The organism is Citrobacter sp. HN-141 (assembly GCF_033341895.1).
Classification (GTDB): domain Bacteria; phylum Pseudomonadota; class Gammaproteobacteria; order Enterobacterales; family Enterobacteriaceae; genus Citrobacter.
Genome location: NZ_JAWPBF010000017.1, coordinates 1 through 56,899, shown reverse-complemented (window position 1 = coordinate 56,899; position 56,899 = coordinate 1). Strand labels below are relative to the sequence as shown.

Here is a 56,899-nt window from a genome sequence, read left to right as displayed (position 1 = left end):
TTCCTTTACGCTCGAAGAAAGGCTGTTGCTGATCCGTGAAGCCCGTGCCATGAGCTCGCTGAAGATGGTCGCGAACGTCTCATCCACCTGCCAGAATGATGTTTTGCTGATGGCCCAGGAGGCGCATCGCGCCGGATACGATGCCGTCATGATCCTGCCGCCTTACTACTACGGTCAAACGTCGAAGCAGCTACTGAGCTACTTTCGCCAGTTGGGACAAAAGCTCAACGGCAAATGGTTTGCCTATAACTTCCCGGCGCGCACTGGTTGCGATTTAACGCCTGAACTGGTGGCCACGCTGGCAGCTGAATTCCCGAACTTTGCTGGCATTAAAGACACCGTGGACTGCCAGTCCCACACCCGCAGCATGATCCAGACAACCCGTGCCGTGCGGGAAGATTTTGCGGTGCTGTCGGGTTATGACGAATACTACATTCCTAATCTGCTGGCTGGCGGTGCGGGGATCATCTCGGGCCTCAACAACGTTATGCCTGAGCTGTTTGTCAGCGCACGCGAGGCGTTTAAGCAGGGCGATCTGGCGGCGCTGCGTGAGATTCAGGATAAGATTGGCACCTACATGTCCATCTACGCCATCGGCGAGGATTTTGTCACTACCATCAAGACCGTTGTGTCACGGAAGTTTGGCTATTGCACCGGAGTATCACGAAACGCGGGTGGAGAGTTGAACGAGAGTGAGTGTCGGACTATCGATGAGGTGTTCGTCGTCAAAGGTTAACGCATTAAGCCGGATGGTGCAGACCATCCGGCAAAAGAGGCTTACTTCACGGTACCGCGAAGATCAATTTCCGCCGCTCTGGCTTTGGCTCTTTTCGACCAGATGGATGTGATAATCGGTACGAGGATCGAGGTTACAATCACCGAGGTCGCCACCAGGGAGGTGGCCGCTGGTGCCATCGGTTTAAACGCCGGAACCATTTCAGCAATCAGCACCGGTGTGGCAACGGCCGCGCCAGCAGAACTGGACGCCGCAATCCCCGCCGTACCATCCCCGCCACCAATCAGTTTATCGGCAATAATCAACGGAATACCGGTAATGATAATGACCGCGACGCCCAACAGAATACCCAGCACGCCAGTCTGCGCAATGACGCTCAAATCAATAGTGTTACCCAATGCGAAGGCAAAGAAAGGGATCAGCGTCTGCACGGCTTTACTGAAGAATTCCCGCAGTTCAGGGTCCAGATTACCCAGCGCAAAACCAATCAGGAACGGCAATACCGCCCCCACAAATACATGCGGTTCAAACGACGCAATCCCGGCGGTTCCCAGAATGACCATGGTCATCAGCGGACCTGACTCCAGCGACATCAGGACAAACGCCCCGGCCTCTTCTTTGGTGCCGTATTGCTGCATGATCGAGGCATACAGCCCGCCGTTAGTCATATCCATTGCGGCCACCAGCGCCAGCGTGGACAATCCGGCGAAGAACCCCACTTCCACACCATGTTCAGGAAGAATGCGCGATGCAATCGCCGCTACCACCCATGCGACCAGGATCTTGGTTATCACTAACGTGCCGGATTTACGCAGTACGGTTCCGGTAGCGCTCAGCTTAATCGACGCCCCCATGCAAAAGAACCAGACGGCCAGAATCGGCACCGTACCGGTGATCATGCCGTTGGTAAATGAGCCGAAGTATTTCCCGGCGCCGGGTGAAAAGGTGTGACATAACGCGCCCAGAAAAAGTGGTACCAACATCATACCGCCTGGGATTTTCTCTATCGTACGTTTGATCTGCATTTCCATCACCTGTAGACGTAAAAATGGGGCAATTTTTTTGGGCGACTGCATCTTGCTTTTGAGATGCGCCCGTCTTGATGAAAAGAAGATAGACATTCGTAGAGACTATAAAAGTGATCCCACTCGCATAATAAAACCTTGTTTCAATTTAAATGGATCAATGTTCCTATGTTGATTTTGATCACAAAAAAGCCCCCACAGGCATCGCTTGCAGGGGCTGTATCACGTCATCAGATCCCGACCCGATCAGCATAACGCTCTCAGGTTTCAGGCATCATTAAACTTATTTTTTTGCGGCGAAACGCGCGGCAGCTTCGTCCCAGTTAACCACGTTCCAGAACTCTTTGATGTAGTCCGGGCGACGGTTCTGGAATTTCAGGTAGTAAGCGTGTTCCCAAACGTCCAGGCCCACGATTGGGAAACCGGAAGCGCCAGAGATAGCTTCACCCATCAGCGGGGAATCCTGGTTGGCGGTGGAAACAACAGCCAGTTTGTCACCTTTCAGAACCAGCCACGCCCAGCCGGAGCCAAAGCGGGTTGCCGCTGCTTTTTCAAATTCAGCTTTGAAGTTGTCAACGGAACCGAAGTCACGTTCGATAGCCGCTTTCAGGTCGCCCTGCAGCGTGGTACCGGTTTTCAGGCCTTTCCAGAACAGGCTGTGGTTAGCGTGGCCGCCAGCGTTGTTACGCAGAACGATTTTCTTATCCGCAGGCAGCTGATCCAGTTTGGTGATCAGCTCTTCAGCAGACAGGCTCGCGAATTCAGGCAGGCTTTCCAGCGCAGCATTAGCGTTGTTTACGTAAGCCTGGTGGTGTTTGGTATGGTGGATTTCCATCGTCTGCTTATCGAAGTGCGGTTCAAGGGCATCATAAGCGTACGGCAGGGATGGCAGTGTATAACTCATAATCATCTCCAGTATTGTCGGGCGGCCAGTGTTAACGCCGCGTAAGCAGTTGGGTCATTATAGTTAATTAAATGATATTGAAAATGATTATCAATGCCGTACTTTTTACAGGGTCTTAATTATTCATCACCATTACTGAAGATGTGAGCCAAATCACCCAGTTAACGTGATGATTGCCAACAAGAGGACAAAGGCGGCAATCGTCAAAAGGTTAATCATCTGCGTAATTTTTAAACTCGTTGTGTCGGAGGGGTTATGACCGACGATAAAAAATAACGAGGATTCAGTCATGAGTAACGCGATTACGATGGGTATTCTTTGGCATTTGATAGGCGCAGCCAGTGCAGCCTGTTTCTATGCCCCGTTCAAACAAGTTAAACATTGGTCATGGGAAACAATGTGGTCGGTTGGCGGGATCGTCTCCTGGCTTATCCTGCCATGGGCCATCAGCGCCATGTTACTTCCCAATTTCTGGGCCTACTTCAGCTCTTTTAGCCTCTCCACGCTGGCACCGGTATTCCTGTTTGGCGCGATGTGGGGGATCGGTAATATCAACTATGGCCTGACCATGCGCTATCTCGGCATGTCGATGGGGATTGGTATTGCGATTGGTATTACCCTGATTGTCGGCACGCTGATGACCCCTATCATCAACGGTAACTTTGATGTGCTGATCAACACCAATGGCGGACGCATGACGCTACTGGGCGTATTGGTCGCGCTGATCGGCGTGGGCATTGTGACCCGCGCAGGGCAGTTGAAAGAACGTAAAATGGGCATCAAAGCAGAAGAGTTCAACCTGAAGAAGGGGCTGGTGCTGGCGGTAATGTGCGGCATTTTCTCTGCCGGGATGTCCTTTGCGATGAACGCGGCGAAACCCATGCACGATGCTGCCGCCGCGCTGGGCGTCGATCCGCTGTACGTCGCGCTGCCAAGCTATGTCATCATCATGGGCGGCGGTGCTTTAGTCAACCTGGGCTTCTGCTTTATTCGTCTGGCAAAAGTGAAAGATCTTTCGATAAAAGCCGACTTCTCGCTAGCCAAACCGCTGATCATCACCAACGTGCTGCTGTCCGCGCTCGGTGGTCTGATGTGGTATCTGCAATTCTTCTTCTACGCCTGGGGCCATGCTCGCATTCCGGCGCAGTATGATTATGTCAGTTGGATGCTGCACATGAGCTTCTATGTCCTGTGCGGTGGTATTGTTGGTCTGGTGCTGAAAGAGTGGAAAAACGCGGGCCGCCGTCCGGTCAGCGTACTGAGCCTCGGCTGCGTGGTCATTATTCTCGCGGCAAATATTGTCGGTCTGGGGATGGCCAGTTAATCATTCGGGCTGCTGAGATGACGCCACTGGCTCGGCGTCATCCCGGTTTCTCGCGTGAATACCACCGAAAAGTAATTACTGTCTTCAAAGCCGCAGCGCATAGAAATTTCACCGATCATCAGTCTACTGTGCTTGAGCAAATACTGAGCATGGCAAACCCGCACCTGGCGGAGATACTGGTTGATGGTCATCCCGGTCTGGCTGCGAAACTGCTGACGTAAAACTCGCTCACTGCACTGTTCCAGCTCACAGAATTTATCCAGCGCAAAGGCATGTTCATGACTCCCGGCCAACGCGGTAATCAGCTTATCCAACAACGTTTCACTTGATGTCGCTGGCTGCGCATCCGTGGCATAGCGATGCCGTTTGAAATGAGTCACCAGTTGCCCAAACAGCAATTCAGCCATTTCAAAAGCCAGCGGGTCACGCTGATTACTCTCGTGTTCAAGCTGACTAATTATCTGCCGGGCCTGGGACATACCAGCGCTACCGAGCCGCCAGTGGGGCTGTCGCGGCGAGCCGTTAAATCCTGGGATCGCGCTTTCCCAGCCGACATTCAGCGTCAGCCGTTCCGGGCAGTAAATGATATTTTGCAGGACGAGATCGTTAACTGAGGTGTAGGAGTGTTTGTCTTCGGCACGGATATAAAACAGATCGCCACGGGTTATCCGGTACGGGCGATCGTTGAGAACATGCAGGCCATTACCGCGCCACACCATCACCAGTTCGCAAAACTCATGAGTATGTTCGGCAAACACATCCTGCGGGTAACGATCGGCCACCGCGACGGGCTGGTGGTCATTCGCAAAAAAGTCTGATTTCAGAAGGACCAGATGATTCACCATCACATCACCTCAACCTGAACGCTTGCCGGATGCGCTACGTCTATCCGGTCTACAGGGCATCCACGTAGGCCGGATAAGGCACAGCCGCCATCCGGCATAAAAGGGTATGATTATCAGCAAACGGACGGCAAAAAACGTTGATAGCTTTCGCGTTACTGGAGGCTGCTTCCAGTAATGACATCGCGTCCCTGTCGGATATCGCGCGGCGACCAGTTAAACTCCCGGCGAAACAGCGTCGAAAAATGGTTACTGTCGCCAAACCCGCAGCGATAAGCGATGTCCGTCACGCTGTCATCACTGTGGCGTAGCAAATGGCGGGCTTTGATAAGCCGTAGGCGGTTGAGATAGCGCTGCGGCGTCAGCCCGGTCTGTTGTTTAAGCTGGCGGTGCAGAGTACGTAAAGAGAGCGAAAACTGCTCGGCTATGGCTTCCCAGCACACGTCGTCGGCAAAGTTGTCCTCCAGCCATGCCAGTAGTTGGTTCAGTCGCGCATCATTATCTGTTGCCGCTTCCATCAGGCTACTTTTACGCAACAGCACCAGCAACTGCATGAACAAGATCTCACGATTTGCCGCCGTCGGCGTATCCATTGCCTCGCCAAGATTTTCCATTTGCCCCACCAGATGCCGAACCTGCTGCAACACGCTCTGATTCACCCGCCAGTGTGACGGATATTGCCCATTCAGCTCCTGGGGTAACAACTGATTCAGCCCGGCCAAAAACTGAAACGCATCCGGGGAACGATACAGAATATTGGTCAGACACAGGTTGTCAGTATGTTCATATAAGTGTCTGTCATGATCGCGGACAAAACACACCGTTCCCCCGCTAATGGTATAAGGCTGTCCATTGAACACATGGATTCCCGTACCATGTTCAACCACTACAATTTCATGAAAATCATGATGATGCTCTGGAAAAGCAGGCTGAGGAAGCCGGGGTTCAATCGCCACGGGCGCTTTACCTGTCGGAAAAAAATCCACGCAATGCAATACGGTCATGATGACATCCACCCCGATCAAATGAACATGGCTGAATAGTAATTAAGGGTTATCACCCTCACCTTAAATTTTTGACGCCAAAGAGCGTAAACACGGTCAATTCTTCAAGAAATAGCGGGAAAGATCGGGAATTGCGGAAGGGGTCACATCAGACGAAACCATCCCTATTAGTAGAAAATGTGAACGCTATCACGTTCACCTTTGCCATGCTGCCAGCCGCTTATTGTCGTTGTCACTAACAAGAAGGTACGCCATTTCACGGGTTCTTAGACTGAGTGCAATGAAACTCAGAAGGACCTTGCTATGACTCTTCGCCATTGTGTCGCTGTTGATCTCGGTGCATCCAGTGGACGCGTAATGTTGGCGCGTTACGACAGTGAACACCGTACCCTGACACTGCGTGAAATCCACCGCTTTGTTAACTGCCTGCAAAAAACAGACGGTTTTGACACCTGGGACATCGACAGCCTGGAAAACGACATTCGCCTCGGTCTGCAGAAAGTCTGCGATCAAGGCATTCGGATCGACAGCATCGGCATTGATACCTGGGGCGTGGATTATGTCCTGATCGATAAAAACGGTCAGCGTGTCGGATTGCCAGTCTCTTATCGCGATAGCCGCACGAACGGCATTATGTCGCGGGCCATGACGCAGCCAGGTCAAAGTGAAATCTATCGCCGTAGCGGCATTCAGTTTCTGCCCTTTAATACCCTGTATCAGCTCCGCGCGCTGGTCGAACAGCAACCGGAACTGATCCCCCAGGTGGCGCATGCCCTGCTAATCCCCGATTACTTCAGCTATCGCCTGACCGGAGAAATGAACTGGGAATATACCAACGCCACCACCACCCAGTTAGTCAATATCAACACCGACGACTGGGACGAAACCCTACTGGCCTGGAGCGGTGCCGACAAAGCGTGGTTTGGCCGCCCCACGCATCCGGGGAACGTAATTGGTCACTGGATTTGTCCGCAGAAAAATCAAATCCCGGTGGTTGCCGTCGCCAGCCACGACACCGCCAGCGCGGTGATCGCTTCACCGCTGGCCGATAAACACAGCGCATACCTCTCTTCAGGCACCTGGTCACTGATGGGGTTTGAAAGCCGAACCCCATATGCCAACGATGCGGCACTGGCGGCGAATATTACCAACGAAGGCGGCGCGGAAGGACGCTACCGCGTGCTGAAAAACATCATGGGGCTGTGGCTACTTCAGCGCGTGTTAAAAGAGCGGCAGATAACCGACCTGCCTGCGCTTATCGCCCAAACCCAGGTGCTGCCGGCCTGCCAGTTTCTGATTAACCCCAACGACGAGCGCTTTATCAATCCTGACGACATGAGCGCGGAAATTCAGGCAGCATGCCGCGAATCTGGCCTGCCTGTGCCGATGCAGGATGCCGAACTGGCGCGCTGTATTTTCGACAGTCTGGCGTTGCTGTACGCCGATATCCTGCAGGAACTGGCTGAGCTTCGCGGCGAAGCATTTCACCAACTGCACATCGTCGGTGGTGGATGCCAGAACGCATTACTCAACCAACTTTGCGCGGATGCCTGCGGTATTCGCGTCATATCAGGGCCTATTGAGGCCTCCACGCTCGGCAATATTGGCGTCCAGTTGATGACGCTGGATGAGCTAAACAACGTTGATGATTTCCGCCAGGTGGTACGCGCTAACTACGACCTGACAACCTTCATCCCCAATCCTGAAAGTGAAATTGCCCGCCACAAAGCGCAGTTTCAACCATTACGACAGACAAAGGAGCTTTGCGCATGACCACTCAACTTGAACAAGCCTGGGAACTGGCAAAACTACGTTTCGCCGCGGTAGGCATTGATGTCGAGGCGGCCTTACGCCAGCTCGATCGTCTGCCGGTCTCCATGCACTGCTGGCAGGGCGATGATGTCGCCGGTTTCGAAAACCCGGAAGGCTCGCTCACTGGCGGTATTCAGGCTACCGGTAACTATCCGGGTAAAGCGCGTAACGCCACCGAACTGCGGGCCGATCTGGAGCAAGCGCTAAGCCTGATTCCGGGACCCAAACGTCTGAATTTGCACGCGATCTATCTGGAATCGGATACACCGGTTGCCCGCGACCAAATCAAACCTGAGCACTTTAAAAACTGGGTTGAGTGGGCGAAAGCGAACCAGTTAGGGCTGGATTTCAACCCGTCCTGCTTCTCTCACCCGCTGAGCGCTGACGGCTTCACGCTGGCGCACGCCGATGACACCATTCGCCAGTTCTGGATCGATCACTGCAAAGCCAGCCGTCGCGTCTCGGCGTATTTTGGCGAGCAGTTGGGCACACCATCGGTGATGAACATCTGGATCCCGGATGGCATGAAAGACATCACTGTTGACCGTTTAGCGCCGCGCCAGCGTCTGCTGGACGCACTGGACGAAGTGATCAGCGAGAAACTCGACCCGGCGCACCATATCGATGCCGTCGAAAGCAAGCTGTTTGGCATCGGTGCGGAAAGCTATACCGTGGGCTCTAACGAGTTCTACATGGGTTACGCCACCAGCCGCCAGACTGCGCTGTGTCTGGATGCGGGTCACTTCCATCCGACAGAAGTAATTTCCGACAAAATCTCCGCCGCCATGCTGTATGTACCGCGCCTGCTGCTGCATGTCAGCCGTCCGGTTCGTTGGGACAGCGACCACGTGGTGCTGCTGGATGATGAAACTCAGGCGATTGCCAGTGAGATCGTGCGCCACAACCTGTTCGACCGCGTACACATTGGCCTCGACTTCTTCGACGCCTCAATCAATCGCATTGCCGCATGGGTTATCGGTACCCGCAACATGAAAAAAGCGCTGTTACGTGCACTGTTAGAACCAACCGAACAGTTACGTCAGCTCGAAGCCAGCGGCGACTACACCGCCCGTCTGGCCCTGCTGGAAGAACAAAAATCGCTGCCGTGGCAAGCCGTCTGGGAGATGTACTGCCAGCGTCACGACACCCCGGCCGGTAGCCAGTGGCTGGAAAGTGTGCGCGCTTATGAAAAAGAGATTCTGAGCAAACGTCGCTAAGCGTGACGCCAGGCTTGTAGGCCGGATAAGGCGCCCTGCGTCACCATCCGGCAACGAATGAAACACGATTGCCGGATGGCGCTTCGCTTATCCGGCCTGCGTAAGACCCGATAACGTTCGGGCAATAAACAGGAACACCGACATGCAAAACATTACCACGTCCTGGTTCGTCCAGGGGATGATCAAAGCGACTTCCGATGCCTGGCTGAAAGGCTGGGATGAACGCAACGGCGGTAACCTGACGTTACGTCTTGATGAAGTAGATATTGCGCCATTTAGCGCTGATTTCCATGAAAAACCGCGCTATATCGCGCTGAGTCAGCCAATGCCGATGCTGGCGAACACCTCATTTATCGTCACCGGTTCCGGCAAGTTCTTCCGTAATGTTCAGCTCGACCCGGCCGCCAATTTAGGCGTGGTGAAAATTGACAGCGACGGCGCGGGTTATCACATCCTGTGGGGTCTGACCCATGAAGCCGTGCCGACCTCAGAACTGCCGGCCCACTTCCTCTCTCACTGTGAACGCATTAAAGCCACCAACGGCAAAGACCGCGTAATCATGCACTGCCACGCCACCAATCTGATCGCCCTGACCTACGTACTGGAAAACAACACGGCACTGATTACCCGTAAGCTGTGGGAAGGTAGCACCGAATGTCTGGTCGTATTCCCGGATGGCGTCGGCATTCTGCCGTGGATGGTGCCGGGTACCGATGAAATCGGTCAGGCTACCGCGCAGGAAATGCAGCAACACTCGTTGGTACTGTGGCCATTCCACGGTGTATTCGGCAGTGGGCCAACGCTCGACGAAGCGTTCGGCTTGATCGACACCGCAGAAAAATCCGCTGAGGTGTTAGTCAAAATTTATTCGATGGGCGGTATGAAGCAAACCATCACGCGTGAAGAGCTGATCGCACTCGGCAAACGTTTTGGCGTGGCCCCGCTGGCAAGCGCCATAGAGCTGTACTGATACCTCCCCACTTAACGCCGGATGCGGCTTCGCCTTATCCGGTCTACAGGATTTTATTGTTAAGGAGAATAGTGATGAGCTTTATGTTGGCACTACCAAAAATCAGTCTGCATGGCGCAGGGGCAATCCGCGATATGGTGAGCCTTGTGGCGAACAAACAATGGGGCAAAGCGCTGATCGTCACCGATGGCCAACTGGTGAAACTGGGTTTGCTGGATAGTTTGTTTGCGGCACTGGATGCACATCAAATGTCTTACCATCTGTTCGACGACGTCTTCCCGAACCCGACCGAAGAGCTGGTACAAAAAGGCTATGCCGCCTATCAGGACGCAGAGTGCGACTACATTATTGCTTTCGGCGGCGGTAGCCCAATCGATACCGCTAAGGCAGTGAAGATCCTGACCGCTAACCCAGGCCCCTCCACGGCGTACTCCGGGGTGGGAAAAGTGAAAAATGCGGGCGTACCGCTGGTTGCCATTAACACCACCGCAGGTACGGCGGCGGAAATGACCAGCAATGCAGTGATTATTGATTCCGCGCGTAAGGTCAAAGAGGTCATTATCGATCCGAACATCATCCCGGATATCGCCGTGGATGATGCCAGCGTGATGCTGGAAATCCCGGCCTCCGTCACCGCCGCAACCGGTATGGACGCCCTGACCCACGCGGTGGAAGCCTATGTTTCCGTTGGCGCGCATCCGCTCACCGACGCTAACGCGCTGGAAGCGATTCGCCTGATCAACCTGTGGCTACCAAAAGCGGTCGACGACGGTCATAACCTCGAAGCTCGTGAGCAAATGGCGTTTGGTCAGTATCTGGCGGGGATGGCATTTAACAGCGCTGGTCTGGGTCTGGTGCATGCGCTGGCGCACCAGCCGGGCGCAACCCATAATCTGCCACACGGCATCTGCAACGCCATCCTGCTGCCGGTAATCGAAAACTTTAACCGCCCGAATGCCGTGGCGCGCTTTGCCCGCGTGGCGCAGGCGATGGGCGTCGATACCCGTGACATGAGCGATGAAGCGGCAAGTATGGAGGCCATCAACGCGATTCGTGCACTCAGCAAGCGTGTCGGTATTCCTGCGGGCTTTAGCTCCCTTGGCGTGACGAAAGAGGATATTGAAGGCTGGCTGGATAAAGCGTTGGCCGATCCGTGTGCGCCGTGCAACCCGCGCACCGCCAGCCGCGACGAGGTCCGCGAGCTGTATCTGGAGGCGTTATGATCCGCAAGGCCTTTGTGATGCAGGTGAATGCCGACGCGCACGTTGAATACCAGCGCCGTCATAATCCCATCTGGCCAGAACTGGAAGTGGTGCTGAAAGAGCACGGTGCCCATCACTACGCGATTTATCTCGATCAGGCGCGCAATCTGCTGTTCGCCACCGTTGAGATTGAGTCCGAAGAACGCTGGAATGCCGTTGCCAGCACCGACGTTTGCCAACGTTGGTGGAAGCATATGCGTGACGTAATGCCAGCAAACCCGGACAACAGCCCGGTTAGCGCAGAGCTAAAAGAAGTGTTTTATTTGCAGTAGTCTTGTAGGCCGGATGCGGCGCTAACGCGCCGCATCCGGCACAACGCAACATAACCGTTAGTTTTGCTCAGAAACCAGAATCGCCTGGGTGTCAGGCTCCAGCGCTTTAAAAATATGCGCCCGATCGGCGGGGTAACAAATATAGTCCCCCTCGCCTAACTCCTCCGGCGCTTCCGTCAATCCTACCATCGCCTTACCCTGCGTCACGATGATGTGTTCAACCGATCCCGGAGGATGCGGCTGTGAAATCCGATCCGCGCCCGGCTGCGTCAGCAGCAGATAGATATCCCGCCGCGCCCCCGGTGGGCAGGCGGCCAGTAAAATGGCCTGATAGTGGGCCTGTTCAGCCACCACCTTTGTCCCTTCACCGCGGCGAATCACCTGCGTTTTTTGTTCCTGCGGCTCCAGCAGGCGAGCAAAGGGAATATCTAACGCCACACACAGCGACCAGAGCGTTTCCAGGCTAGGATTGCCATTGCCCGCTTCCAATTGCGAGAGTGTCGATTTTGCAATCCCTGCGCGACGGGCAATCTCTGCCAATGACAAACCGGTGCGCTGACGTTCACGCACAAGGCTTTTCGCGATCATACTGATGGGCTGGGTCATATTCGACTCTGTGTTTTTTATATCGAACGAATCGTTCGACCTTGTAATGCAATTCTGTTCCGTTCATTATAATGGAAATTCGTTCGATATAGCTAAAACAGTATGAAACATTATTTTTCCAGCCTCAAAGGCGACACGATCAAAGCGATATTTTTAGTGTGCCTGGCCGTCGGCGTGGTAGGCATGTCTTACGGTTCGCTGGCAATGGCTTACGGCTTCCCGCTGTGGGTGCCCTTTGTACTCTCGATTACCGTGCTGGCCGGGGCTTCTGAATTTATGTTCATCGGTATTATCGCCAGCGGCGGAAATCCGTTGGCAGCCGCCGCCGCCGGGTTACTAGTGAATGCCCGACATGTGCCGTTTGGCGTGACGGTACGCGATCTGGTCGGCACTCGCGCCGCCAGCTTTCTCGGCTGCCATATCATGAACGATGAAAGCGTGGTGTTCGGCCTGTCGCAGAAAACACCGGAACAACGTAAAGCCGCCTACTGGTTATGCGGTCTGGGCGTCGCCATTTTCTGGCCGATTGGCACACTGATCGGTGCCGGTGTCGGTAAGCTGCTCCCGGCGCCTGAAACCATTGGGCTGGATGCCGTTTTCCCTGCCATTTTGTTGGCCTTAGTGGTTCCGGCCTTTAAAAACCGCACCACGCTCATCCGTGCCTGTAGCGGGGCCGCATTGTCACTCGCATCCGTACCTTTCGCACCGGTAGGCTTGCCGGTACTGCTCTCACTGTTTGGCCTACTGGCGAGGAAAAAATAATGGGTAACATGACGCTGTTTATCGTCGGGATTGCCGTGCTGTCTTTGGGCACATATTTAATGCGCTTAGGGGGAGTAAAACTGGGAGGCCGCTTAGCCTTTTCTGAACGTTCACAGGCGTTGCTTTCTGATGCCGCAACGGTATTACTGTTCTCCGTCGCGCTGGCAACCACCTTTTATGAAGGCGAACACTTTGCCGGCATGGCGCGCGTACTCGGTGTGGGTTTTGCGGTCTTTCTCGCCTGGCGTAAGACGCCGCTAATCGTGGTGATCGTCGCTGCCGCAGTGGTGACCGCATTGCTACGAATGGCGGGTATAAACTAAAAAAGCGCCCCTGGGGCGCTCTTTCTACCGTACTGAGATAACTTATTTCAGCAGTTCAGCGGTCATATGCACACGGTTACCGGTGTAAGCCTGAGTGATTTTATAATCGCTGGCGCCCGCACGTTCAGCCTGGGCGGCAATTTTAGCTTCAGCACTTTCCAGTGTGGAACCGGTCGCTGTAACAGTCTGAGCAGCGAAAGAACCGAAAGAAGTAGCGAGAGCGATAACTGCGACAAAAGTTTTGATGCTTTTCATGATATAAACCCTTTCACTTAGTTGTTTGAGTAAGGCACCGTGCCTTGATGTGATAAATAGTAGTCTTCATATCACACAACTAAAAGCGGAAGGATTTGCCATTCTTATTCAAATTATTTGAGAGACAAGATGTCACATAATCGGGAATCACAGTGGCTTGCAGGCAGCCGAAGAAAAACGCAACCAGCGGGAAGTTGGTTACTGCGTCAGGGTGAACCGCAAAGTAAAATTCATCTTTTACATCATGGTGTGGCTCGTGCGGTGTATCACGCAGACAGCGGCGTTGAAAGGGTTAAAGAGTTCTACTTTGCCGGGGAGTACTGCTTTCTGTACCTGAACTGGCTAACTAACACACCTGCCGATTACAGTCTGCAAATGATAACCGCAGGAGAAACCACTGAAATCCCCTTGGCGTTGCTGGATGCGCCGGAAAATCAGGATATTAAGGCTCAGCTACTGGTCCAGCAATTGATCTACAAAGAGAAAAAAGAGCAAATGCTGCTGCTCAATACCCCAGAGCAACGCTACCAGTACGTACAAACACACTTCCCGGACTGGGAGTCTCAGCTCACTCAGCGCGATCTCGCCAACTATATCGGCATTACTCCCGTTAGCCTGTCTCGTATTCGCCAGCGTCTTAACAAAGGTTAACGCCTTACGTTGATGCGTCGATTATTGTCCCGTCACTCTTCAATTGTTGGCGCACATTATGAACGCATTTCTCCTCTCTCAGATTCTGGCTGGCATCAGCTTTTTGCTGGATATTTCCGCTTTTCATTTTCAGCGCCGGGCTATCACCTTATCTCTGCTCACCAGTTCCACTTCCCTGTTGGCTATACATTTCTATCTTTTGGATCAACACGCTGCGGCTGGGTTAATGATCATTGCCGCATGCCGCTACGCGACGGCCATCGTCACGTTTCACCGCTGGGCGATGTGGGGATTTATGCTGGGATCGCTGCTGTGTAGCGTTTATCTTTGGCAAAATCTGTCGAGTATTTTGCCGCTGATGGGAAGCCTGCCGATGACCTTTGCGTCGTTTCAAAAACACAGCGGAAAACTACGGAGTTACACATTGTGCGGTAGCCTGTGTTGGCTACTGAACAATGTGATTGTCGGCTCGCCAGTTGCCGTAATCATGGAGCTGGCATTTTCAGGCAGCATTCTGGCCGCCTGGTGGCGTCACAGCGCGATCAGACGTTGCGGATGCGTGTAGATCGTCGCCCTGCCCGGTTTGCAAAAACCCACCAGCGTCAGGTTACAACGTTCGGCAACTTCCACGGCAAGCGTTGTCGCCGCAGAGACAGCAAACAGGATCTCCACGCCACACATCGCCGACTTTTGCACCATCTCGTAGCTGGCGCGGCTGGAAACTAACACCGCGCCCTGTTGCCAGCTTTCCCCTTCCACTGCGCGTCGTCCCAGCAGTTTGTCCAGCGCAACGTGACGGCCCACGTCTTCATGACCCCCTACCAGATAGCCTGATGGCTGTACCCAGGCCGCAGCGTGCGTACAGCCTGTAAGCTGTCCCACGGGCTGATAATCGTGCAGATGTCGTAATGCGGTATCAAGGTTCGCCAAGTTAAACGTCTGGGTAAACGCCAAAGGCTGGACCGGTTTGCCAATGTCATTGAGCTGCTCCACGCCACAAACGCCGCAGCCGGTACGTCCGGCCAGCGCCCGACGACGCTCCTTCAGCCCCATAAAGCGACGGCTGGACAGCTCAACCTGGACTTCCAATCCGTTGCAGGAGGGCACTACGTCCATCGCGTAAATATCCTGCGGGGACTCAATAATGCCTTCAGAAAGTGAAAAACCCATCGCGAAGTGCGCAAGATCTTTCGGTGATGCCATCATCACCACGTGCGAAATTCCGTTATATACCAGCGCCACAGGTACTTCTTCAGCAACCTCATCAGGCTGAGGATGTTGCAAATCCTCGCGCTTCCAGAGGGTCAACTGACGCGATCCTGCACAATTCATCACATTTTTGACTTCTTCTTGATGGATTTTATTCACTTTCTTTTAACCATATTGGAACACACATACCAACATTGTGGTATTCTTTACAAACCCCTCCTGGACGGAGGGAAATTCACCCAATTCTGGACCTTTGCGGTCCCGTCCGCAAAGAAAAATAACAACCACTTCCCTCGCGATCGCGTTAAAGAAAAGCGAAGGGAACGTGACAATGTCGAAACAAGGAGCGAACCATGCAGGTCAGCAGAAGGCAGTTCTTTAAGATCTGCGCTGGCGGTATGGCAGGCACCACGGCAGCGGCACTGGGCTTTGCACCCGGCGTAGCGCTCGCGGAAACACGGCAATATAAATTGCTGCGCACCCGTGAAACCCGTAACACCTGCACTTACTGTTCCGTTGGCTGTGGACTGTTAATGTACAGCCTCGGTGACGGCGCAAAAAACGCCAAAGCATCCATCTTCCATATCGAAGGGGACCCGGATCACCCGGTCAACCGTGGCGCGCTCTGCCCGAAAGGGGCCGGTCTGGTGGATTTCATCCACTCCGAAAGCCGCCTGAAATTCCCGGAATACCGCGCACCAGGCTCAGATAAGTGGCAACAGATTAGCTGGGATGAGGCATTTGACCGCATCGCTAAGCTGATGAAAGAAGACCGCGACGCTAACTACGTTGCACAAAACGCTGAAGGCGTAACCGTTAACCGCTGGCTTTCCACCGGGATGCTGTGTGCTTCCGCTTCCAGTAACGAAACCGGCTATTTAACGCAAAAATTCTCCCGCGCACTCGGTATGCTCGCGGTCGACAACCAGGCACGCGTCTGACACGGACCAACGGTAGCAAGTCTTGCTCCAACATTTGGTCGCGGTGCGATGACCAACCACTGGGTCGACATTAAAAACGCCAACCTCGTTGTGGTGATGGGCGGTAACGCCGCTGAAGCTCACCCTGTCGGATTCCGCTGGGCGATGGAAGCCAAAATTCACAACGGTGCGAAGCTGATTGTTATCGATCCGCGCTTTACGCGAACCGCAGCGGTGGCTGATTTCTATGCTCCTATTCGCTCTGGTACTGACATTGCCTTCCTGTCAGGCGTTTTGCTGTACCTGCTGAACAACGAAAAATTCAACCGCGAATACACTGAGGCCTACACCAACGCCAGTCTGATCGTGCGTGAGGATTACGGTTTCGAAGATGGCCTGTTCACCGGCTACGACGCGGACAAACGCAAGTATGACAAAACCAGCTGGAACTACGAGCTGGATGAAAAAGGCTTCGCCAAACGCGATGTTACGCTGCAACACCCGCGCTGCGTGTGGAATCTGCTGAAACAGCACGTTTCCCGCTACACGCCGGACGTGGTGGAAAACATCTGCGGTACGCCGAAGGCTGATTTCCTGAAAGTCTGTGAGTACATCGCAGAAACCAGCGTAAAAGATAAAACCGCGTCGTTCCTGTACGCCCTGGGCTGGACACAACACTCCGTGGGTGCGCAGAACATCCGTACCATGGCGATGATCCAGTTACTGCTTGGCAATATGGGGATGGCTGGCGGCGGCGTTAACGCCCTGCGCGGTCACTCGAATATTCAGGGTCTGACTGACTTAGGCCTGTTGTCACAAAGCCTGCCAGGCTACATGACGCTGCCAAGCGAGAAACAAACCGACCTGCAAACCTACCTTGCCGCCAACACGCCAAAACCGTTGCTGGAAGGCCAGGTGAACTACTGGGGCAACTACCCGAAATTCTTCGTTTCGATGATGAAAGCCTTCTTTGGCGATAAGGCGACAGCAGAAAACAGCTGGGGCTTTGACTGGCTGCCGAAGTGGGATAAAGGGTACGACGTGCTGCAGTACTTCGAGATGATGAACCAGGGCAAAGTGAATGGCTATATCTGCCAGGGCTTTAACCCGGTCGCCTCATTCCCGAACAAAAACAAGGTGGTGGCTTCACTGTCTAAACTGAAGTTTCTGGTGACCATCGACCCACTCAACACTGAGACCTCCACCTTCTGGCAGAACCACGGTGAGTCGAACGATGTTGACCCGTCGAAAATCCAGACTGAAGTGTTCCGTCTGCCATCCACCTGCTTTGCCGAAGAGAACGGTTCTATCGTCAACTCCGGTCGTTGGTTGCAGTGGCACTGGAAAGGCGCGGATGCCCCAGGGATTGCCGTTACCGATGGTGAAATCCTCGCCGGTATCTTCCTGCGTCTGCGTAAGATGTATGCCGAACAAGGTGGTGCGAACCCGGAACAGGTGCTGAGCATGACCTGGAACTACTCCACCCCGCACGAACCGGCTTCGGAAGAAGTGGCGATGGAGAGTAACGGTAAGGCGCTGGCCGATATTACCGACCCGGCAACCGGTGCGGTTATCGTCAAGAAAGGCCAACAGCTGAGCTCGTTCGCCCAACTGCGTGACGACGGCACTACCTCCAGCGGCTGCTGGATTTTCGCCGGTAGCTGGACGCCGGAAGGCAACCAGATGGCCCGTCGCGATAACGCCGACCCGTCAGGTCTTGGCAATACGCTGGGCTGGGCATGGGCATGGCCGCTTAACCGACGCATTCTGTATAACCGCGCCTCCGCTGACCCGCAGGGGAATCCGTGGGATCCAAAACGTCAGATCCTGAAATGGGACGGGGCGAAATGGAGCGGGATGGATATTCCGGACTACAGCGCCGCCGCACCGGGCAGCAACGTTGGGCCATTCATCATGCAGCCTGAAGGGATGGGACGTCTGTTTGCTATCGATAAGATGGCAGAAGGTCCGTTCCCGGAACACTACGAGCCGTTTGAAACGCCGCTGGGAACTAACCCGCTGCACCCGAACGTTATCTCTAACCCTGCCGCCCGTATCTTTAAAGGCGACGAAGAAGCACTGGGTAAAGCAGATAAGTTCCCGTACGTCGGAACAACCTATCGTCTGACCGAACACTTCCACTACTGGACCAAACATGCGCTGCTTAACGCCATCGCACAGCCGGAACAGTTTGTGGAAATTGGCGAGAAGCTGGCGAATAAGCTGGGCATCTCCCACGGCGATACCGTCAAAGTCTCCTCTAACCGCGGCTACATTAAGGCCAAGGCGGTGGTGACCAAACGTATTCGCACATTGAAGGCCAACGGTCAGGATATCGACACTATCGGTATTCCTATTCACTGGGGCTACGAAGGCGTAGCTAAAAAAGGCTTTATCGCCAACACGTTAACGCCATTCGTCGGTGATGCGAACACGCAAACACCGGAATTTAAGTCCTTCCTCGTGAACGTGGAAAAGGTGTAACGGAGACGACCTATGGCTTATCAATCGCAAGACATCATTCGTCGTTCCGCCACTAACGGTTTCACCCCCGCGCCTCAGGCGCGGGACCATCAGGAAGAGGTGGCGAAGCTTATCGACGTCACCACCTGTATCGGCTGTAAAGCATGTCAGGTGGCGTGTTCGGAGTGGAACGACATCCGTGATGAGGTGGGTAACAACGTTGGGGTGTACGACAACCCGGCTGATTTGACCGCCAAATCCTGGACGGTGATGCGCTTCTCGGAAGTGGAACAAGACGACAAACTCGAATGGCTTATCCGTAAGGATGGCTGTATGCACTGTGCCGATCCGGGCTGTCTGAAAGCATGCCCGGCTGAAGGGGCAATCATTCAGTATGCCAACGGTATCGTCGACTTCCAGTCCGAGCAGTGTATCGGCTGCGGCTATTGTATTGCAGGCTGCCCGTTCGACGTACCGCGCCTCAACCCGGAAGACAACCGCGTCTATAAATGTACGCTGTGTGTTGACCGTGTGGTGGTGGGCCAGGAACCGGCCTGTGTGAAAACGTGCCCAACCGGTGCCATTCATTTCGGCACCAAAGAGTCGATGAAAACGCTGGCGGGCGAGCGTGTCGCGGAGCTGAAAACGCGTGGTTACGAAAATGCGGGTCTGTACGATCCGGCAGGCGTTGGTGGTACACACGTGATGTATGTGCTGCACCATGCTGACAAGCCGAATCTGTATCACGGCTTGCCAGAGAACCCGGAAATCAGCGCCACCGTCAAATTCTGGAAAGGTATCTGGAAACCCCTCGCAGCGGTCGGCTTTGCAGCGACATTTGCGGCCAGTATTTTCCACTACGTCGGTGTAGGCCCAAACCGTGCGGAAGAGGAAGAAGACAATCTGCATGAAAAAGACGATGAGGTGCGCAAATGAAACGACGTGACACCATCGTGCGCTACACGGCGCCGGAACGCATCAACCACTGGATAACCGCCTTCTGCTTCATTTTGGCAGCGGTGAGCGGGATGGGCTTTCTCTTCCCGTCCTTTAACTGGCTGATGCACATCATGGGCACTCCGCAACTGGCGCGCATTGTGCACCCGTTTGTCGGCGTGATCATGTTTGCCTCGTTTATCATCATGTTTTTCCGTTACTGGCACCACAATCTAATCAATCGGGATGATATCTTTTGGGCGAAGAATATTCGTAAGATTGTCGTCAACGAGGAAGTAGGTGACACGGGACGTTATAACTTCGGCCAGAAATGCGTATTCTGGGCGGCGATTATCTTCCTGGTCCTGTTGCTGGTGAGCGGAGTGGTCATCTGGCGTCCGTATTTTGCGCCTGCTTTCTCAATCCCGGTGATCCGATTCGCGTTAATGCTGCATTCATTTGCCGCAGTAGCGTTAATTGTGGTTATCATGGTGCACATTTACGCCGCCCTTTGGGTGAAAGGCACCATTACCGCGATGGTGGAAGGATGGGTTACCAGTTCATGGGCGAAGAAACATCACCCACGCTGGTACCGTGAAGTCCGAAAGACAACGGAAAAGAAAACTGAATGAGTATTCGCATAATCCCGCAAGATGAGCTGGGTTCGAGCGAGAAACGCACGGCGGATATGATTCCGCCGTTGTTATTCCCCAGACTCAAAAATTTGTATAACCGCCGCGCCGAACGTCTGCGCGAGCTGGCCGAGAACAACCCGCTGGGCGACTACCTGCGCTTTGCCGCACTGATCGCCCACGCGCAGGAAGTTGTGCTGTACGACCATCCGCTGCAGATGGATCTGACCGCTCGCATCAAAGAAGCGAACGATCAGGGCAAACCGCCGCTGGATATCCACGTTCTGCCACGCGACAAGCACTGGCAAAAACTGCTGCAGTCGTTAATTGCTGAGCTGAAGCCAGAAATGAGCGGCCCTGCACTGGCAGTGATCGAAAATCTGGAAAAAGCTTCAGAGCAGGAGCTGGAGCTGATGGCCAGCGCGCTGTTTGCCTCTGATTTCGCCTCCGTCAGCAGCGATAAAGCGCCGTTCATTTGGGCTGCCCTGTCGCTCTACTGGGCGCAGATGGCAAGCCTGATCCCCGGCAAAGCCCGTGCGGAATACGGTGAGCAGCGTCAGTACTGCCCGGTGTGTGGTTCAATGCCGGTCTCCAGCATGGTGCAAATCGGTACCAGGCAGGGGCTGCGCTATCTGCACTGCAACCTGTGCGAAACAGAGTGGCACGTGGTGCGTGTGAAGTGCAGCAACTGCGAGCAAAGCCGTGATTTGAACTACTGGTCGCTGGATAACGAACAGGCGGCAATTAAAGCTGAAAGCTGCGGCGACTGTGGGACTTACCTGAAGATTCTCTATCAGGAAAAAGACCCTAAAGTTGAAGCTGTGGCTGACGATCTCGCTTCACTAATGCTGGACGCGCACATGGAACAAGAGGGCTTTGCCCGCAGCTCCATCAACCCGTTCCTGTTCCCGGGTGAAGGGGAGTAAGTTTTAAGATCCTCCCCCGGCAATTGAACCAGACTGCCGGGGATTATCTTAGCGCCTGAATGACATGTTTTGGATCATTGGCAATGGCACGTAACAACGCTTTTGCTGGACCGGTCGGTGAACGACGCCCCTGCTCCCAATTTCGCAACGTATCTACGCTTACCGATATCAAATCTGCGAAACGAGTCTGGGATAATCCTGAAGACTGGCGGATTTCCTTTATTTTCATGGCATCAATATGAAAGGTACGGGAAGGTTGCCGCGTTCCTTCAGCGATCTCATTCATCTGAACCATACTTTGAGTTAATCGCTCAAATAGTGCCTTATCCATTTACCACCTCTCATTCAACATACGCAGCACTACCTTTTCTTGTGGAGTCAGATCATCCTTGATCCCTTTCTGATAAATCAGCAACAAACGAATTTGTGATTTCCTGATTTGATGAAAGTAGATAATCCTGACACCGCCACGTTTTCCTTTCCCTCGCACTCTCCAGCGAACCTTTCTCAGGCCCCCCGTTTCTTGTATCAGATCGCCATAATCGGGCTGAATCGCAAGGAATATCTGTAATCTACGGTATTCATCATCATCCAGTAATTTTTTGACGTCTTCAGTAAAGATTTCCGTTTCTATGAATAACATTTTTAATACGCCATTGGACTATATTAATAGAAATCAACTATACGTCAATGGCGTATAGTGCATTTTTCTCACAATACAGAATTCAAACCGCAGAAACCAATGACGATATTTAATCTGCGAGCCACTTTCCAGAATCATACACTCCCCCGCTTTTCCCATTTTCATCCGTGGTAATCCAGGTTATAACGCTGTATATCCATACAGATAAAGGGAAGTAAAAATGGCACTGGAAAGCGGAATTGCACAGCTGGTTGAGGCATTTATCGCGGCGGGACGCCCTTCTTCGCGCGAGCAGAATATTGATGACCGGAGAGCAGGCTATATCGCCAGCACGGTCCTGGCCGGAGACACTGAAACCCGCGTACAGGTTGAAAATAGTGAACTCGATACCATGACGTTTCGCGTTGTTTCGCCACGGGGCACCACGGGAAACCTACCCTGCGTGATCTATTATCACGGCGGCTGCTTTGTCAGCGGTGGATTCGCTACGCATGATAACCAGCTAAGGCAGCTCGCCCTGGCCAGCGGCTGTCGGGTGATTGCAGTACAGTATCGCCTCGCACCAGAGCATACTTTCCCAGCAGCACACGACGATGCTGAAAAAGGCGCTAACATCATTTGGAAGTATGCAGAGAAACTGGGTGTCGATCGTACGCGCATCACGCTTGCTGGCGACAGCGCTGGCGGACATCTGGCGCTGGTCACAGCACTACGCCTGAAAGCTGCCGGGCAATGGCAACCTGCGCAGCTTATGCTGATCTACCCGATGCTGGACGCTACCGCCAGCTTTGAGAGCTATGCCCGCAATGGGCGGGATTACATCATTACACGCGACACACTGCTGTCCGGTTACGAGATGTATATGCCACAGACTGACCTATACCATCCGGAAGTCAGCCCGCTGTGGCGCGACGATGTCAACGGGTTACCGCCGACCCACATCATTACCGCTGAATTTGACCCCTTGTGCGATGAAGGAGAAGCCCTGTATCACCGGCTCCTGAAGCAAGGTGTGGACTGCACCTGCCAGCGCTATCCCGGCGTTATCCACGGATTTTTTCAGTTAGGAGGCGTAAGCCAGACGGCACGAAACGCAATGCGCGACGTGGCCTGGCGAGTGGCAACACACGAGTAAAACGCGAATCGGGTAGCGTGAAGAGTTGGGATTTCTCCCTACTCTTCTTCATTCCCACCTTCGACGTAAGGGCCAAACGGCTTCGCAGGCAGTACGATATACGTGCCTTCAAACACTACGCCCGCCGTATCGTCCCCCAAAAGCTCCACCTGCATCTGCACACGTGCCTTGCGGCCTCTGGCCAGACGGTCAAGATCGCCGCTCAATGAGCCCAGATCGGCGATAGCAGTAGGTTTTCCGGTGATCGGCTTGCTGTAGCGGATATGCGCATCGGCGAGGATAATCGTTCCCCCCAAGTGACGCTCACGCAACATCAGCCAGATAAGCCCCCAACCGGTAAGCGTTGCCAACGAGAACAGGCTTCCGGCAAACAGGGTGTGGTGCGGATTCTGGTTCCCTGTCTCGGGCATCGTGGTAATAAATTTCTGCCCGGTATATTGCTGAATACGTACGCCCATTTTCTCGCTTAACGGAATATGTTCGTACCAGGCCTGCTGTAGCTGCCCACACCAGTCACCACGATGAAGAATATCGTCCAGCGTCGCAATGGGCTTAATCATCAGGAAGTGGCGGACCGGCGTGGTTTGCGGCGTGGTGATTTCTCCCTGGCTTACAAACCCCAGCTTGGCGAAAAATTCAACCGCATCCTCACGCGCGCTACAGGTGACGCGCTTCACCCCTTCCTGGCGTGCCACGGATTCAAGGGTCATCGCCATCAGCGTTCCGAGCCCCTTTTCTTGCACCGAGGGGTCTACAGCCATAAAACGTATGGAGGCTTCGTTATCCGCATTGATATACAGACGCCCTACTGCGACCAAATTACCTTCTTCGTCCACCACCATTTGATGGTGTGCCATTGCGTCCCAGGCATCCCGTTCGGAGCCTTTTGGCTGGTGCAGGGGTTTACGCAGCATTTCCCAGCGAAACTGGTAGTAACGCTCCAATTCTTCTTCTGTTTGCGGTACTCGAAGGTGATACATAGTTGTATTCTCTCTTGTTACCCGCGACCACGCCGGAAGCTGGTTCATACTTGTAACCAGAACGTCACGGGGCCATCATTAACCAGCGAAACCTGCATATCAGCAGCGAATCGCCCGGTTTGCGTGTTCATTTCCTGTTGCCGGCAGCGCTCTACAAAATACGTGTACAGAGCCTCTGCCCGATCGGGTGCTGCGCCTTTTGAAAAACCAGGGCGCATGCCGCGTTCGGTATCTGCCGCCAGTGTAAACTGTGAAACCACCAGCACGCTGCCACCTGACTGCTGCACATTCAGGTTCATTTTACCTTCGGCATCGCTAAAGATTCGATAGCCGAGTACGCGTTCGCACAAGCGGTTCGCTTTCTGTTCGTCATCATCCCTTTCGACACCTAACAGGACCAAAAGTCCTGGGCCAATTTCACCCGTCACCTCACCCTCCACGGTGACGCTGGCACGGGTTACGCGCTGAATTAATGCAATCATGGTTGCTCTGCTTCTTCTTGTTCTGCGGCTTGTTTAAGTTTGCGGTATTCCCCGAGAGTGACAGTTATTTCCGCGCCTAGCAAGACGATACACCACGTCCAGTAAACCCAGACGAATAAAATAGGGATCACCGCCAGGACACCGTAAATGAGCTGATAAGACGGGAACATCGTGATATAGAGCGCAAATCCTTTCTTTCCGGCTTCGAACAGCACAGCAGCAACAAAGGCACCGATTACCGCATCGCGATTGGGGACTCGCGTGGTGGGTACAATGCTGTAAAGCAGCCAGAACGACAGCCAGGAAAGTACCAACGGGAAAATACGCAGTACGTTATCAATCACCGTGTTGAGATCGCTGGCCCAGCGCAACGACAGCAAATAAGAACTGATTGCCAGGCTGGCTCCCGCCAGCAGCGGTCCCAGCGTTAATATCATCCAGTAAACGGCAAAAGAGTACACTTTGGGCCGCGTGCGCTTACTGCGCCAGATGGTATTCAACGCGCTATCGATGGCATACATCAGCAATAAGGCGGTTACAATCAGCCCGCATGCCCCAACAGCAGTCATTTTGTTCGAGTTTGCGACAAACTGTTCGATATACCGCTGGATGACATCGCCAGTCGCCGGAATAAAGTTAGCGAAAATGAAATGACGGAGTTGAATGCTGACATCGGAAAACATCGGAAATGCAGCGAAAAGAGCAAAAACAACGGCGATAAGCGGCACTAATGAGAGCAATGAAACGTAGGCAAGATTTCCTGCCAGCGTTGTCATATGGTCCTCATCAATGCGCTGCCATAATAGCTTCAGCCAGGCCCATACAGGACGCGTATGATGCCTGGCTTTTTGATGCAAAAATTTTAGCATAACAACTTCGCGAAATAGTCAGGGATGGTCGTTTTATCGACGACCTGGATACTGGTGATCCCTAACTGGTTAGCCCCTTCAATATTATCGGCGTTGTCATCAAAAAAGACCGTATCGTGCGCAGAAAAACCTTCTGACTGCAGAACGTGCTGGTAAATCCGTGCTTCCGGTTTACGCATGCCCAGTTCCTGAGAAAGATAAATATGATCGGCTGCCTGACGGATTTCGGGATACTCATCTGGCCAAAACGTTGTGTGCAGGCGGTTAGTATTTGATAACACAACGACACGATGCCCTTGCTCGCGCAGCTTATGCATGATGTCGATAACTTCGGGGCGTAATGCGACAAAAACGGCCTGCCAGCCGTGGGAGAACTGCTCGTAACTCAAAGGCAACGCCATGTCATGACACAGCGCCTCGGCGAAGGCCTCATCTGTTATTTCGCCTCGCTCATGCTGGCGAAAAGCCTCCCCCATCGTGAAACTTTGCTTTAGTGAAGCCAGCGGTACACGGCTCAAATCGCTCCATGTGCCTAACACGCGATTGAAGTCGATATCGACAATCACATTACCCAAATCAAAGATATAGAGCATGTCCTTCTCCTTTCTCGCCGTGGATGAATAACTGTAGCGGGAAAGGAGAAGTTTGACTATGCGTGCGTGATGACTTCGAACGAATCAGAGCACCAAAGAGCGAGATCACATAGCCAGCGCATCATCCTGAGAAGGACTCACTTGCACAATTTCAACCTGCTGTGACTGAAGGAGATTGTGCAACGCCGGACCAGGATATTCATCGGTGAACAGCGCAGTTACCTGCGACACATTACCAATCTCTACTGCGGCAGAGGCCGTGTATTTCGTATGATCCGCTGCCAGCAGAATGTGTCGTGAATGGGACATCATCGTTTTTACTACACTGGCTTCGTTAACATCAAATTCCAGCAGCGCGCCATCGCTTTCAATCGCACCCACACTGGTCACCAGATAATCGGCGCGAAAGTCAGCGACAAACGCTGTAGCAGAAGGACCGATAATACCGCTGTTATGCGGGCGCAGCGTCCCTCCGGGAACCATCACTTCAAAACGTGGGTTGTTATACAGAATATGCGCCACGCGCAGGCTGTTGGTGATGATGCGCAAATGGTTATGGTTTAACAGCGCCCGCGCAACCTGCTCAACGGTAGTACCAATGGTAATAAACACCGTTGAGCCGTCGGGAATGTAGTCAGCCACCGCTTCCGCGATGGCTTTTTTCTCTTCCGTCCAGGAGACTTCACGCTGTTCGAACGCCGTATTAACCACGCTGGAGGCTCTGCCTGCTCCGCCATGATGACGCGTAATTAATCCCTGTTCGCTTAACTTACGAATATCACGACGCACGGTCTGGGTGGAAACATCCAGCAGACTGGCAAGTTCGTCAATATTCATATAACCACGCTCGCTAATCAGCATCAGCAGTTGATCGTGTCGCGGGTTACCGGTCAGTTCGGTAAGACTCATGAAATTTCCTCGAAAAACCATTGCCCTGGCATTTTATACAAAAAGTGACAGAAAAGATCGGGTTTGATCACAGTCAGGGATCCCCGCACGCCCGCCCGGACGCGTACACTTCAGTGCAGCGACGCCACTGGCAAACCTGACGGCGTCTTCCTGCGCGGACCCACAGGCCAGACTAAATGCCAGCGCACCGTGAAAAACATCACCGGCACCGGTGGTATCGACCACATCGACTGAAAATCCTGGCTGATGCTGCACTGCATTATCTTTTATCCAGTCACACCCCTCACTGCCACGCGTCACATAAACATGACCATTTGTGAGCATTTGTGCTTTTTTCAGTCCAGAATCAGGCTCCGTTGTCCCTGTCAGTCGCGCCAGTCCAGGTTCAGAGAACGCAGCATGATCGCTCAATGCCACCAGTTCACTGATGTCCTGCGGCGTAACGTCGCCATCCAGCACGGTCATCACCCCTGACTGACGCGCTAGCGTGAAGGCCTGTTTTGCCCCTTCGTGCCAGCGCACGTCCGCCAACACCACATCCCACTGAGAAAAATCGATCTCCTTCAGCCAATCAGCATCCGGCAGTAAATCCGGGCTGGGGTAGTTAACGATAATTCGCTCTCCCTTCGCGTCGACCATAATCGCCGACTGTGAAGAGTTCGCCCCTGCATAGCGCCGGGTGTAACGGGTGTTTACCCCCAGGGATTCCAGCTCCGCCAGCAGGCTGTTTCCGGTGTCGTCATCGCCCACACGGCCAATAAAGTCCACCTGTGCGCCCAGCTTCGCCGCAGCCACAGCCGCCGTCGCAGCAGGCCCACCGCCCACTTCGGTATACCGCTTCGCCACATATTTACCTCCTTCAGTCGGTAAACCTTCTACGTAATAGATGCGATCCATCACGGTAATACCCACACAAGCAATACGAATCATGTTCATTCCTTAGGCGTTTCAAGATGGGATCATTTTAATTTCACAAAATGTTTAAAAAGTGACGGCTGTCAATTTTTTGACCATAAATTACAAATACGATCAAAAACAGACAGAAAAAGACGATTTTAAATGACAGAAAATGACATCCACGTCTCAGGAGAACGTTATGGCAGTTATAGCATTTATCGGATTAGGTCAGATGGGTTCCCCCATGGCGAGCAACTTGCTGAAGCAGGGTCATCAACTCAGCGTCTTTGACGTTAACCCGGATGCTGTTCAGTGCCTGGTGGAAAAAGGAGCACAGCCTGCCAGCAGCCCGGCTCAGGTAGCAAACGGCGCGGAGTTTGTCATCACGATGCTGCCAAACGGCGATCTGGTGCGCCGCGTCTTGTTGGGTGAACAAGGCGTTTGCGAGAGCCTGTCGCCACAAGCGCTGGTCATTGATATGTCCACTATCCATCCGCTGCAGACCGACAAACTGATTAGCGACATGGAAGCCAAAGGCTTCAGCATGATGGATTGCCCGGTCGGGCGCACCTCCGATCATGCGATCGCAGGCACCCTGCTGTTGCTGGCAGGGGGAACAGCTGAACACGTTGAGCGCGCAACGCCAATACTGCTGGCAATGGGTAATGAATTAATCAATGCCGGCGGCCCCGGTATGGGTATCCGCGTCAAACTCATCAACAACTACATGAGCATCGCGCTAAATGCGCTCTCTGCCGAAGCCGCCGTGTTGTGCGAAGCACTCGGCCTCTCCTTCGATGTGGCCCTGAAAGTGATGAGCGGGACGCCTGCCGGAAAAGGCCACTTCACCACCTCCTGGCCGAACAAAGTGCTGAAAGGCGATCTTTCCCCGGCCTTCATGATCGACTTAGCCCACAAGGATCTTGGCATCGCCCTGGATGTGGCGAATCAACTGCACGTGCCGATGCCGCTTGGTGCGGCCTCCCGCGAAGTCTATAACCAGGCTCGCGCCGCTGGCCGTGGTCGGGAAGACTGGACGGCCATTCTTGAACAGGTTCGCGCATCCGCCGGGCTAAATAAACACACAGATAAGTAAGGACTGAACAATGACGAAGTACACCCTGAAAGACATCACCCGAGCTTCCGGCGGTTTTGCCATGCTGGCAGTCGATCAGCGCGAAGCCATGCGCTTAATGTTTGCCGCTGCGGGTGCGAAATTCCCGGTGAGCGACAGCGTGCTGACTGATTTCAAAGTGAATGCAGCGAAGATCCTTTCTCCCTATGCCTCTGCGATCCTGGTCGATCAGCAGTTCTGCTACCGCCAGGTTGTGGAACAACATGCCATCGCGAAAAGCTGCGGCATGATTGTGGCCGCGGATGAGTTCATTCCGGGTAATGGTATTCCGGTCGATAGCGTGGTGATTGATAAAAAAATCGACCCGCAGGCCGTGAAACAGGACGGCGCGAAGGCGCTGAAGCTGCTGGTACTGTGGCGCAGCGACGAAGATGCCCAACAGCGTCTTGATATGGTGAAAGAATTCAATGAGCTATGCCACGTCAACGGCCTGCTGAGCATTATCGAACCGGTTGTGCGTCCACCGCGCCGTGGCGAAAAGTTCGATCGTGAACAGGCCATTATCGAGGCCGCAAAAGAGCTGGGTGACAGCGGCGCCGATCTCTACAAGGTCGAAATGCCGCTGTACGGCAAAGGTACCCAACAAGAATTGCTTAGCGCCTCCCAGCGCCTGAATGAAAACATCAACATGCCGTGGGTCATTCTCTCCTCTGGTGTGGATGAAAAACTGTTCCCGCGCGCGGTCAGCGTGGCCATGACGGCAGGTGCATCCGGCTTTCTCGCCGGACGTGCGGTCTGGTCATCCGTGGTTGGCCTGCCGGATACCGAACTGATGCTGCGTGATGTTTCCGCACCTAAATTGCAACGTTTAGGTGAAATTGTCGATGAAATGATGGCCCGCCGCTAATTCGAGGATGAATAAATGAAATGGTTTAACACCCTGAGCCACAACCGCTGGCTGGAACAGGAAACCGACCGCATCTTTAACTTTGGTAAAAACGCAGCGGTACCCACCGGGTTTGGCTGGCTGGGTAACAATGGTCAGGTCAGAGCGGAGATGGGGACACATTTATGGATCACCGCTCGTATGCTGCACGTTTATTCCGTGGCCGCATCAATGGGCCGCCCCGGCGCATATCAGCTCGTCGATCACGGAATTAAGGCGCTGAATGGCGCATTGCGTGACACGCGCTACGGCGGTTGGTACGCCTGCGTGAATGATGAAGGGGTCATGGATGCCTCCAAGCAGGGTTATCAGCATTTCTTCGTGTTGCTCGGGGCGGCAAGCGCTGTAACAACCGGTCATCCACAGGCGCGACCGTTGCTTGACGATGCCATCGAAGTCATTGAGAAGTACTTCTGGAGTGAAGAGGAGCAGATGTGCCTGGAATCCTGGGACGAAGCTTTTAGCCAGACGGAAGATTATCGTGGCGGCAATGCCAACATGCACGCAGTCGAAGCCTTCCTGATTGTCTATGACGTTACTCACGACCGTAAATGGCTCGATCGCGCACTGCGTATCACTTCAGTGATTATTCACGATGTTGCCCGCAGCGGTGAGTATCGCGTCAACGAGCACTTCGATTCGCAGTGGAACCCAATCCGCGATTACAACAAGGATAACCCAGCTCACCGTTTCCGCGCTTACGGCGGTACCCCGGGCCACTGGATCGAATGGGGTCGCCTGATGCTGCATCTGCATGCCGCACTGGAAGCGCGCTTCGAAACGCCTCCCGCCTGGCTGCTGGAAGATGCCAAAGGCTTGTTCCACGCCACCATCCGTGATGCCTGGGCACCGGACGGCGCGGATGGTTTTGTCTATTCGGTGGACTGGGACGGTAAACCCATCGTTCGCGAAAGAGTTCGCTGGCCGATAGTCGAGGCGATGGGTACCGCCTATGCCTTGTATACCCTCACCGGCGAGAGCCAGTACGAAGCCTGGTACCAGAAGTGGTGGGATTACTGCATCACTTATCTGATGGACTACGAGACGGGTTCATGGTGGCAGGAGCTGGACACCGACAACAAGGTGACCACCAAAGTCTGGGACGGTAAGCAGGATATTTACCACCTGTTGCACTGCCTGGTGATCCCACGTCTACCGCTGGCGCCGGGGTTGGCTCCGGCCGTTGCCGCCGGCCTGCTGGATATCAACGCTAAATAAGCCAGGAGATAAGCAGCCATGCATAGCGGTGGAAAAACCCTTCATCTTCAGGCCGGGCACTACCAGGCAAAAATTGTCACGGTTGGCGCGGGGCTGGCGGAACTGACGAATCGTGAGCGTCACGTCGTTATTCCGCACAAGCCTGAAGAGATGCCGTTGGCACATCTGGGGAAAGTACTCATTCCCTGGCCAAATCGCGTGGCAGACGGCTGCTATCAGCATAACGGCAAAGCCTTCCAGCTTGCCGTTAATGACCCGGTTTCTCATACCGCCATTCATGGATTGCTGGCCTGGCGAGACTGGCAGATTGACCAACAGTCGGCATCGGAAGTGGTGCTGACTATTTTTCTGCCGCCCTCGTATGGCTATCCCTTTGCGCTGATTTCAAAGGTGATTTACCGGCTGGAAGCCACCAGCGGGCTGCATGTCTTTATTCATACACAAAATGTGGGTGACGAAACGGCACCGTATGGCGCAGGCGCACACCCCTATTTGACCTGCAACCTGCACAGTATTGATGACTGTGAATTAGCACTGCCGTCGGGCGAATCCACACTGGGAGAGCAGGATTTCACAACGCCGCAGGTCATCGCGAAAACCTCGCTTGATCATACGTTCAAAGTCTGGCCATCCGGGAATGAGTGGGAAGTCAGAATGACCAGCCCGGCACAAAACATGTCCACATACCTGCGTAGCCACCAGCCCTGGCTGCAGGTTTATACCGGTGAAAAATTAGCACGCCGTGGCCTGGCAGTTGAGCCGATGACCTGCCCGCCAGACGCCTTTAATTCCGGGGTTAGCCTGATTCATCTCGCGCCCGGAGAAGCACACCAGATGCATTTTTTAATCGGCTGTGAATAACAGATTCACCGAATTACCCTACATTTACGGAGACTATAATGAATTCGTTACTACAACGGTCAGCCGCCTTAGAGCTCAAAACATTACAGGACGGATTTACCTTAACGTATCAACAGCGCCTGATTTTACGTCACAGCACAGAAAACCCCTGCCTGTGGATCGGCGCTGGCGTTGCCGATATTGATATGTTCCGCGGTAACTTCAGTATTAAAGACAAGCTCAATGAGAAAATTGCCCTAACCGACGCCACAGTCAGCGAGTCGCCTGACGGTTGGCGGGTAGATTTCAGCCGCGGTAATACCATCACTGCCACGCTACACATTTCCACCGATGAACAGGGTCGTCTGAAGCTGGATCTGCATAACGACGATCCCAGTCATAACCGCATTTGGCTGCGTCTGGCCGCCAGGGCGGACGACCACATCTACGGCTGCGGTGAACAGTTCTCTTACTTCGACTTACGCGGCAAGCCCTTCCCATTGTGGACCAGCGAACAGGGCGTGGGTCGGAATAAGAATAGCTATGTCACCTGGCAGGCGGATTGCAAAGAGAACGCCGGTGGCGACTATTACTGGACCTTCTTCCCGCAACCGACCTTTGTCAGCACGCAAAAGTACTACTGCCACGTTGATAACAGCTGCTACATGAATTTCGACTTCAGCGCGCCGGAGTATCACGAGCTGGCGCTGTGGGAAGACAAAACCACCCTGCGCGTTGAGTGCGCCGAGACTTACATTTCGCTGCTTGAGAAATTGACCGCATTGTTAGGTCGCCAGCCGGAGCTGCCGGACTGGATTTACGACGGCGTCACGCTCGGTATTCAGGGCGGTACTGAGATTTGCCAGAACAAACTGGACACCATGCGTAATGCGGGCGTGAAGGTAAACGGCATCTGGGCGCAGGACTGGTCCGGGATCCGCATGACTTCCTTTGGCAAGCGCATGATGTGGAACTGGAAGTGGAACAGCGACAACTATCCGCAACTGGATAGCCATATTAAGCAGTGGAAAGAAGAAGGCGTGCAGTTCCTCTCCTATATCAACCCCTATGTTGCCAGCGATAAAGACCTGTGCGCAGAAGCCGCAGCGCGTGGTTATCTGGCGAAAGATGCTTCCGGCGATGACTATCTGGTTGAGTTTGGCGAGTTTTACGGTGGCGTGGTCGACCTGACCAACCCGGAAGCCTACGACTGGTTCAAAGAGGTCATCAAAAAGAACATGATCGAGCTGGGCTGCGGCGGCTGGATGGCGGACTTCGGTGAATATCTGCCGACCGACACATATCTGCATAACGGCGTCAGCGCCGAGATCATGCATAACGCCTGGCCCGCGCTGTGGGCGAAATGTAACTACGAAGCGTTACAGGAAACCGGCAAGCTTGGTGAAATCCTGTTCTTTATGCGCGCGGGTTACACCGGTAGTCAAAAGTATTCCACCATGATGTGGGCTGGCGATCAGAACGTTGACTGGAGCCTCGACGATGGCCTGGCTTCCGTCGTTCCTGCGGCGCTGTCGCTGGCGATGACCGGCCACGGCCTGCACCACAGCGATATTGGCGGTTACACCACGCTGTTTGACATGAAACGCAGCAAAGAGCTGCTGCTGCGCTGGTGTGATTTTAGCGCCTTCACCCCGATGATGCGTACCCACGAAGGCAACCGCCCCGGCGATAACTGGCAGTTTGATGGTGACAGCGAAACTATCGCCCATTTTGCCCGCATGACCACCGTGTTCACCACCCTGAAACCGTACCTCAAACAGGCCGTCGCACAAAACAGCGCCACCGGGCTACCGGTTATGCGCCCGTTGTTCCTGCACTACGAAAACGATGCGCAAACCTACACCCTGAAATATCAGTACCTGTTGGGACAGGATCTACTGGTCGCGCCGGTTCATGAACAGGGTAAGCACGACTGGACGCTGTATCTACCAGAGGATAACTGGGTCAACGTCTGGACAGGGGAAACTTATCAGGGCGGAGAAATTACCGTAGGTGCGCCAATTGGCAAGCCTCCGGTGTTTTATCGCGCGAAGAGTGAGTGGGCGTCACTGTTTGCCACGTTACGCAACATCTAATACGGCTCGCCCGTGGGGAAACTCACGGGCAAATGGAGAATAACAATGAGTCAAAATACAGCCAATCCGGCAACCCTACGCTTGCCGTTTAAAGAAAAACTTGCCTATGGGATGGGTGATTTGGGCTCCAATATCCTGCTGGACATTGGTACGCTCTATTTACTCAAGTTTTATACTGATGTCCTTGGCTTGCCGGGGACTTACGGCGGTATCATTTTCCTTATCGCCAAGTTTTTTACCGCGTTTACCGATATGGGCACCGGGATTATGCTCGATTCGCGACGCAAAATTGGTCCGAAGGGTAAATTCCGCCCATTCGTGCTCTACGCTGCCTTCCCCGTCACCTTGCTGGCTATTGCTAACTTTGTCGGCACACCGTTTGAAATAACCGGCAAAACGGTGATGGCAACGGTGCTGTTTATGCTGTACGGACTGTTCTTCAGCATGATGAACTGCTCTTACGGCGCGATGGTTCCTGCCATTACTAAAAACCCGGATGAGCGCGCTTCGCTGGCCGCCTGGCGGCAAGGTGGCGCAACCCTGGGTTTGTTACTGTGTACCGTCGGCTTTGTTCCAGTGATGAATCTGATCGAAGGTAACTCGCAGTTGGGTTATATCTTCGCCGCCACATTATTTTCCCTGTTCGGCCTGCTGTTTATGTGGCTGTGCTATGCCGGTGTGAAAGAACGCTATGTAGAAGTGAAATCCGTGGATGCGGCAGCGCAAAAACCGGGATTACTGCAATCCTTCCGCGCTATCGCCGGTAACCGACCGCTGTTTATTCTGTGCGTTGCCAACCTTTGTACGCTTGGTGCTTTCAACGTCAAGCTGGCAATTCAGGTGTATTACACCCAATACGTACTGAACGACCCAATCCTGCTTTCCTGGATGGGCTTTTTCAGCATGGGCTGTATCTTCATCGGCGTCTTTTTAATGCCGGGAATGGTCAGACGCTTTGGTAAGAAGAAGGTCTATATCGGCGGCCTGCTGATTTGGGTAGCGGGCGATCTGCTTAACTACTTTTTTGGCGGCGGCTCCGTCAGTTTTGTTTCCTTTTCCTGTCTGGCGTTCTTCGGCTCAGCATTCGTTAACAGCCTGAACTGGGCGCTGGTCTCCGACACGGTGGAATATGGTGAATGGCGTACCGGCGTGCGTTCTGAAGGGACGGTGTACACCGGATTTACCTTCTTCCGTAAAGTGTCGCAGGCGCTGGCGGGATTCTTCCCTGGATGGATGCTGACGCAAATTGGTTACGTCCCGAACGTGGTGCAATCGGCAAATACAGTCGAAGGCTTGCGTCAGCTGATCTTTATTTATCCCTGCGCATTAGCAGTGATCACCATTGTGGCCATGGGCTGTTTCTACAACCTTAACGAGAAGATGTATGTCCGTATCGTTGAAGAGATAGAAGCGCGTAAACAACCTGTTTGATAATAATAATGAATAGCGCCTTACGGGGCGCTATTAAGGAGCGATTATGTCTGACCATGATCCGCTAACGCTAAAACTGAGCCTGCGTGAAAAATTCGCCTACGGAGTGGGTGACTTCGGCTCAAATTTGATGCTGTGTATCGGCACGCTGTATCTGCTTAAATTTTATACCGATGAACTAGGGATGCCGGCCTGGTACGGCGGGATAATCTTTCTGGTGGCGAAATTCTTCACTGCCTTCACCGATATGCTGACCGGTGTATTGCTGGACTCACGACGCAATATTGGTGCCAAGGGGAAATTCAGACCCTTTATTTTGTATGCGTCGTTTCCCGTCGCATTGGTTGCCAGCGCGCAGTTTTTAGCCACAGATTTTACCTTAACGGTGAAAACAGGTCTGGCGACGGTATTGTTTATGCTGTTCGGTTTGTTCTATAGCCTGATGAACTGCTCCTACGGCGCAATGGTTCCTGCGATCACGAAGAATCCGCATGAGCGCGCTCACCTCGCGGCCTGGCGCCAGGGCGGCGCAACTGTGGGACTATTACTGTGTACCGTTGGCTTTATGCCCATTCAGGCGTTATTTATCCATTCGCCTTCACTTGGCTACCTGATTGCCGCGCTGATCTTCTCCGTTTGCGGGCTATTCAGCATGTGGTGGTGCTTTAGCGGTGTGAAGGAGCGCTATATCGAAATCGTGCCGGATCACCATAAACCCAGCATGCTCAAATCGTTCTGCGCAATTTTCCGTAACCCCCCCCTGTTGGTGCTATGTCTTGCTAACCTGTGTACGTTGGCAGCATTCAATATCAAGCTGGCGATTCAGGTTTATTACACCCAGTACGTGCTCAATGATATCCACTTGCTCTCCTGGATGGGTTTTTTCAGCATGGGGTGCATTCTGGTTGGCGTACTGCTGGTGCCCACAGCCGTCAAACGTTTCGGTAAAAAGCAGGTTTATCTTGGTGGCCTGGCGCTATGGGCTCTCGGTGACATCCTGAATTTTCTCTGGGGCAGCACATCACTTCTCTTTGTCACTTTCTCGTGCATGGCCTTCTTCGGAACCGCTTTTGTTAACAGCCTGAACTGGGCGCTGGTCCCTGATACAGTGGATTATGGGGAGTGGAAAACGGGGATCCGCGCTGAAGGTTCCGTCTATACGGGTTATACCTTTTCACGCAAAATTTCTGCGGCGCTGGCCGGTTTCCTGCCAGGAATTATGCTGACGCAAATCGGTTATATCCCCAATATCGCCCAGAGTGATGCAACCTTGCTTGGCTTGCGCCAGCTTATTTTCCTGTGGCCCTGCGGGCTGGCAATTATTGCGGCCATCACGATGGGGTTCTTTTATAAACTCAGCGAAGCCCGTTTTGCCTTTATCATTGAGGAAATCAGTCAACGGAAGAAAAATAACATTCAACCAGAACGCATTAGCCATAAAAAGAAAACCTCTGCTGTAAACATATAAAAATAATTGCCGCCTATTCCATCTTAATGGATGGCGGCCTCCCTACGCTAAAAAATGGATTTATTATGAAAAAATTAAATACAATAATTCTCTTATCCTCTGTGGTATCCACCTCTGTTTTCGCCGGTGCTTATGTAGAGAACCGTGAAGCTTACAATCTGGCCTCCGATCAGATGGAGGTCATGCTGCGCGTCGGCTATAACTCCGATATGGGCGCGGGTATCATGCTCACCAACACCTATACCATGCAACGCAAGGATGAGTTAAAACACGGCTATAACGAAATAGAGGGCTGGTATCCGTTATTTAAACCGACAGATAAATTAACCATCCAGCCCGGCGGACTGATAAACGATAAGAGTATTGGTTCGGGTGGTGCCGTTTACCTGGATGTTAACTATAAATTCACCCCGTGGTTTAATCTGACAGTACGTAACCGATATAATCATAATAACTACAGTTCCACTGATTTAAACGGAGATCAGGATAACAATGACACCTATGAGATAGGTAACTACTGGAACTTCACTATTACCGATAAGTTTTCCTACACTTTTGAGCCACACTATTTTATTCGGGTAAATGACTTCAATAGTAGTAACGGTAAAGATCATCACTGGGAAATTACCAATACGTTTAAATACCGCATCAACGAGCGCTGGTTACCCTATTTTGAGTTACGCTGGTTAGATCGCAATGTCGAGCCGTATCACCGCGAACAAAACCAGATTCGTATTGGTGTGAAGTATTTCTTCTGACGTTATTTATGTAGCCTTCTGTATGAAGGCTACATTTCATAGATTTATAGCTTTCATCCATGTCATTCCTATTTTTATTAACTCCAACTGACTAAAAAAATGTAATAACTATTATCCATCTAAAAATAAATGATTTATTAACATATCATGGAATAAATATTCCGCAGTAACGTATGCGCGCCAACATGCCCAACAACAAAGCACGGGGTTTTGCGCACGAGTAGTTGCCGCTGCTAATGAAGTGCGATTTACTTTTATTATTGCGGAGATTGGACAAAGGAAGAGAAAGACAAGGCCAGCCTGGCGCTCCGGCTGACCTGTAGTGGCTGATCTGTGGTAAATGGCTTATTCTTGCGGTTGAACAGGCCAGTTAACGTCAGGTGCCGTCGCAACATCAACGGCTTCCGCCGCCTTCTTGTATTTCATCCACGCTGACAATTTTTCTTTGTCTTCAATGCTGATATCGCCAAGCACTAATTCCACTCGCCAGTCAGAGGTTATGGCATCTTCCTGAGACATTATGCGGCCCTCAAGATGTAGCTAAATGCAACGTTACAGGGAGCCGTTCCGTTGTCCCTCTATTCACTTATATAAATCCCACTACTGCCAGACACAACGAAATAGACTGATGAAGCACTTTTGCGGAAACTCTCAGTTCGATGGGGATGATGAGTGAATGGTTATAACTGCGAACTTATATTATTTATTATGATTCATTACAAAAATAATAATTCCGGTCTATTTTTGTTAATATCATGAAAAGTTTTTTAAATTTAGTTTATTTGTAAAATATGCAATAAAGATTTTATCGAAACAAGCGATAAAGGAGTTATTAGTGTGTCATGGAATAAACACTCCGCAGTAACATATGCGCGCCAACATGCCCAACAACAAAGCTCTGGGTTTTGCGCACGAGCAGTTGCTGCCGCTATTGAGGCTGGCGGAGTCCGGATAACTGGAGCAAATGCCGTGGATTTTGATCGTTCACTTGAGCGTGCCGGATTCAGGTAAGTTTATGGTGAACCGATGGAAGGGGATGTCGCAGTGATAAGCGCATTACCTGGCCCACATCAATATGGTCATGCCTGTATTTACGACGGGATGGGAACATGGTATTCCGATTTCGTTCAACGCAGTATGTACCCCGGCCCACGTTACAGGGAAATACATCCTGCTTTTAAACTTTACAGGCACAACTAATATGAAAAAATTATTGATATTACTTTTCATCAGTTTTGCAACATTCGCCGCAGTTGATGACAAAACCCCCATAGCCCGAGCGTTTGAATTCAACAAATGGTATATAAATCAAATAAATAAATATATTTACCCCATCAGTTCTGGTCATGAAATTGATAGTTTTGTTACGTCAGACACGATGAAAAAGTTGCGTCATGCGCAAGATCCTAAATACGCGGACGATGAATTTTATGACGCTGATTTCTTTATTAAGGCGCAATACATCGGCGATGACTGGCCGACCAACGTAACCGTAGTTTCATCCGATTACGATCCAGTTTGTGTGAATGTGTATGTATCATTTGGCAAAAAGCAGGATCACACCGTCGTTGATTGTATGGTTCAGGAAAATGGCATCTGGAAAGTTCAGTCAGTCGTCGGATATGAGATTTATCACAATGGCAGCTTGCAGTAATAAATATCTGTCCGTATACCAGAGCCATAAAAAAGCCGCTGACATTCAGCGGCTTTTTACTGTGCCGGGCGACTCTAATGCTTACCCGGCTCACAATTACTCGTATTACTCTTCTTTCGCGCCACGCATTGCACGGCGACGATCGTTTTCAGTCAGGTGACGTTTACGAATACGGATAGAAGTTGGTGTTACTTCTACCAGTTCGTCGTCATCGATGAATTCCAGAGCCTGCTCCAGAGTCATCTTAACCGGCGGAACCAGAACCGTTGCTTCGTCAGTACCGGACGCACGCATGTTGGTCAGTTTCTTACCGGTCAGGCAGTTTACAGTCAGGTCGTTAGAGCGGCTGTGAATACCGATGATCTGGCCTTCGTAAACTTCAGCACCGTGACCCAGGAACAGCTTACCGCGGTCCTGCAGGCTGAACAGTGCGAACGCAACTGCTTTACCCTGGCCGTTGGAGATCAGTACGCCGTTCTGACGCTGACCCACATCACCCGCACGAACGTCGTCGTAGTGGCTGAAGGTGGAGTACAGCAGACCGGTACCGGAAGTCATGGTCATGAATTCTGAACGGAAGCCGATCAGACCACGGCTTGGGATCACGTAGTCAAGACGTACGCGGCCTTTGCCATCTGGATTCATGTTTTTCAGGTCGCCTTTACGCTCACCCAGAGCCTGCATCACAGAACCCTGATGCTGCTCTTCAACGTCCAGCGTTACGTTTTCGAACGGCTCTTGTTTACGGCCGTCGATTTCGCGGAAGATTACTTTCGGACGGGAAACCGCCATTTCGAAACCTTCACGACGCATGTTTTCGATCAGAACAGACAGGTGAAGCTCACCACGACCGGATACACGGAACGCATCCGCATCTTCGGTTTCTTCAACGCGCAGCGCAACGTTGTGCACCAGCTCTTTGTTCAGGCGGTCAAGGATCTGACGAGAGGTAACATATTTACCTTCTTTACCGCAGAACGGAGAGGTGTTTACGCAGAAGAACATGGTTACGGTCGGTTCATCAACGGACAGAGCTGGCAGCGCTTCAACATTCTGCGGGTCGCAGATGGTGTCGGAGATGTTCAGTTCGCCCAGACCGGTGATCGCGATGATATCGCCTGCTTCGGCAATATCACTCTCGATACGTTCCAGACCCAGATGGGTCAGAACTTTACCGACTTTACCGTTACGGGTTTTGCCTTCGCTATCAATGATAGTGATCTGCTGGTTCGGTTTAACTTTACCGCGTTTGATGCGGCCGATACCGATTACGCCAACGTAGTTGTTGTAGTCCAGCTGAGAGATTTGCATCTGCAGTGGGCCATCAAGGTCTACGCTCGGAGCCGGTACACGATCAACGATGGTCTGATACAGCGGAGTCATGTCTTCAGCCATGTCTTCGTGATCCAGACCCGCGATACCGTTCAGCGCAGAAGCGTAAACGATCGGGAAGTCCAGCTGCTCGTCGGTAGCGTCGAGGTTAACGAACAGGTCGAATACCTGATCAACAACCCAGTCAGGACGCGCGCCAGGACGGTCAACTTTGTTGATAACAACAATTGGCTTCAGGCCATGGGCAAAGGCTTTTTTGGTCACGAAGCGCGTCTGCGGCATCGGACCGTCCATTGCATCCACCACCAGCAGCACGGAGTCGACCATGGACATTACACGTTCAACTTCACCACCGAAGTCGGCGTGCCCCGGGGTATCAACGATGTTGATACGGTAGTCATTCCATTTGATAGCGGTGTTTTTAGCGAGGATGGTAATCCCACGCTCTTTCTCCAAATCGTTGGAGTCCATCACGCGCTCTTGGGTTTCAGCACGTGCATCGAACGTACCGGATTGTTGGAGCAGCTTGTCTACCAGGGTCGTTTTACCATGGTCTACGTGCGCGATGATGGCGATGTTACGCAAATTTTCGATCACAACTTTGCCTCAGGCATTTTAGAAATAGCGCGTTATTGTACACGGATTAATCGCAGTACAAAACAGGATCACAAACATCCTCCGCAAACAAGTATTGCAGAGTTTCTTTGTGATCACATTCACGGAGCGTTAAAAGGGGTAATCTGACATGCTTTGCACCAATATGGTGCTTAATGTTCACATTAAAGCACTATAATGGTGCAATACAACCTTCATGGTGCAGCCCCTTTGCACGATGGTGCGCATGATAACGCCTTTTAGGGGCAATTTAAAAGTTGGCACAGATTTCGCTTTATATTTTTTATGGCGACACGGCCAATTTTTGCAGAATTGAAGACTTCGTTACCACGACGACAATGACCAATCCGGGAGAGTAAGTATGTCCGCTGAACACGTTTTGACGATGCTGAACGAGCACGAAGTGAAGTTTGTTGATTTACGCTTCACTGATACCAAAGGCAAAGAACAGCACGTCACTATTCCTGCTCATCAGGTAAATGCCGAATTCTTTGAAGAAGGCAAAATGTTTGACGGCTCCTCAATCGGTGGCTGGAAAGGTATTAACGAATCAGACATGGTTCTGATGCCAGATGCGTCTACTGCTCTCATCGACCCGTTCTTTGAAGAGTCTACCCTGATCATCCGTTGCGATATCCTGGAACCAGGTACGCTGCAGGGCTACGACCGTGACCCACGCTCCATCGCTAAACGCGCTGAAGAATATCTGCGTTCTACCGGCATCGCAGACACCGTTCTGTTCGGGCCAGAGCCAGAGTTCTTCCTGTTTGACGACATCCGTTTCGGCGCATCTATTTCCGGTTCCCACGTGGCTATCGATGACATCGAAGGCGCATGGAACTCCTCCACCAAATACGAAGGCGGTAACAAAGGTCATCGTCCTGGCGTGAAAGGCGGTTACTTCCCGGTTCCTCCGGTAGATTCTTCTCAGGACATCCGTTCTACCATGTGTCTGATCATGGAAGAAATGGGCCTGGTTGTTGAAGCGCATCACCATGAAGTGGCGACTGCTGGTCAGAACGAAATCGCGACCCGCTTTAACACCATGACCAAAAAAGCGGACGAAATTCAGATCTACAAATATGTCGTTCACAACGTCGCTCACCGTTTCGGTAAAACTGCAACCTTTATGCCAAAACCAATGTTTGGCGATAACGGTTCCGGCATGCACTGCCACATGTCCCTGTCCAAGAACGGCGTAAACCTGTTCTCTGGTGACAAATATGCGGGTCTGTCTGAGCAGGCGCTGTACTACATCGGCGGCGTTATCAAACACGCTAAAGCGATCAACGCCCTGGCGAACCCGACCACCAACTCCTACAAGCGTCTGGTCCCAGGCTACGAAGCGCCGGTCATGCTGGCTTACTCTGCCCGTAACCGTTCTGCTTCTATCCGTATTCCGGTAGTTGCTTCTCCGAAAGCGCGTCGTATCGAAGTGCGTTTCCCGGACCCGGCTGCTAACCCGTACCTGTGCTTCGCAGCGCTGCTGATGGCTGGCCTGGACGGTATTAAGAACAAGATCCACCCGGGCGAAGCGATGGACAAAAACCTGTATGACCTGCCGCCGGAAGAAGCGAAAGAGATCCCACAGGTTGCTGGCTCTCTGGAAGAAGCACTGAAAGAACTGGATCTGGACCGTGAGTTCCTGACCGCAGGCGGCGTGTTCACCAATGAAGCGATCGATGCGTACATTGCGCTGCGTCGCGAAGAAGATGACCGCGTGCGCATGACTCCGCACCCGGTAGAGTTTGAGCTGTACTACAGCGTTTAATTTAACTTTTACACTCTCACATAAAAACGTGCAGAGGATGTAATAACCAATGGATTTCTTGCTACAGCAAGGCGGCAATTGAGTGAATCCCCGGGAGCTTACATAAGTAAGTGACTGGGGTGAGCGAAGGCAGCCAACACAGCTGTAGGGAGAAAGACGAAGGTTTTAGTTGCCGTGGAACTTTTAGCCCATCTCTGGATGGGCTTTTTTCTCCACTAACAACCTGCTTTTTCGCGCTTTTTTGATGTAAAAAGCTATAATGCACTAAATTGGTGCAACACTTTTCAGGAGACTGCTGAATGGCAACCGGCACGCTGCCCGATGCTGGGCAGATCCTCAATTCTTTAATCAACAGCATCTTACTTGTCGACGATGAGCTGGCTGTACATTACGCCAACTCGGCGGCACAGCAGTTGCTCGCCCAAAGCTCCCGCAAACTGTTTGGTACACCGCTTCCCGATCTGTTGAGTTATTTCTCCTTAAACATCGGACTGATGCGAGAGAGCCTGGAAGCAGGCCAGGGCTTTACGGATAACGAAGTGACGCTGGTGATAGACAGCCACTCACATATCCTCTCTGTGACCGCTCAGAGGCTGCCTGATGGCCTTATCTTGCTGGAGATGGCCCCTATGGATAACCAGCGCCGTCTGAGTCAGGAACAGCTCCAGCACGCCCAGCAGATTGCCGCCCGCGATCTGGTGCGTGGTCTGGCACATGAAATTAAAAACCCGCTGGGCGGATTACGCGGTGCGGCGCAACTTCTCAGTAAAGCGCTTCCGGACCCGGCGCTGACCGAATATACCAAAGTCATTATTGAACAGGCGGACCGCCTGCGTAATCTGGTCGACCGTCTGCTGGGGCCACAACAGCCGGGTATGCACGTCACGGAAAGCATTCACAAAGTGGCGGAGCGCGTGGTGGCGCTGGTGTCGATGGAGCTCCCCGAAAACGTCACGCTGATTCGTGATTACGACCCTAGCCTGCCAGAACTGCTGCACGATCCGGATCAGATAGAACAAGTTCTGCTGAATATCGTGCGTAATGCTCTTCAGGCGCTGGGACCGGAAGGCGGAGAAATTATTCTGCGCACCCGCACCGCGTTTCAGCTCACGCTGCACGGCATGCGTTACCGTCTGGCAGCACGAATTGATGTAGAGGATAACGGCCCGGGTATTCCCTCACATTTGCAGGACACGCTGTTTTACCCAATGGTTAGCGGTCGCGAAGGCGGTACCGGGCTTGGATTATCTATCGCCCGTAATTTGATTGATCAACATTCCGGCAAAATTGAATTTACCAGTTGGCCGGGTCATACCGAGTTCTCGGTTTACCTGCCTATCAGGAAATAAGGTGACGTTTATGCAACGAGGAATAGTCTGGGTCGTTGATGACGATAGTTCCATCCGTTGGGTGCTTGAACGTGCGCTCGCAGGGGCAGGGCTAAGCTGTACCACATTTGAAAGTGGTAAAGAGGTACTGGACGCGCTGGCCAGCAAGACGCCGGACGTGCTGTTGTCGGATATCCGTATGCCGGGTATGGACGGCCTGACGCTGTTAAAACAGATTAAACAGCGGCATCCGATGCTTCCGGTCATCATAATGACCGCGCACTCCGATCTGGATGCCGCCGTCAGCGCCTATCAGCAAGGGGCGTTTGATTATCTGCCCAAACCTTTTGATATTGATGAAGCCGTGGCGCTGGTCGAGCGTGCCATCAGCCATTATCAGGAACAGCAGCAGCCGCGTAATGTTCAGATTAACGGCCCCACAACCGACATCATCGGCGAAGCGCCAGCAATGCAGGACGTCTTTCGCATTATTGGCCGCCTGTCCCGATCTTCAATCAGCGTATTGATTAACGGGGAGTCTGGGACCGGTAAAGAGCTGGTCGCCCATGCGTTGCACCGTCATAGCCCGCGCGTCAAAGCGCCGTTTATCGCGCTGAACATGGCGGCAATCCCGAAAGATTTGATCGAATCTGAGCTGTTTGGTCATGAGAAAGGCGCGTTTACCGGGGCGAATACCATTCGTCAGGGACGCTTTGAACAGGCCGACGGCGGTACGTTGTTCCTCGATGAAATTGGCGATATGCCGTTGGACGTACAGACGCGTTTATTACGCGTATTAGCCGATGGACAGTTTTACCGCGTTGGCGGTTACGCCCCCGTAAAGGTGGATGTTCGGATTATCGCGGCCACCCACCAGAACCTGGAACTGCGCGTGCAGGAAGGCAAATTCCGTGAGGATTTATTCCACCGTCTGAACGTAATTCGCGTCCATTTGCCCCCGTTGCGTGAGCGTCGGGAAGATATCCCCCGCCTGGCGCGTCATTTCCTGCAGGAGGCCGCCCGCGAACTGGGGGTGGAAGCCAAACAATTACACCCGGAAACCGAGGCTGCGCTCACCCGTCTGGCCTGGCCGGGTAACGTACGTCAGCTTGAGAACACCTGCCGCTGGTTAACCGTAATGGCCGCCGGGCAGGAAGTACTGATTCAGGACTTACCGGCCGAACTGTTTGAAGCCAGCGTGCCCGATGCGCCATCGCATATGCAGCCGGATAGTTGGGCAACGCTATTGGCACAGTGGGCGGATCGGGCATTACGCTCCGGTCATCAAAACTTGCTTTCTGAGGCCCAACCAGAGTTGGAGCGCACGCTGTTGACTACCGCGCTGCGTCATACCCAGGGACATAAACAGGAAGCGGCACGCTTGCTCGGCTGGGGGCGTAATACCCTGACACGTAAGTTAAAAGAACTCGGAATGGAGTGACGAAAAGTCACTGTGTAAAGATTGATAATTGAGCGCAAATTGCTGCTATTTTGCGCTTTACTGTTCCGATGAGTTAAGTATGATCGTGCCCGGCAAACGGGGGGAAGTCATTATGCTGGAATCAATCATTAATCTGCTATCGAGCGGCTCAGTCGACAGCCACACGCCACAAACCGCGGTTGCCGCAGTACTGTGCGCTGCGCTGGTTGGGCTGTTTAGCTGAAGGCGCGCCGGATGGCGCTAACGCTTATCCGGCCTACAGGTTATCGCGACGTGTAGGCCCGGTAAGCAAAGCGCCACCGGACAACGTCATTAAATCACCCGAGAGAACTGCTGCATCCGCGCTTTCTGGCGTAGATAAGCATCAAAGCACATGCAAATATTACGGATCAACAGGCGCCCCTTCGGCGTAACCTGAATTCCCTTCTCATTCACATCCACCAGCCCATCTTTCGCCAGTGGCGCCAACAGCTTCAGGTCTTCAGCAAAATAATCCGCAAAGTTCAAATCCCATTGCTGTTCCACCGCGGCATAGTCGAGGCGGAAATTGCAGATCAGCAGCTTAATCACATCCCGACGAATACAGTCATCGCGGGTCAGCGCAATACCGCGCCACAGAGCATTCCCTTGTTCATCAACCTGCTGATAATAGTGCTTCAGCTCTTTTTGGTTCTGCGCGTAGTTGTCGCCAATCATACTGATGGCGGATACGCCCATCCCCAGCAAGTCGGTATCACCCTGGGTGGTATAGCCCTGGAAATTCCGATGCAGAACACCTTCACGCTGGGCAATGGCCAGCTCGTCGTCCGGACGAGCGAAGTGATCCATGCCAATGAACTGATAGCCGGTTTCGGTTAGTGAAGAGATGGTTTCCTGCAGGATATCCAGCTTTTGCTGTGCGCTGGGCAGGTCAGCATCTTTGATCTTACGCTGGGCTGCGAAAAGCGTTGGCAGGTGCGCATAGTTAAAGACGCTCAGACGATCTGGATTCAACTCCGCCACCCGCTTCAGGGTGAAAGCAAAGCTTTCCGGCGTCTGTTTTGGCAGACCGTAAATAAGGTCGATATTCGTCGAGGTGAAACCGATCTCACGCGCATGGTTAAGTAACGCAAAGATAAATTCCTCGTCCTGCTCACGGTTCACCAGGCGCTGAACTTCTTTGTTGAAGTCTTGCACCCCCATGCTCAGGCGATTAAATCCTTCAGCCCGTAAATGATCGAGAACATCCAGCTCGATTTCACGCGGATCCACTTCGATCGAGATTTCGGCATCCGCGTTAAACTGAAAGTTAGCCCGCAGCAGCGTCATTAAGCGGCTGATTTGCGCTTTATTTAAGTACGTTGGCGTACCGCCGCCCCAGTGCAGCTGGCTGACATGCCGTCCAGAAAACAACGGTGCGCGGTGAATAATTTCTTGTTCCAGGGCATCGAGGTATTGATCGGCTTTATGCTGCTGGCGCGTCACAATCTTGTTGCAGCCACAGAAGTAACACAGTTTATGGCAGAACGGGATGTGGACGTATAACGAAAGTGGGCGCTCAGGGTAACGCGCCACGGCGTGCAAAAACGCTTCTGCACCGTAGTCTTCAGAGAACTCCAGCGCGGTCGGGTACGAGGTATATCGTGGCCCGGAATAGTTATATTTCTGGATCAGGGCCAGGTCCCAGTCTATTAGCTGTTCAGACATGCTCACTCCTTCCGATGGCGTCTCTGGCGGGTACGGCGTACCGGCTTAACCCCAGTGCGGGTGATAAGCCGGTTGCGCAGCCACTTCTGTCGCCGCGACAACCGCTGTAGTTTAACGAATAACCACACCAGATAACATATAACCGGAAGGGTTATAAGCAGGACGGGAAGACCCACGGTGTAAAACCGTTAGTTGCCGCCTTTCAGCAGGCGCATCATGTCTTCCTGCTTTTCTTCTTCGTCTTCTTCCTCGTCATCGTAAGAAAGACCCAGCTTTTGCATCAGCTCATCGATGCGATCCAGCTTGGCATCAACCCAGGACTGATCTTCCGCGCTCAGGGTTTCTCCTGCTTCAAGACGCTCCAGCAGCGCATCCAGGCGCTCATCCGTTTCCAGTAAATCCAACTCAGCCTGTGGTGAAAGCATAGGTTTCTCACTTTTCGGTTTGTGCTGTTTGGTGACTTTTTCGGTCACACCCAATGGAATGGGGGTTTTACTGCCAATACGAGGATCTTTTTGCTTGTTTTGGTTTCCGCCACCTGATGCGCCATCACTACCGGACGCACGGCTACCTGCCGCATGACCACGGTGTTTTTTCTGGCGCTTACGGTCGCGAGCTTCCTGGTTAATTTCTTCGCGTGTTTTACGACGCGCTTTTGCAGGACCTTTACCGCGTGGTGTAGAAGTTGGTTTCATCATGATTCGTCTTTGGCTGTTTTTATTCAGTATATAATTGCGCCGGAATCTAGCAGAAATAAAGAAAAAAGGCGACAGAGTAATCTGTCGCCTTTTTTCCTGACTCTCAACCCTTACGGGCTCTACAATCCATGTTGGCTATCAACACACCCTGTTTTTCCCTTAGCCTGTAACATTCCGTGTTGTTTCCATTTCCTTATACTAACGTCTCCGGACGTTTGTCTTCCTGACAATCCTGTGTCTTCGCCTCCTGGCGCTCCTGACCCTCATCCTGAGTCGTCTATCCTGTCAGCTTCCTCGCTATGGACACTACTTTACCTTTTTAAGGTAAACGCACAAGTAAGCCAGGTAACAGTTTCCATTAATCAGAACGCCAATAAAATATAATTATATGATTTATATGTATTATATTGTTTTTTGCTCTGTCATCTCGCATAGATACTATCGGCAATGTCTCACAAAGCACGAGGTTTTTACTTACACTGGCCACGCGTCGAAAAACCAGTCTTTTGCTGGTGTTCAGGTATAATCGCTGCAAAGCCTTGATTGATGGAGACGACCACGTTGACTAACTTGAATTATCAACAGACGCATTTTGTGATGAGTGCGCCTGATATTCGCCATTTACCTTCCGATACGGGAATCGAAGTGGCTTTTGCTGGCCGTTCCAACGCAGGCAAATCCAGTGCACTAAATACCCTGACCAATCAAAAGAGTCTGGCGCGTACCTCTAAAACACCAGGCCGTACTCAGCTCATCAACCTGTTTGAAGTTGTGGACGGTAAACGCCTGGTCGACCTGCCAGGTTATGGTTACGCCGAAGTCCCGGAAGAGATGAAGCGTAAATGGCAGCGCGCACTGGCTGAATACCTGGAAAAACGCCAGAGCCTGCAGGGTCTGGTGGTATTAATGGATATTCGCCACCCGCTAAAAGATCTCGACCAGCAGATGATCCTGTGGGCTGTTGAGAGCAACGTTCAGGTTCTGGTTCTACTGACTAAAGCAGATAAGCTGGCCAGTGGTGCCCGGAAAGCACAGCTGAACATGGTGCGTGAAGCGGTGCTGGCGTTTAATGGCGATGTGCAGGTTGAAGCATTTTCATCACTGAAGAAGCTGGGCGTGGATAAACTGCGTCAGAAGTTGGATAGCTGGTTTAGTGAGCTGGCACCGGTTGAAGAGATGCAGGACGGGGAATAATCCACGGATATGCCGGATGGCGCCGCTGTGCGTCTTATCCGGCCTACGAGCATGTGCAAAACTTTTCTTTCGCACAATAAAAAACGCCCCAGTCATTACTGACTGGGGCGGCTAAAATATTCAGCCAAATCCGATTACGTGAAGTAAAAGGTCTGAAAGATAGAACATCTTACCTCTGTACCCTACGTGAATAACTTTACTCTTTTTTGAGCAGCTCAGAAAGCACTTTTTGTAATTTTTTTTCATTCCCGACATAGGGATTTCTAATGGACATCACAAAAAGTTCTATCTTATGTTGCTTAGTTACGAAAAAAGCGCGTTATTCAGTAAACCCTTAGTGCGCCTGATCCCAGTTCTCACCACTACCGACTTCCACCAGCAATGGCACATCAATTTGCGTCTCATTTTCCATCAGCTGATGGATCTTTTTCGACACGCTTTCCAGGTCATCTTTGTGCACTTCAAACACCAGTTCATCGTGTACCTGCATGATCATGCGCACGCGCGGCTGCTCTGTTTGCAGCCACCCATCCACGGCAACCATGGCCCGCTTAATAATATCTGCGGCAGTACCCTGCATCGGAGCGTTAATTGCAGCACGTTCTGCACCGGCACGGCGAGCGCCATTACTGGATTTAATATCCGGTAAATAGAGGCGACGCCCTTCGAGCGTTTCAACGTAACCTTGCTCTTTTGCCTGTGCACGCGTCCGTTCCATATATTCCAGCACGCCAGGGTAGCGCTCGAAGTAGAGATCCATGTACTTCTGTGCTTCTTTACGCGGAATATTCAGCTGACGAGCAAGACCGAAAGCACTCATGCCATAGATCAGACCAAAGTTAATAGCTTTTGCGCTACGACGCTGTTCGCTGGTCACTGAATCGAGCGGTAAACCAAAAACTTCTGCCGCCGTTGCACGGTGAATATCTTTTCCTTCGGCAAACGCGGTAAGCAGGCCGTTATCACGCGAGAGATGCGCCATAATACGCAGCTCGATCTGCGAGTAATCCGCAGAGACAATCACGTAGTCTTCTGGCGCAATAAATGCCTGGCGAATACGACGACCTTCATCGTTACGTACCGGGATGTTTTGCAGGTTAGGATCGGTTGAAGACAAACGTCCGGTCGCCGTGACAGCCTGGTGATATGAGGTATGCACACGCCCGGTTTTTGGGTTGATCATCAACGGAAGCTTATCCGTGTAGGTCGACTTCAGTTTTGCTAACCCACGATATTCCAGGATAACTTTCGGCAACGGATAATCCAGCGCTAACTCTTCCAGTACCTCTTCCGACGTTGACGGCGCACCACCCGGTGTTTTCTTCAGCGGCTTGATACCCTGCTTTTCAAACAGAATCGTTTGCAGCTGCTTGGTTGAAGAGAGGTTAAACGCTTCTCCGGCAATCTCGTGCGCTTTTTGCTCCAGCGCATGCAAACGCAACGTCAGCTCTTCTGAGTGTTTGTGCAATACAGCAGGATCGATTTTCACACCGTTGCGCTCAACGCGCGACAGAACCGGGACCAACGGCATATCTATATTTTCGAAGACGTTTAGCGGCCCTTTGTGCTTCTGCAGTTCTGGCCACATCTTCAGATGCAACTGAAGCGTAACATCGGCATCCTCTGCGGCATAACGCCCGGCTTCTTCCAGTGCTATCTGGTTAAAGGTCAGCTGGTTTTTACCTTTCCCGGCAATCTCTTCAAAGGTGATCGTTTTATGTTTCAGCCAGCGATCTGACAGGCTGTCCATATCGTGTCGGCCTGCGACGCTGTTAAGAATGTAGGATTCGAGCATGGTGTCAAAGACAATGCCGCGCAGTTCAATCCCGTAATTTGCCAGGATACCGCGATCGTACTTCAGATTTTGCCCAACTTTATGCGCCTTTTCATCTTCCAACAGTGGCTTCAGTAACGCCAGCGCACGTTCACGAGAAATCTGAACGGGGGCATCCAGGTAATCATGGGCGACAGGAACATACGCAGCCACACCTGGCTCAATGGCAAAGGAGAGGCCAACCAGATTCGCGGAGATGTTATCCAGGCTGTCAGTTTCTGTATCAAAGGCGAATACGGGAGCTTTCTTCAGCTTTGCAATCCACGCTACCAGCGTTTCTTCGTCCAGAATCGTCACATAGTTATCGTACGAGAGAACCGTGGCAGCTTCCTCAGGCGTTTCATCGACGACGATGGTTTCCTGCGGTTTAGCTGCCGGTTTTGTCCCTTTCGCCTGTAGCCATTTACCAGCTTCAACGTCAGTAACCCAACGCTTGAATTCATACTGTTTAAACAGGCCCAGCAGTTCTTCTGCTGCTGGTTGGCGCACTTCCAGCTGCTCGCAGGTTAATTCCAGCTCAACATCCGTTTTGATGGTAGCCAGCTTATACGAGAGATACGCCACTTCTTTATTCTGCTCGAGTTTGCCTGCCATGGTTTTGGCACCACGGAAGGTCAGCCCTGCTATTTTGTCTGATTCCGCATAGAGGGTATCCAGCCCACCCAGGCCCTGAAGCAGCGCCTGAGCCGTTTTTTCACCCACGCCAGGTACGCCTGGAATGTTATCGGAGGAGTCACCCATCAGCGCCAGGAAATCAATGATCAGTTCAGGCGGAACACCGTACTTATTCACGACCTCATCCGGACCAAGGATCGTATTAGTCATAGTGTTGATGAGGGTGATGTTCGGCGTCACCAGTTGAGCCATATCTTTATCGCCGGTGCTAATCAGCACCGGACGCCCCACCTTCTCTGCCTCACGTGCCAGCGTACCGATGACATCGTCCGCTTCCACGCCTGAAACCGCCAGCAATGGCAGCCCCATCGCTTTTACCATCGCATGTAGAGGCTCAATCTGCGCACGTAAATCGTCCGGCATAGGCGGGCGGTGCGACTTGTAGTGTTCGAATAATTCATCACGGAAGGTTTTACCCTTAGCGTCGAATACCACCGCTGCATGCGTAGGCTGATATTGCAGAATCAAGCTACGCAGCATGTTGAGGACGCCGTACATCGCACCAGTAGGCTCTCCTGCGCTGTTCGTCAGCGGAGGAAACGCGTGGTATGCGCGATACAGGTAAGATGAACCGTCTACAAGGATAAGTGGGTTTTCTGGGATCTGAACCATAATGTCCGTGCCTGTTTATCAGATTATGGGTAAAGGATGCCACAGACGGGATGAAAACATGAGTTTTTCGCCGCATTTGTCGAAAAACTTTTGCAGATCTTCTGCGTTGCTCGCAAAGCGTGCTGTGGATAACTTTGTGAATAAATAATTTTCAGCCCTTTAGCTACAGCAACAGAATTTATAAATCATAATAATTTGTTATATTTTTCATTGCATTACGCTGATAAGTGGAATTTTATGCCATTTTTTCAGCTTATATCTGGATGTGGATAGATATTACCTTTTTTTCTATTCAGCGAAGATCCATCATTTGGTTCGTTTTCTGATAAAATCAGCCCCTTGCGCCTTATTTAGCGCACTATCTATGGCTAACCTTTTGAATAATTTAATTATGACGAGAATACTCGCTGCGATAACGCTGTTGCTGAGTATCGTATTGACCATATTGGTCACGATTTTTTGTTCTGTGCCGATCATCCTTGCAGGGGTTGTAAAACTCCTTTTGCCCATTCCTGTCGTCTGGCGCAAGGTTTCTGTCTTCTGTAATTTCATGATGTATTGCTGGTGTGAAGGCCTGGCTCTACTGCTGCACCTTAATCCACGATTAAAGTGGGATATCGAAGGGCTGGAAGGTCTTAGCAAGAAAAACTGGTACCTGCTCATTTGTAATCATTACAGTTGGGCCGACATCGTTGTACTTTGTGTTCTGTTCCGTAAACACATCCCGATGAATAAATACTTCCTCAAGCAGCAGTTGGCCTGGGTCCCTTTTATTGGTCTGGCGTGTTGGGCTTTGGATATGCCGTTTATGAAACGCTATTCGCGTGGCTATCTGCTCCGCCACCCGGAACGACGCGGTAAAGATGTGGAAACAACGCGCCGTTCCTGCGAGAAATTTCGCGTACATCCGACAACAATTGTGAATTTTGTCGAAGGCTCACGTTTTACGGACGAGAAGCGTCAGCAAACCCGTTCACCGTACAGCAATCTGCTTCCGCCCAAGGCGGCAGGCATTGCAATGGCGCTAAACGTTCTGGGGTCACAGTTCGATAAATTGCTGAACGTTACGCTGTGTTATCCAGAAAATAGCCGTCATCCTTTCTACGATATGCTCAGCGGCAAGCTGACACGTATTGTCGTACGAGTGAATCTCGAGCCGATTAGCGAAGAATTGCACGGTGATTACGTTAACGATAAGGGATTTAAACGTCGGTTCCAGCAGTGGCTGAACATGCTCTGGAGCGAGAAAGATACACAATTAAATGCGATTAAAGCCTCACATAAAAAAGCCGGTCTGTGACCGGCTTTTTCTTTTACTTCTGACCTACCAGGAATTTCACAGTATCAGCATACTGCTGTACAAAGATATCCATGCTGCTGGTATCCATACCCTGCGGGTTCACCTGATATTTGCCATTAACAAACATCGCCGGCACGCCCTGCAGCTGCAAGTCAGCTGCCGCTTTTTCCTGCTGGGCAACAAGTGATTTCACCACGAAGCTATTCCATGCCGCATCATAGTCTTCACCTTTAATACCTGCGTCGACGAAGACCTTGCGGATATCAGCAACAGACTGAACAGTCTGCGTTTTCTGTACCCCTTCAAACAACGGCACAGTCACTTGATCTTCAACGCCCAGTGCCATAGCAACAGCCCATGCCTGCGTCAGATCTTTGCCCAAAGGCCCGAGAAACTCGACATGGTATTTGGTCATCTTGGTGCCTTCCGGCAGCTTTTTCTTCACATTATCAGAGACGTGAAGCACTTCTTCAAACTGATAGCAGTGCGGGCAGTAGAAGGAGAAGAACTCCAACACTTGCGGTTCACCCGCAACAGGCTTCTCCAGGGTGATGTATTGTTTACCATCCTGGAACTGCGCTGCCGATGCGCTAAAAGCTAAGACCATACCAGCCAGCGCCAGCCATATTTTTTTCATGTTCAAGTTTCTCCGATTAATACATTGGCGTTAATTGTAAGGGGGGCTCTTGCAGAATTTTTGCCTGCTCAATAAAGGTCGCGGTCTGACGATGCCAGTAATCTTCCCCGGTTAACCACGGAAAGTTTTTTGGGAACGCAGGGTCAGCCCAACGTCGAATTAGCCAAGCAAGATAATAAACTAAACGCATAGCGCGTAAAGGTTCTATCAGTCCGATTTCAGCGGTGTCGAACTCACTAAACTCTTCATAAGCCTCGATAATGGTTTCTAGCTGCATGCGTTGTTCAGCTTTATCACCATTGAGGAGCATCCATAAATCCTGAATAGCCGGACCATTGCGGGCATCATCTAAATCGACAAACATCGGGCCATCGCGCCACAGAATATTACCGGCATGACAATCACCGTGCAGGCGTAACGTGGTAAAACGCGTATGCCAGCGTTCGGTAACAATCGCGATAAGCGCATCCGTTGCCTTCAGGAAAGCCGCTTTTTGCCCTGATGGGATAAGCTGTGCGTGTTCAAAAACTTTACGCGGCTCAGTCAGGTACTCTTCAAGGCCAATCGTTGGGCGGAAGACAAAAGTACGCTTGCATCCGGTCTGGTGCATACGTCCGAGATAGCGCCCCACCGCCTCCATCTGATCGATGTTGTCGGCTTCAAACTGGCGTCCACCGACGCTTTGGAAGATCGCATAATGGAAACCCTGGTGGCTTAACAGCGTTTGGCCGTTCAGTACCAACGGCGCAGCTACTGGGACTTCATCGCTTACCAGTTCCAGAGCAAACTGGTGCTCTTCCTGGATCTGATCGACAGACCAACGTTCAGGGCGATAAAACTTAACGACAAAGCGCCGACGGTCTTCGTCCTGGAATTGATAGACACGGTTTTCATAGCTGTTAAGTGGGGTAAGCCCGGAGTCCACCCGGATCCCCTGCTCAAACAGTGCATCCATGATGGTATCCGGGTGTAGCGTCTGGAAATTAAAAGCGTTGTCGTTCATCCCATCATCCGGAAAATACTACGAATGATTCAGGATATCATTTCGCAGCGCTTTCGGTGGCGGCGATTACAAGCTTTTACTCTTTAATTACGCCACGTGCGCGTAGAAGTGCCGTTTTAAAATCTTCTTCATAATCTTTCTGAATACCTGGGATGACTGCATCCTTCGCTGAGTCACGCATTTTCAGGTGATAGATCAGAATGTCATCAGTTAAATCCGCCAGTTCGCCGTCAAAACCTGACTCTTGCGCCAGTTTCTGTAAAAATTGCATCAGGTTAAGATCGGGTTCCTTCTGCCAGGCAGGCTGGAGGAGTTCAATAACTTCATTCAGACGTTTACATTTCATGGTTGTGCTCCTTAGGCTCAATACAGATACGTTAGCAGGGTCAATCCCACATTAAAAGAGGCGATATCAGTGATTCTGGATAGTGCAATAACAGGGGTTGTGCTGGCTGGCGGTAAAGCCAGACGGATGGGTGGAACCGATAAAGGTCTGCTTGAACTGGACGGTAAACCTCTTTGGCGGCATGTGGCCGACATTCTCGCTTTGCAGGTCGAAACCGTGGTGGTTAATGCCAATCGCCACCGGGATATATACCAGCAAAGCGGCCTGAAAGTTATTCCCGATTCCCTGGCCGATTTCCCTGGCCCACTAGCCGGGATGCTATCGGTATTCCTGCAGCAAACGGGGGAGTGGTTTCTGTTTTGCCCGTGCGATATGCCCTATATTCCTCACGATCTGGTCGCTCGTTTAAAAGAGCAGCGCAAAGCTGCACCGGTTGTCTGGGTGCATGATGGGGAAAGAGATCACCCAACCATCGCGCTAATGCACCGCTCTATGCAGCCTTTGCTGCAGGATTATCTTCAGTCTGGTGAACGACGCGTTATGGTCTTTATGCGTCTGGCTGGCGGCCATGCTGTCGATTTCAGCGATCATAAAGATGCGTTCGTAAACGTGAACACCCCCGAAGAACTCGCCAGATGGCAGGCTAAATCATGATCCCATTACTCGCTATTGCGGCCTGGAGCGGTACGGGGAAAACCACGCTGCTCAAAAAACTTATCCCGGAACTGTGCGCCAGAGGCATTCGTCCCGGATTGATTAAGCATACACACCACGATATGGATGTCGATAGGCCAGGCAAGGATAGCTATGAGCTACGTAAAGCCGGAGCAGCACAAACGCTGGTTGCCAGCCAACAGCGTTGGGCGTTAATGGTTGAAACACCTGAAGAGCCCGAACTGGACCTGGCCTATCTGGTTAGCCGGATGGATACCTCGGCGTTAGATATGGTGCTTGTTGAAGGCTTTAAGCATGAACCTGTCGCGAAGATCCTGCTTTTTCGTGAAGGTTGCGGGCACAGTCCTGAAGAATTGGCGATAGATGAATATGTTATCGCGGTTGCCAGTGATGTTCCGCTGGCGGTGGATGTTCCATTGTTAGATATCAACGATATACAGCAACTTACTGATTTTGTTACGCAATGGGTAAGACAGTAACTGTGGTATTGCCTGCTTGCCTGATGCGCTGCGCTTATCGGGCCTACAAAATACATTCAGCTGTAGGCCGGATAAGACAGGATGCCGCATCCGGCGGTTTTCACCCCGCACAGACGCAAAAAAGCCCATCCGTCAGGATGGGCTTCTTCACTTATTTGATGCCTGGCAGTTCCCTACTCTCGCATGGGGAGACCCCACACTACCATCGGCGCTACGGCGTTTCACTTC

The 56,899-nt window shown here is 52.1% G+C and carries 57 protein-coding genes and 2 pseudogenes (1 of these 59 cut by a window edge); 34 read left to right on the top strand and 25 right to left on the bottom strand.

Annotated elements, in window-relative coordinates:
• A protein-coding gene (locus RYZ59_RS19245; protein ID WP_202037256.1) for a dihydrodipicolinate synthase family protein crosses the window boundary here: on the top strand, positions 1–736 show its 3' portion. Its footprint begins 161 nt before the window's first position; 736 of the gene's 897 nt are visible here — the last part of the coding sequence; the start codon falls outside the window, past its left edge; the stop codon is at positions 734–736.
• Positions 737–777: 41 nt separating this feature from the next.
• Here RYZ59_RS19245 and kdgT read toward each other — a convergent pair whose 3' ends face one another.
• Together kdgT and sodA are read right to left on the bottom strand one after the other, a co-directional pair.
• Entirely contained in the window at positions 778–1,761 is a 984-nt protein-coding gene (gene kdgT / locus RYZ59_RS19240) for a 2-keto-3-deoxygluconate transporter (RefSeq protein WP_003028743.1), read from the bottom strand.
• Between the two features lie 283 nt (positions 1,762–2,044).
• The gene (gene sodA / locus RYZ59_RS19235; protein WP_318050171.1) at positions 2,045–2,665 is read right to left on the bottom strand and encodes a superoxide dismutase [Mn]; all 621 of its coding nucleotides are present in this window, start codon (positions 2,663–2,665) and stop codon (positions 2,045–2,047) included.
• Between the two features lie 289 nt (positions 2,666–2,954).
• Here sodA and rhaT point away from each other — a divergent pair, with 289 nt between their 5' ends.
• Entirely contained in the window at positions 2,955–3,989 is a 1,035-nt protein-coding gene (rhaT, locus tag RYZ59_RS19230) for an L-rhamnose/proton symporter RhaT (RefSeq protein WP_318050169.1), read from the top strand.
• Here the strand turns inward: rhaT and rhaR are convergent.
• Together rhaR and rhaS are read right to left on the bottom strand one after the other, a co-directional pair.
• Entirely contained in the window at positions 3,986–4,834 is an 849-nt protein-coding gene (gene rhaR, locus RYZ59_RS19225; protein ID WP_318050167.1) for an HTH-type transcriptional activator RhaR, read from the bottom strand. The genes rhaT and rhaR overlap by 4 nt on opposite strands.
• 152 nt (positions 4,835–4,986) lie before the next feature.
• Complete coding sequence (rhaS, locus tag RYZ59_RS19220; RefSeq protein WP_318050165.1) at positions 4,987–5,835, bottom strand: HTH-type transcriptional activator RhaS; 849 nt, start codon at positions 5,833–5,835, stop codon at positions 4,987–4,989.
• Positions 5,836–6,138: 303 nt separating this feature from the next.
• Here rhaS and rhaB point away from each other — a divergent pair, with 303 nt between their 5' ends.
• The 5 genes from rhaB to rhaM all read left to right on the top strand — a co-directional run bounded on the left by rhaB (position 6,139) and on the right by rhaM (position 11,368).
• A complete protein-coding gene (gene rhaB / locus RYZ59_RS19215) occupies positions 6,139–7,608 on the top strand; it encodes a rhamnulokinase (RefSeq protein ID WP_318050164.1) in 1,470 nt (489 codons plus the stop codon).
• Positions 7,605–8,864: an L-rhamnose isomerase gene (gene rhaA, locus RYZ59_RS19210; RefSeq protein WP_318050162.1), complete on the top strand. Its 1,260-nt coding sequence runs from the start codon at positions 7,605–7,607 to the stop codon at positions 8,862–8,864. The genes rhaB and rhaA overlap by 4 nt, the downstream gene beginning before the upstream one ends.
• A gap of 142 nt (positions 8,865–9,006) precedes the next feature.
• Positions 9,007–9,834, top strand: a complete 828-nt coding sequence (gene rhaD, locus RYZ59_RS19205) for a rhamnulose-1-phosphate aldolase (protein WP_318050161.1) — start codon at positions 9,007–9,009, stop codon at positions 9,832–9,834.
• 74 nt (positions 9,835–9,908) lie between these two features.
• Positions 9,909–11,057, top strand: a complete 1,149-nt coding sequence (gene fucO / locus RYZ59_RS19200) for a lactaldehyde reductase (protein ID WP_318050159.1) — start codon at positions 9,909–9,911, stop codon at positions 11,055–11,057.
• Positions 11,054–11,368: an L-rhamnose mutarotase gene (gene rhaM / locus RYZ59_RS19195; protein ID WP_318050157.1), complete on the top strand. Its 315-nt coding sequence runs from the start codon at positions 11,054–11,056 to the stop codon at positions 11,366–11,368. Before fucO ends, rhaM begins: the two co-directional genes overlap by 4 nt.
• 57 nt (positions 11,369–11,425) lie before the next feature.
• Here the strand turns inward: rhaM and RYZ59_RS19190 are convergent, their stop codons facing one another.
• Complete coding sequence (locus tag RYZ59_RS19190) at positions 11,426–11,974, bottom strand: helix-turn-helix domain-containing protein (RefSeq protein WP_003825255.1); 549 nt, start codon at positions 11,972–11,974, stop codon at positions 11,426–11,428.
• A gap of 102 nt (positions 11,975–12,076) precedes the next feature.
• Between RYZ59_RS19190 and RYZ59_RS19185 the strand changes: the two genes are divergently transcribed.
• Positions 12,077–12,736, top strand: coding sequence for an AzlC family ABC transporter permease (locus RYZ59_RS19185; RefSeq protein WP_318050154.1), 660 nt, complete (start codon positions 12,077–12,079; stop codon positions 12,734–12,736).
• Positions 12,736–13,059: an AzlD domain-containing protein gene (locus tag RYZ59_RS19180; protein WP_318050152.1), complete on the top strand. Its 324-nt coding sequence runs from the start codon at positions 12,736–12,738 to the stop codon at positions 13,057–13,059. Before RYZ59_RS19185 ends, RYZ59_RS19180 begins: the two co-directional genes overlap by 1 nt.
• A 42-nt stretch (positions 13,060–13,101) precedes the next feature.
• On the opposite strand, the gene RYZ59_RS19175 is transcribed toward RYZ59_RS19180, so the two are convergent.
• Complete coding sequence (locus RYZ59_RS19175) at positions 13,102–13,314, bottom strand: DUF1471 domain-containing protein (protein WP_003825262.1); 213 nt, start codon at positions 13,312–13,314, stop codon at positions 13,102–13,104.
• Positions 13,315–13,443: 129 nt separating this feature from the next.
• On the opposite strand from RYZ59_RS19175, the gene RYZ59_RS19170 reads away from it, so the two are divergent.
• Together RYZ59_RS19170 and RYZ59_RS19165 are read left to right on the top strand one after the other, a co-directional pair.
• A complete protein-coding gene (locus tag RYZ59_RS19170) occupies positions 13,444–13,965 on the top strand; it encodes a Crp/Fnr family transcriptional regulator (protein ID WP_318050150.1) in 522 nt (173 codons plus the stop codon).
• Positions 13,966–14,023: 58 nt separating this feature from the next.
• Positions 14,024–14,530 carry a YgjV family protein gene (locus RYZ59_RS19165; RefSeq protein ID WP_318050148.1) on the top strand — a complete coding sequence of 169 codons (507 nt, stop codon included), beginning with the start codon at positions 14,024–14,026 and terminating at the stop codon, positions 14,528–14,530.
• Here the strand turns inward: RYZ59_RS19165 and fdhD are convergent.
• Complete coding sequence (gene fdhD / locus RYZ59_RS19160) at positions 14,497–15,297, bottom strand: formate dehydrogenase accessory sulfurtransferase FdhD (protein ID WP_411961736.1); 801 nt, start codon at positions 15,295–15,297, stop codon at positions 14,497–14,499. The two genes, RYZ59_RS19165 and fdhD, sit on opposite strands and share 34 nt — an antisense overlap.
• Positions 15,298–15,527: 230 nt before the next feature.
• Here fdhD and fdnG point away from each other — a divergent pair, with 230 nt between their 5' ends.
• From fdnG to fdhE, 4 genes are read left to right on the top strand one after another with little or no spacing between them, the layout of a single operon-like run.
• Positions 15,528–18,578 carry a formate dehydrogenase-N subunit alpha gene (fdnG, locus tag RYZ59_RS19155; RefSeq protein ID WP_318050145.1) on the top strand — a complete coding sequence of 1,017 codons (3,051 nt, stop codon included), beginning with the start codon at positions 15,528–15,530 and terminating at the stop codon, positions 18,576–18,578.
• Between the two features lie 12 nt (positions 18,579–18,590).
• Positions 18,591–19,493 carry a formate dehydrogenase O subunit beta gene (gene fdoH, locus RYZ59_RS19150; RefSeq protein ID WP_202037268.1) on the top strand — a complete coding sequence of 301 codons (903 nt, stop codon included), beginning with the start codon at positions 18,591–18,593 and terminating at the stop codon, positions 19,491–19,493.
• Complete coding sequence (fdoI, locus tag RYZ59_RS19145) at positions 19,490–20,125, top strand: formate dehydrogenase cytochrome b556 subunit (protein ID WP_318050143.1); 636 nt, start codon at positions 19,490–19,492, stop codon at positions 20,123–20,125. Before fdoH ends, fdoI begins: the two co-directional genes overlap by 4 nt.
• Positions 20,122–21,051 (top strand): formate dehydrogenase accessory protein FdhE, encoded by a 930-nt coding sequence (gene fdhE / locus RYZ59_RS19140; protein WP_318050141.1) that lies wholly within the window; start codon positions 20,122–20,124, stop codon positions 21,049–21,051. The genes fdoI and fdhE overlap by 4 nt, the downstream gene beginning before the upstream one ends.
• Before the next feature lie 43 nt (positions 21,052–21,094).
• On the opposite strand, the gene nadS is transcribed toward fdhE, so the two are convergent.
• Both nadS and RYZ59_RS19130 read right to left on the bottom strand, forming a co-directional pair.
• A complete protein-coding gene (nadS, locus tag RYZ59_RS19135) occupies positions 21,095–21,382 on the bottom strand; it encodes a NadS family protein (RefSeq protein WP_038635893.1) in 288 nt (95 codons plus the stop codon).
• On the bottom strand, positions 21,383–21,694 hold the full coding sequence (locus RYZ59_RS19130; protein ID WP_137381431.1) for a type II toxin-antitoxin system RelE/ParE family toxin: 312 nt from the start codon (positions 21,692–21,694) through the stop codon (positions 21,383–21,385).
• 220 nt (positions 21,695–21,914) lie between these two features.
• Between RYZ59_RS19130 and RYZ59_RS19125 the strand changes: the two genes are divergently transcribed.
• Positions 21,915–22,829 (top strand): alpha/beta hydrolase, encoded by a 915-nt coding sequence (locus tag RYZ59_RS19125; protein ID WP_318050139.1) that lies wholly within the window; start codon positions 21,915–21,917, stop codon positions 22,827–22,829.
• 38 nt (positions 22,830–22,867) lie between these two features.
• Here RYZ59_RS19125 and fabY read toward each other — a convergent pair whose 3' ends face one another.
• The 6 genes from fabY to RYZ59_RS19095 all read right to left on the bottom strand — a co-directional run bounded on the left by fabY (position 22,868) and on the right by RYZ59_RS19095 (position 27,592).
• Complete coding sequence (gene fabY / locus RYZ59_RS19120; RefSeq protein ID WP_202037271.1) at positions 22,868–23,809, bottom strand: fatty acid biosynthesis protein FabY; 942 nt, start codon at positions 23,807–23,809, stop codon at positions 22,868–22,870.
• A gap of 44 nt (positions 23,810–23,853) precedes the next feature.
• Entirely contained in the window at positions 23,854–24,291 is a 438-nt protein-coding gene (gene dtd / locus RYZ59_RS19115; protein WP_137381428.1) for a D-aminoacyl-tRNA deacylase, read from the bottom strand.
• The gene (locus RYZ59_RS19110) at positions 24,288–25,160 is read right to left on the bottom strand and encodes a virulence factor BrkB family protein (RefSeq protein ID WP_137381427.1); all 873 of its coding nucleotides are present in this window, start codon (positions 25,158–25,160) and stop codon (positions 24,288–24,290) included. Before RYZ59_RS19110 ends, dtd begins: the two co-directional genes overlap by 4 nt.
• Positions 25,154–25,753 (bottom strand): glucose-1-phosphatase, encoded by a 600-nt coding sequence (gene yihX / locus RYZ59_RS19105; protein ID WP_271449557.1) that lies wholly within the window; start codon positions 25,751–25,753, stop codon positions 25,154–25,156. Before yihX ends, RYZ59_RS19110 begins: the two co-directional genes overlap by 7 nt.
• Before the next feature lie 105 nt (positions 25,754–25,858).
• Positions 25,859–26,662 carry a DeoR/GlpR family DNA-binding transcription regulator gene (locus RYZ59_RS19100; RefSeq protein WP_202037272.1) on the bottom strand — a complete coding sequence of 268 codons (804 nt, stop codon included), beginning with the start codon at positions 26,660–26,662 and terminating at the stop codon, positions 25,859–25,861.
• 33 nt (positions 26,663–26,695) lie between these two features.
• On the bottom strand, positions 26,696–27,592 hold the full coding sequence (locus RYZ59_RS19095) for a sugar kinase (protein ID WP_318050133.1): 897 nt from the start codon (positions 27,590–27,592) through the stop codon (positions 26,696–26,698).
• Between the two features lie 166 nt (positions 27,593–27,758).
• Here RYZ59_RS19095 and yihU point away from each other — a divergent pair, with 166 nt between their 5' ends.
• From yihU to ompL, 8 genes are all read left to right on the top strand, one after another.
• The gene (gene yihU, locus RYZ59_RS19090; protein ID WP_318050132.1) at positions 27,759–28,655 is read left to right on the top strand and encodes a sulfolactaldehyde 3-reductase; all 897 of its coding nucleotides are present in this window, start codon (positions 27,759–27,761) and stop codon (positions 28,653–28,655) included.
• Between the two features lie 10 nt (positions 28,656–28,665).
• Positions 28,666–29,541 carry a sulfofructosephosphate aldolase gene (yihT, locus tag RYZ59_RS19085; RefSeq protein ID WP_318050130.1) on the top strand — a complete coding sequence of 292 codons (876 nt, stop codon included), beginning with the start codon at positions 28,666–28,668 and terminating at the stop codon, positions 29,539–29,541.
• A gap of 15 nt (positions 29,542–29,556) precedes the next feature.
• A complete protein-coding gene (gene yihS, locus RYZ59_RS19080) occupies positions 29,557–30,798 on the top strand; it encodes a sulfoquinovose isomerase (RefSeq protein ID WP_318050129.1) in 1,242 nt (413 codons plus the stop codon).
• Between the two features lie 18 nt (positions 30,799–30,816).
• Positions 30,817–31,659, top strand: a complete 843-nt coding sequence (locus RYZ59_RS19075; RefSeq protein ID WP_318050127.1) for an aldose-1-epimerase — start codon at positions 30,817–30,819, stop codon at positions 31,657–31,659.
• A gap of 38 nt (positions 31,660–31,697) precedes the next feature.
• Positions 31,698–33,734: an alpha-glucosidase gene (locus RYZ59_RS19070; RefSeq protein ID WP_318050126.1), complete on the top strand. Its 2,037-nt coding sequence runs from the start codon at positions 31,698–31,700 to the stop codon at positions 33,732–33,734.
• Between the two features lie 45 nt (positions 33,735–33,779).
• Positions 33,780–35,165: an MFS transporter gene (locus RYZ59_RS19065; RefSeq protein WP_318050124.1), complete on the top strand. Its 1,386-nt coding sequence runs from the start codon at positions 33,780–33,782 to the stop codon at positions 35,163–35,165.
• A 46-nt stretch (positions 35,166–35,211) separates the two neighbouring features.
• The gene (locus RYZ59_RS19060) at positions 35,212–36,633 is read left to right on the top strand and encodes an MFS transporter (protein WP_318050122.1); all 1,422 of its coding nucleotides are present in this window, start codon (positions 35,212–35,214) and stop codon (positions 36,631–36,633) included.
• Positions 36,634–36,698: 65 nt separating this feature from the next.
• Entirely contained in the window at positions 36,699–37,391 is a 693-nt protein-coding gene (gene ompL / locus RYZ59_RS19055; protein WP_137381416.1) for a porin OmpL, read from the top strand.
• A 345-nt stretch (positions 37,392–37,736) separates the two neighbouring features.
• Here ompL and RYZ59_RS19050 read toward each other — a convergent pair whose 3' ends face one another.
• Positions 37,737–37,910: a tail fiber assembly protein gene (locus RYZ59_RS19050; protein WP_318050121.1), complete on the bottom strand. Its 174-nt coding sequence runs from the start codon at positions 37,908–37,910 to the stop codon at positions 37,737–37,739.
• A gap of 318 nt (positions 37,911–38,228) precedes the next feature.
• Between RYZ59_RS19050 and RYZ59_RS19045 the strand changes: the two are divergent.
• Positions 38,229–38,591: pseudogene (locus RYZ59_RS19045) on the top strand (CHAP domain-containing protein).
• Position 38,592: 1 nt separating this feature from the next.
• Positions 38,593–39,045 (top strand): DUF3828 domain-containing protein, encoded by a 453-nt coding sequence (locus RYZ59_RS19040; protein ID WP_318050119.1) that lies wholly within the window; start codon positions 38,593–38,595, stop codon positions 39,043–39,045.
• Between the two features lie 105 nt (positions 39,046–39,150).
• Here the strand turns inward: RYZ59_RS19040 and typA are convergent, their stop codons facing one another.
• The gene (gene typA, locus RYZ59_RS19035) at positions 39,151–40,974 is read right to left on the bottom strand and encodes a ribosome-dependent GTPase TypA (RefSeq protein ID WP_008786988.1); all 1,824 of its coding nucleotides are present in this window, start codon (positions 40,972–40,974) and stop codon (positions 39,151–39,153) included.
• Positions 40,975–41,353: 379 nt separating this feature from the next.
• Between typA and glnA the strand changes: the two genes are divergently transcribed.
• The 4 genes from glnA (at position 41,354) to RYZ59_RS19015 (ending at position 45,755) form a co-directional block, all read left to right on the top strand.
• A complete protein-coding gene (glnA, locus tag RYZ59_RS19030; RefSeq protein ID WP_003825314.1) occupies positions 41,354–42,763 on the top strand; it encodes a glutamate--ammonia ligase in 1,410 nt (469 codons plus the stop codon).
• A 299-nt stretch (positions 42,764–43,062) separates the two neighbouring features.
• Entirely contained in the window at positions 43,063–44,112 is a 1,050-nt protein-coding gene (gene glnL / locus RYZ59_RS19025) for a nitrogen regulation protein NR(II) (protein WP_318050117.1), read from the top strand.
• Positions 44,113–44,122: 10 nt separating this feature from the next.
• Entirely contained in the window at positions 44,123–45,532 is a 1,410-nt protein-coding gene (gene glnG / locus RYZ59_RS19020; protein WP_318050115.1) for a nitrogen regulation protein NR(I), read from the top strand.
• 112 nt (positions 45,533–45,644) lie between these two features.
• Complete coding sequence (locus RYZ59_RS19015) at positions 45,645–45,755, top strand: YshB family small membrane protein (RefSeq protein ID WP_086523820.1); 111 nt, start codon at positions 45,645–45,647, stop codon at positions 45,753–45,755.
• An 89-nt stretch (positions 45,756–45,844) separates the two neighbouring features.
• Here RYZ59_RS19015 and hemN read toward each other — a convergent pair whose 3' ends face one another.
• From hemN to RYZ59_RS19000, 3 genes and pseudogenes are all read right to left on the bottom strand, one after another.
• Complete coding sequence (gene hemN / locus RYZ59_RS19010; RefSeq protein ID WP_202037283.1) at positions 45,845–47,218, bottom strand: oxygen-independent coproporphyrinogen III oxidase; 1,374 nt, start codon at positions 47,216–47,218, stop codon at positions 45,845–45,847.
• Between the two features lie 188 nt (positions 47,219–47,406).
• A complete protein-coding gene (yihI, locus tag RYZ59_RS19005) occupies positions 47,407–47,913 on the bottom strand; it encodes a Der GTPase-activating protein YihI (protein ID WP_318050236.1) in 507 nt (168 codons plus the stop codon).
• Positions 47,914–48,019: 106 nt separating this feature from the next.
• Positions 48,020–48,223 (bottom strand): annotated as a pseudogene (locus tag RYZ59_RS19000) (hypothetical protein).
• A 254-nt stretch (positions 48,224–48,477) separates the two neighbouring features.
• Here RYZ59_RS19000 and yihA point away from each other — a divergent pair.
• Positions 48,478–49,110, top strand: a complete 633-nt coding sequence (yihA, locus tag RYZ59_RS18995) for a ribosome biogenesis GTP-binding protein YihA/YsxC (RefSeq protein ID WP_103771976.1) — start codon at positions 48,478–48,480, stop codon at positions 49,108–49,110.
• A 334-nt stretch (positions 49,111–49,444) separates the two neighbouring features.
• Here the strand turns inward: yihA and polA are convergent, their stop codons facing one another.
• Together polA and RYZ59_RS18985 are read right to left on the bottom strand one after the other, a co-directional pair.
• On the bottom strand, positions 49,445–52,231 hold the full coding sequence (gene polA, locus RYZ59_RS18990; protein ID WP_318050111.1) for a DNA polymerase I: 2,787 nt from the start codon (positions 52,229–52,231) through the stop codon (positions 49,445–49,447).
• Between the two features lie 306 nt (positions 52,232–52,537).
• On the bottom strand, positions 52,538–52,783 hold the full coding sequence (locus RYZ59_RS18985; RefSeq protein ID WP_318050241.1) for a hypothetical protein: 246 nt from the start codon (positions 52,781–52,783) through the stop codon (positions 52,538–52,540).
• Between RYZ59_RS18985 and RYZ59_RS18980 the strand changes: the two genes are divergently transcribed.
• The gene (locus tag RYZ59_RS18980; RefSeq protein WP_318050234.1) at positions 52,668–53,531 is read left to right on the top strand and encodes an acyltransferase; all 864 of its coding nucleotides are present in this window, start codon (positions 52,668–52,670) and stop codon (positions 53,529–53,531) included. The two genes, RYZ59_RS18985 and RYZ59_RS18980, sit on opposite strands and share 116 nt — an antisense overlap.
• 13 nt (positions 53,532–53,544) lie before the next feature.
• Here RYZ59_RS18980 and dsbA read toward each other — a convergent pair whose 3' ends face one another.
• The 3 genes from dsbA to RYZ59_RS18965 form a co-directional block, all read right to left on the bottom strand.
• Positions 53,545–54,168, bottom strand: coding sequence for a thiol:disulfide interchange protein DsbA (gene dsbA, locus RYZ59_RS18975; protein ID WP_137381405.1), 624 nt, complete (start codon positions 54,166–54,168; stop codon positions 53,545–53,547).
• 16 nt (positions 54,169–54,184) lie between these two features.
• Positions 54,185–55,171: a serine/threonine protein kinase gene (locus RYZ59_RS18970; protein ID WP_202037286.1), complete on the bottom strand. Its 987-nt coding sequence runs from the start codon at positions 55,169–55,171 to the stop codon at positions 54,185–54,187.
• Between the two features lie 76 nt (positions 55,172–55,247).
• Positions 55,248–55,517, bottom strand: a complete 270-nt coding sequence (locus tag RYZ59_RS18965) for a YihD family protein (protein WP_003028616.1) — start codon at positions 55,515–55,517, stop codon at positions 55,248–55,250.
• Positions 55,518–55,586: 69 nt separating this feature from the next.
• Here RYZ59_RS18965 and mobA point away from each other — a divergent pair, with 69 nt between their 5' ends.
• The gene (gene mobA, locus RYZ59_RS18960) at positions 55,587–56,171 is read left to right on the top strand and encodes a molybdenum cofactor guanylyltransferase MobA (protein ID WP_318050108.1); all 585 of its coding nucleotides are present in this window, start codon (positions 55,587–55,589) and stop codon (positions 56,169–56,171) included.
• Positions 56,168–56,671 carry a molybdopterin-guanine dinucleotide biosynthesis protein MobB gene (mobB, locus tag RYZ59_RS18955; protein WP_137381402.1) on the top strand — a complete coding sequence of 168 codons (504 nt, stop codon included), beginning with the start codon at positions 56,168–56,170 and terminating at the stop codon, positions 56,669–56,671. The genes mobA and mobB overlap by 4 nt, the downstream gene beginning before the upstream one ends.
• The last annotated feature ends 228 nt before the right edge of the window (positions 56,672–56,899 follow it).

Excerpts from the sequence above, each read along its gene's own strand:
- kdgT (WP_003028743.1), bottom strand. The coding sequence starts at position 1,761 with ATGCAGATCAAACGTACGATAGAGAAAATCCCAGGCGGTATGATGTTG.
- sodA (WP_318050171.1), bottom strand. The coding sequence starts at position 2,665 with ATGAGTTATACACTGCCATCCCTGCCGTACGCTTATGATGCCCTTGAA.
- rhaT (WP_318050169.1), top strand. The coding sequence starts at position 2,955 with ATGAGTAACGCGATTACGATGGGTATTCTTTGGCATTTGATAGGCGCA.
- rhaR (WP_318050167.1), bottom strand. The coding sequence starts at position 4,834 with ATGGTGAATCATCTGGTCCTTCTGAAATCAGACTTTTTTGCGAATGAC.
- rhaS (WP_318050165.1), bottom strand. The coding sequence starts at position 5,835 with ATGACCGTATTGCATTGCGTGGATTTTTTTCCGACAGGTAAAGCGCCC.
- rhaB (WP_318050164.1), top strand. The coding sequence starts at position 6,139 with ATGACTCTTCGCCATTGTGTCGCTGTTGATCTCGGTGCATCCAGTGGA.
- rhaA (WP_318050162.1), top strand. The coding sequence starts at position 7,605 with ATGACCACTCAACTTGAACAAGCCTGGGAACTGGCAAAACTACGTTTC.
- rhaD (WP_318050161.1), top strand. The coding sequence starts at position 9,007 with ATGCAAAACATTACCACGTCCTGGTTCGTCCAGGGGATGATCAAAGCG.
- fucO (WP_318050159.1), top strand. The coding sequence starts at position 9,909 with ATGAGCTTTATGTTGGCACTACCAAAAATCAGTCTGCATGGCGCAGGG.
- rhaM (WP_318050157.1), top strand. The coding sequence starts at position 11,054 with ATGATCCGCAAGGCCTTTGTGATGCAGGTGAATGCCGACGCGCACGTT.
- RYZ59_RS19190 (WP_003825255.1), bottom strand. The coding sequence starts at position 11,974 with ATGACCCAGCCCATCAGTATGATCGCGAAAAGCCTTGTGCGTGAACGT.
- RYZ59_RS19185 (WP_318050154.1), top strand. The coding sequence starts at position 12,077 with ATGAAACATTATTTTTCCAGCCTCAAAGGCGACACGATCAAAGCGATA.
- RYZ59_RS19180 (WP_318050152.1), top strand. The coding sequence starts at position 12,736 with ATGGGTAACATGACGCTGTTTATCGTCGGGATTGCCGTGCTGTCTTTG.
- RYZ59_RS19175 (WP_003825262.1), bottom strand. The coding sequence starts at position 13,314 with ATGAAAAGCATCAAAACTTTTGTCGCAGTTATCGCTCTCGCTACTTCT.
- RYZ59_RS19170 (WP_318050150.1), top strand. The coding sequence starts at position 13,444 with ATGTCACATAATCGGGAATCACAGTGGCTTGCAGGCAGCCGAAGAAAA.
- RYZ59_RS19165 (WP_318050148.1), top strand. The coding sequence starts at position 14,024 with ATGAACGCATTTCTCCTCTCTCAGATTCTGGCTGGCATCAGCTTTTTG.
- fdhD (WP_411961736.1), bottom strand. The coding sequence starts at position 15,297 with ATGAATTGTGCAGGATCGCGTCAGTTGACCCTCTGGAAGCGCGAGGAT.
- fdoH (WP_202037268.1), top strand. The coding sequence starts at position 18,591 with ATGGCTTATCAATCGCAAGACATCATTCGTCGTTCCGCCACTAACGGT.
- fdoI (WP_318050143.1), top strand. The coding sequence starts at position 19,490 with ATGAAACGACGTGACACCATCGTGCGCTACACGGCGCCGGAACGCATC.
- fdhE (WP_318050141.1), top strand. The coding sequence starts at position 20,122 with ATGAGTATTCGCATAATCCCGCAAGATGAGCTGGGTTCGAGCGAGAAA.
- nadS (WP_038635893.1), bottom strand. The coding sequence starts at position 21,382 with ATGGATAAGGCACTATTTGAGCGATTAACTCAAAGTATGGTTCAGATG.
- RYZ59_RS19130 (WP_137381431.1), bottom strand. The coding sequence starts at position 21,694 with ATGTTATTCATAGAAACGGAAATCTTTACTGAAGACGTCAAAAAATTA.
- RYZ59_RS19125 (WP_318050139.1), top strand. The coding sequence starts at position 21,915 with ATGGCACTGGAAAGCGGAATTGCACAGCTGGTTGAGGCATTTATCGCG.
- fabY (WP_202037271.1), bottom strand. The coding sequence starts at position 23,809 with ATGTATCACCTTCGAGTACCGCAAACAGAAGAAGAATTGGAGCGTTAC.
- dtd (WP_137381428.1), bottom strand. The coding sequence starts at position 24,291 with ATGATTGCATTAATTCAGCGCGTAACCCGTGCCAGCGTCACCGTGGAG.
- RYZ59_RS19110 (WP_137381427.1), bottom strand. The coding sequence starts at position 25,160 with ATGCTAAAATTTTTGCATCAAAAAGCCAGGCATCATACGCGTCCTGTA.
- yihX (WP_271449557.1), bottom strand. The coding sequence starts at position 25,753 with ATGCTCTATATCTTTGATTTGGGTAATGTGATTGTCGATATCGACTTC.
- RYZ59_RS19100 (WP_202037272.1), bottom strand. The coding sequence starts at position 26,662 with ATGAGTCTTACCGAACTGACCGGTAACCCGCGACACGATCAACTGCTG.
- RYZ59_RS19095 (WP_318050133.1), bottom strand. The coding sequence starts at position 27,592 with ATGATTCGTATTGCTTGTGTGGGTATTACCGTGATGGATCGCATCTAT.
- yihU (WP_318050132.1), top strand. The coding sequence starts at position 27,759 with ATGGCAGTTATAGCATTTATCGGATTAGGTCAGATGGGTTCCCCCATG.
- yihT (WP_318050130.1), top strand. The coding sequence starts at position 28,666 with ATGACGAAGTACACCCTGAAAGACATCACCCGAGCTTCCGGCGGTTTT.
- yihS (WP_318050129.1), top strand. The coding sequence starts at position 29,557 with ATGAAATGGTTTAACACCCTGAGCCACAACCGCTGGCTGGAACAGGAA.
- RYZ59_RS19075 (WP_318050127.1), top strand. The coding sequence starts at position 30,817 with ATGCATAGCGGTGGAAAAACCCTTCATCTTCAGGCCGGGCACTACCAG.
- RYZ59_RS19070 (WP_318050126.1), top strand. The coding sequence starts at position 31,698 with ATGAATTCGTTACTACAACGGTCAGCCGCCTTAGAGCTCAAAACATTA.
- RYZ59_RS19065 (WP_318050124.1), top strand. The coding sequence starts at position 33,780 with ATGAGTCAAAATACAGCCAATCCGGCAACCCTACGCTTGCCGTTTAAA.
- RYZ59_RS19060 (WP_318050122.1), top strand. The coding sequence starts at position 35,212 with ATGTCTGACCATGATCCGCTAACGCTAAAACTGAGCCTGCGTGAAAAA.
- ompL (WP_137381416.1), top strand. The coding sequence starts at position 36,699 with ATGAAAAAATTAAATACAATAATTCTCTTATCCTCTGTGGTATCCACC.
- RYZ59_RS19050 (WP_318050121.1), bottom strand. The coding sequence starts at position 37,910 with ATGTCTCAGGAAGATGCCATAACCTCTGACTGGCGAGTGGAATTAGTG.
- RYZ59_RS19040 (WP_318050119.1), top strand. The coding sequence starts at position 38,593 with ATGAAAAAATTATTGATATTACTTTTCATCAGTTTTGCAACATTCGCC.
- glnA (WP_003825314.1), top strand. The coding sequence starts at position 41,354 with ATGTCCGCTGAACACGTTTTGACGATGCTGAACGAGCACGAAGTGAAG.
- glnL (WP_318050117.1), top strand. The coding sequence starts at position 43,063 with ATGGCAACCGGCACGCTGCCCGATGCTGGGCAGATCCTCAATTCTTTA.
- glnG (WP_318050115.1), top strand. The coding sequence starts at position 44,123 with ATGCAACGAGGAATAGTCTGGGTCGTTGATGACGATAGTTCCATCCGT.
- RYZ59_RS19015 (WP_086523820.1), top strand. The coding sequence starts at position 45,645 with ATGCTGGAATCAATCATTAATCTGCTATCGAGCGGCTCAGTCGACAGC.
- hemN (WP_202037283.1), bottom strand. The coding sequence starts at position 47,218 with ATGTCTGAACAGCTAATAGACTGGGACCTGGCCCTGATCCAGAAATAT.
- yihI (WP_318050236.1), bottom strand. The coding sequence starts at position 47,913 with ATGAAACCAACTTCTACACCACGCGGTAAAGGTCCTGCAAAAGCGCGT.
- polA (WP_318050111.1), bottom strand. The coding sequence starts at position 52,231 with ATGGTTCAGATCCCAGAAAACCCACTTATCCTTGTAGACGGTTCATCT.
- RYZ59_RS18985 (WP_318050241.1), bottom strand. The coding sequence starts at position 52,783 with ATGAAATTACAGAAGACAGAAACCTTGCGCCAGACGACAGGAATGGGC.
- dsbA (WP_137381405.1), bottom strand. The coding sequence starts at position 54,168 with ATGAAAAAAATATGGCTGGCGCTGGCTGGTATGGTCTTAGCTTTTAGC.
- RYZ59_RS18970 (WP_202037286.1), bottom strand. The coding sequence starts at position 55,171 with ATGAACGACAACGCTTTTAATTTCCAGACGCTACACCCGGATACCATC.
- RYZ59_RS18965 (WP_003028616.1), bottom strand. The coding sequence starts at position 55,517 with ATGAAATGTAAACGTCTGAATGAAGTTATTGAACTCCTCCAGCCTGCC.
- mobB (WP_137381402.1), top strand. The coding sequence starts at position 56,168 with ATGATCCCATTACTCGCTATTGCGGCCTGGAGCGGTACGGGGAAAACC.